Annotated in this window: 46 protein-coding genes, 4 pseudogenes and 2 CRISPR repeat arrays (1 of these 52 running past the window's edge); of the genes and pseudogenes, 13 read left to right on the top strand and 37 right to left on the bottom strand. The window is 70.8% G+C overall.

Annotation, left to right across the window (positions count from 1 at the left end; genetic code table 11):
• On the top strand, nucleotides 1–506 hold the end of the coding sequence (gene lnt / locus ABT122_RS16230; RefSeq protein ID WP_502976154.1) for an apolipoprotein N-acyltransferase. 1,192 nt of this gene lie to the left of the window's left edge; 506 of the gene's 1,698 nt are visible here — the last part of the coding sequence; the start codon falls outside the window, past its left edge; its stop codon occupies nucleotides 504–506.
• On the opposite strand, the gene ABT122_RS16225 is transcribed toward lnt, so the two are convergent.
• Nucleotides 430–1,335, bottom strand: coding sequence for a Gfo/Idh/MocA family protein (locus ABT122_RS16225; RefSeq protein WP_351551591.1), 906 nt, complete (start codon nucleotides 1,333–1,335; stop codon nucleotides 430–432). The genes lnt and ABT122_RS16225 overlap by 77 nt on opposite strands.
• A gap of 245 nt (nucleotides 1,336–1,580) precedes the next feature.
• Here ABT122_RS16225 and ABT122_RS16220 point away from each other — a divergent pair, with 245 nt between their 5' ends.
• On the top strand, nucleotides 1,581–2,144 hold the full coding sequence (locus ABT122_RS16220; RefSeq protein WP_351551502.1) for a hypothetical protein: 564 nt from the start codon (nucleotides 1,581–1,583) through the stop codon (nucleotides 2,142–2,144).
• Nucleotides 2,145–2,217: 73 nt separating this feature from the next.
• Here the strand turns inward: ABT122_RS16220 and ABT122_RS16215 are convergent, their stop codons facing one another.
• The 8 genes from ABT122_RS16215 to ABT122_RS16180 all read right to left on the bottom strand — a co-directional run bounded on the left by ABT122_RS16215 (nucleotide 2,218) and on the right by ABT122_RS16180 (nucleotide 8,681).
• Nucleotides 2,218–2,676: a hypothetical protein gene (locus ABT122_RS16215; protein ID WP_351551500.1), complete on the bottom strand. Its 459-nt coding sequence runs from the start codon at nucleotides 2,674–2,676 to the stop codon at nucleotides 2,218–2,220.
• Nucleotides 2,677–2,804: 128 nt separating this feature from the next.
• Nucleotides 2,805–3,488, bottom strand: coding sequence for a uracil-DNA glycosylase (locus ABT122_RS16210; protein ID WP_351551498.1), 684 nt, complete (start codon nucleotides 3,486–3,488; stop codon nucleotides 2,805–2,807).
• A gap of 102 nt (nucleotides 3,489–3,590) precedes the next feature.
• Nucleotides 3,591–5,171 carry an ABC transporter substrate-binding protein gene (locus tag ABT122_RS16205; protein ID WP_351551495.1) on the bottom strand — a complete coding sequence of 527 codons (1,581 nt, stop codon included), beginning with the start codon at nucleotides 5,169–5,171 and terminating at the stop codon, nucleotides 3,591–3,593.
• Nucleotides 5,172–5,284: 113 nt separating this feature from the next.
• Nucleotides 5,285–6,046 (bottom strand): SDR family oxidoreductase, encoded by a 762-nt coding sequence (locus ABT122_RS16200; RefSeq protein ID WP_351551492.1) that lies wholly within the window; start codon nucleotides 6,044–6,046, stop codon nucleotides 5,285–5,287.
• 17 nt (nucleotides 6,047–6,063) lie between these two features.
• Nucleotides 6,064–6,825: a 3-oxoacyl-ACP reductase FabG gene (fabG, locus tag ABT122_RS16195; RefSeq protein WP_351551489.1), complete on the bottom strand. Its 762-nt coding sequence runs from the start codon at nucleotides 6,823–6,825 to the stop codon at nucleotides 6,064–6,066.
• 188 nt (nucleotides 6,826–7,013) lie between these two features.
• The gene (locus ABT122_RS16190) at nucleotides 7,014–7,397 is read right to left on the bottom strand and encodes a DUF3037 domain-containing protein (RefSeq protein ID WP_351551486.1); all 384 of its coding nucleotides are present in this window, start codon (nucleotides 7,395–7,397) and stop codon (nucleotides 7,014–7,016) included.
• Nucleotides 7,394–8,236 carry a HipA family kinase gene (locus tag ABT122_RS16185; protein WP_351551483.1) on the bottom strand — a complete coding sequence of 281 codons (843 nt, stop codon included), beginning with the start codon at nucleotides 8,234–8,236 and terminating at the stop codon, nucleotides 7,394–7,396. Before ABT122_RS16185 ends, ABT122_RS16190 begins: the two co-directional genes overlap by 4 nt.
• A gap of 118 nt (nucleotides 8,237–8,354) precedes the next feature.
• Nucleotides 8,355–8,681 (bottom strand): tyrosine-type recombinase/integrase, encoded by a 327-nt coding sequence (locus ABT122_RS16180; RefSeq protein WP_502976153.1) that lies wholly within the window; start codon nucleotides 8,679–8,681, stop codon nucleotides 8,355–8,357.
• A 158-nt stretch (nucleotides 8,682–8,839) separates the two neighbouring features.
• On the opposite strand from ABT122_RS16180, the pseudogene ABT122_RS16175 reads away from it, so the two are divergent.
• Nucleotides 8,840–9,138 (top strand): annotated as a pseudogene (locus tag ABT122_RS16175) (tyrosine-type recombinase/integrase); the annotation flags it as partial.
• Nucleotides 9,139–9,244: 106 nt separating this feature from the next.
• Here the strand turns inward: ABT122_RS16175 and ABT122_RS16170 are convergent.
• The 4 genes from ABT122_RS16170 to ABT122_RS16155 form a co-directional block, all read right to left on the bottom strand.
• Complete coding sequence (locus tag ABT122_RS16170) at nucleotides 9,245–9,682, bottom strand: DUF4259 domain-containing protein (RefSeq protein WP_351551480.1); 438 nt, start codon at nucleotides 9,680–9,682, stop codon at nucleotides 9,245–9,247.
• 20 nt (nucleotides 9,683–9,702) lie between these two features.
• Complete coding sequence (locus ABT122_RS16165) at nucleotides 9,703–10,650, bottom strand: Hint domain-containing protein (RefSeq protein ID WP_351551477.1); 948 nt, start codon at nucleotides 10,648–10,650, stop codon at nucleotides 9,703–9,705.
• A gap of 305 nt (nucleotides 10,651–10,955) precedes the next feature.
• Nucleotides 10,956–11,273: a hypothetical protein gene (locus tag ABT122_RS16160; RefSeq protein WP_502976152.1), complete on the bottom strand. Its 318-nt coding sequence runs from the start codon at nucleotides 11,271–11,273 to the stop codon at nucleotides 10,956–10,958.
• Between the two features lie 208 nt (nucleotides 11,274–11,481).
• The gene (locus ABT122_RS16155; RefSeq protein WP_351551474.1) at nucleotides 11,482–12,255 is read right to left on the bottom strand and encodes a hypothetical protein; all 774 of its coding nucleotides are present in this window, start codon (nucleotides 12,253–12,255) and stop codon (nucleotides 11,482–11,484) included.
• On the opposite strand from ABT122_RS16155, the gene ABT122_RS16150 reads away from it, so the two are divergent.
• From ABT122_RS16150 to ABT122_RS16135, 4 genes are all read left to right on the top strand, one after another.
• The gene (locus ABT122_RS16150) at nucleotides 12,224–13,435 is read left to right on the top strand and encodes a hypothetical protein (protein WP_351551471.1); all 1,212 of its coding nucleotides are present in this window, start codon (nucleotides 12,224–12,226) and stop codon (nucleotides 13,433–13,435) included. The two genes, ABT122_RS16155 and ABT122_RS16150, sit on opposite strands and share 32 nt — an antisense overlap.
• Nucleotides 13,375–13,668, top strand: a complete 294-nt coding sequence (locus ABT122_RS16145) for a hypothetical protein (RefSeq protein ID WP_351551468.1) — start codon at nucleotides 13,375–13,377, stop codon at nucleotides 13,666–13,668. Before ABT122_RS16150 ends, ABT122_RS16145 begins: the two co-directional genes overlap by 61 nt.
• A gap of 114 nt (nucleotides 13,669–13,782) precedes the next feature.
• On the top strand, nucleotides 13,783–14,151 hold the full coding sequence (locus ABT122_RS16140; protein WP_351551465.1) for a hypothetical protein: 369 nt from the start codon (nucleotides 13,783–13,785) through the stop codon (nucleotides 14,149–14,151).
• The gene (locus tag ABT122_RS16135) at nucleotides 14,148–14,816 is read left to right on the top strand and encodes a nucleotidyl transferase AbiEii/AbiGii toxin family protein (protein ID WP_351551463.1); all 669 of its coding nucleotides are present in this window, start codon (nucleotides 14,148–14,150) and stop codon (nucleotides 14,814–14,816) included. The genes ABT122_RS16140 and ABT122_RS16135 overlap by 4 nt, the downstream gene beginning before the upstream one ends.
• A 95-nt stretch (nucleotides 14,817–14,911) precedes the next feature.
• On the opposite strand, the gene ABT122_RS16130 is transcribed toward ABT122_RS16135, so the two are convergent.
• The 5 genes from ABT122_RS16130 to ABT122_RS16110 form a co-directional block, all read right to left on the bottom strand.
• Entirely contained in the window at nucleotides 14,912–15,442 is a 531-nt protein-coding gene (locus tag ABT122_RS16130; protein WP_351551460.1) for a hypothetical protein, read from the bottom strand.
• A gap of 124 nt (nucleotides 15,443–15,566) precedes the next feature.
• Complete coding sequence (locus ABT122_RS16125) at nucleotides 15,567–17,072, bottom strand: hypothetical protein (protein WP_351551457.1); 1,506 nt, start codon at nucleotides 17,070–17,072, stop codon at nucleotides 15,567–15,569.
• On the bottom strand, nucleotides 17,069–17,725 hold the full coding sequence (locus tag ABT122_RS16120) for an ABC transporter ATP-binding protein (RefSeq protein WP_351551454.1): 657 nt from the start codon (nucleotides 17,723–17,725) through the stop codon (nucleotides 17,069–17,071). Before ABT122_RS16120 ends, ABT122_RS16125 begins: the two co-directional genes overlap by 4 nt.
• Nucleotides 17,726–17,838: 113 nt before the next feature.
• Nucleotides 17,839–18,186, bottom strand: a complete 348-nt coding sequence (locus ABT122_RS16115; protein ID WP_351551451.1) for a hypothetical protein — start codon at nucleotides 18,184–18,186, stop codon at nucleotides 17,839–17,841.
• Nucleotides 18,187–18,432: 246 nt separating this feature from the next.
• A complete protein-coding gene (locus ABT122_RS16110) occupies nucleotides 18,433–18,642 on the bottom strand; it encodes a hypothetical protein (protein WP_351551448.1) in 210 nt (69 codons plus the stop codon).
• A gap of 258 nt (nucleotides 18,643–18,900) precedes the next feature.
• Nucleotides 18,901–19,355: a CRISPR direct-repeat array (repeat unit 28 nt; unit sequence GGACTACCCCCGCGCGGGCGGGGCGGAC).
• 401 nt (nucleotides 19,356–19,756) lie between these two features.
• Here ABT122_RS16110 and ABT122_RS16105 point away from each other — a divergent pair.
• A complete protein-coding gene (locus ABT122_RS16105) occupies nucleotides 19,757–20,584 on the top strand; it encodes an APH(3'') family aminoglycoside O-phosphotransferase (protein ID WP_351551445.1) in 828 nt (275 codons plus the stop codon).
• Nucleotides 20,585–21,295: 711 nt separating this feature from the next.
• On the opposite strand, the gene ABT122_RS16100 is transcribed toward ABT122_RS16105, so the two are convergent.
• From ABT122_RS16100 to ABT122_RS16055, 10 genes are all read right to left on the bottom strand, one after another.
• Nucleotides 21,296–21,724 (bottom strand): hypothetical protein, encoded by a 429-nt coding sequence (locus ABT122_RS16100; RefSeq protein ID WP_351551442.1) that lies wholly within the window; start codon nucleotides 21,722–21,724, stop codon nucleotides 21,296–21,298.
• 1,537 nt (nucleotides 21,725–23,261) lie between these two features.
• Entirely contained in the window at nucleotides 23,262–23,573 is a 312-nt protein-coding gene (gene cas2e, locus ABT122_RS16095; RefSeq protein ID WP_351551440.1) for a type I-E CRISPR-associated endoribonuclease Cas2e, read from the bottom strand.
• Entirely contained in the window at nucleotides 23,570–24,622 is a 1,053-nt protein-coding gene (cas1e, locus tag ABT122_RS16090) for a type I-E CRISPR-associated endonuclease Cas1e (protein WP_351551437.1), read from the bottom strand. The genes cas2e and cas1e overlap by 4 nt, the downstream gene beginning before the upstream one ends.
• Nucleotides 24,615–25,412, bottom strand: coding sequence for a type I-E CRISPR-associated protein Cas6/Cse3/CasE (gene cas6e / locus ABT122_RS16085; protein WP_351551434.1), 798 nt, complete (start codon nucleotides 25,410–25,412; stop codon nucleotides 24,615–24,617). The genes cas1e and cas6e overlap by 8 nt, the downstream gene beginning before the upstream one ends.
• Before the next feature lie 5 nt (nucleotides 25,413–25,417).
• Nucleotides 25,418–26,209: a type I-E CRISPR-associated protein Cas5/CasD gene (gene cas5e / locus ABT122_RS16080; protein ID WP_351551431.1), complete on the bottom strand. Its 792-nt coding sequence runs from the start codon at nucleotides 26,207–26,209 to the stop codon at nucleotides 25,418–25,420.
• Nucleotides 26,209–27,435, bottom strand: a complete 1,227-nt coding sequence (gene cas7e, locus ABT122_RS16075) for a type I-E CRISPR-associated protein Cas7/Cse4/CasC (RefSeq protein ID WP_351551428.1) — start codon at nucleotides 27,433–27,435, stop codon at nucleotides 26,209–26,211. The genes cas5e and cas7e overlap by 1 nt, the downstream gene beginning before the upstream one ends.
• Before the next feature lie 202 nt (nucleotides 27,436–27,637).
• Complete coding sequence (casB, locus tag ABT122_RS16070; protein ID WP_351551425.1) at nucleotides 27,638–28,810, bottom strand: type I-E CRISPR-associated protein Cse2/CasB; 1,173 nt, start codon at nucleotides 28,808–28,810, stop codon at nucleotides 27,638–27,640.
• Nucleotides 28,807–30,465, bottom strand: a complete 1,659-nt coding sequence (casA, locus tag ABT122_RS16065) for a type I-E CRISPR-associated protein Cse1/CasA (protein WP_351551585.1) — start codon at nucleotides 30,463–30,465, stop codon at nucleotides 28,807–28,809. The genes casB and casA overlap by 4 nt, the downstream gene beginning before the upstream one ends.
• 295 nt (nucleotides 30,466–30,760) lie before the next feature.
• Nucleotides 30,761–33,643, bottom strand: coding sequence for a CRISPR-associated helicase Cas3' (cas3, locus tag ABT122_RS16060; protein WP_351551422.1), 2,883 nt, complete (start codon nucleotides 33,641–33,643; stop codon nucleotides 30,761–30,763).
• A gap of 225 nt (nucleotides 33,644–33,868) precedes the next feature.
• Nucleotides 33,869–34,384: direct repeats of the CRISPR family, unit length 28 nt; unit sequence GGACGACCCCCGCGCGGGCGGGGCGGAC.
• A 214-nt stretch (nucleotides 34,385–34,598) separates the two neighbouring features.
• Entirely contained in the window at nucleotides 34,599–35,825 is a 1,227-nt protein-coding gene (locus ABT122_RS16055; RefSeq protein WP_351551419.1) for a hypothetical protein, read from the bottom strand.
• Between the two features lie 841 nt (nucleotides 35,826–36,666).
• Here ABT122_RS16055 and ABT122_RS16050 point away from each other — a divergent pair.
• Nucleotides 36,667–38,454 (top strand): hypothetical protein, encoded by a 1,788-nt coding sequence (locus ABT122_RS16050; RefSeq protein WP_351551416.1) that lies wholly within the window; start codon nucleotides 36,667–36,669, stop codon nucleotides 38,452–38,454.
• A 420-nt stretch (nucleotides 38,455–38,874) separates the two neighbouring features.
• Nucleotides 38,875–39,687: a class I SAM-dependent methyltransferase gene (locus ABT122_RS16045; RefSeq protein ID WP_351551414.1), complete on the top strand. Its 813-nt coding sequence runs from the start codon at nucleotides 38,875–38,877 to the stop codon at nucleotides 39,685–39,687.
• A 181-nt stretch (nucleotides 39,688–39,868) separates the two neighbouring features.
• On the opposite strand, the gene ABT122_RS16035 is transcribed toward ABT122_RS16045, so the two are convergent.
• The 3 genes and pseudogenes from ABT122_RS16035 to ABT122_RS16025 all read right to left on the bottom strand — a co-directional run bounded on the left by ABT122_RS16035 (nucleotide 39,869) and on the right by ABT122_RS16025 (nucleotide 41,687).
• Nucleotides 39,869–40,174 carry a hypothetical protein gene (locus ABT122_RS16035; RefSeq protein WP_351551412.1) on the bottom strand — a complete coding sequence of 102 codons (306 nt, stop codon included), beginning with the start codon at nucleotides 40,172–40,174 and terminating at the stop codon, nucleotides 39,869–39,871.
• A 271-nt stretch (nucleotides 40,175–40,445) separates the two neighbouring features.
• Nucleotides 40,446–41,278: pseudogene (locus tag ABT122_RS16030) on the bottom strand (IS5 family transposase).
• Between the two features lie 40 nt (nucleotides 41,279–41,318).
• On the bottom strand, nucleotides 41,319–41,687 hold the full coding sequence (locus tag ABT122_RS16025; protein WP_351551409.1) for a DUF8825 domain-containing protein: 369 nt from the start codon (nucleotides 41,685–41,687) through the stop codon (nucleotides 41,319–41,321).
• A 150-nt stretch (nucleotides 41,688–41,837) separates the two neighbouring features.
• Between ABT122_RS16025 and ABT122_RS16020 the strand changes: the two genes are divergently transcribed.
• Nucleotides 41,838–43,460, top strand: a complete 1,623-nt coding sequence (locus tag ABT122_RS16020) for an SPDY domain-containing protein (protein ID WP_351551406.1) — start codon at nucleotides 41,838–41,840, stop codon at nucleotides 43,458–43,460.
• A complete protein-coding gene (locus ABT122_RS16015) occupies nucleotides 43,403–43,729 on the top strand; it encodes a restriction endonuclease (protein WP_351551403.1) in 327 nt (108 codons plus the stop codon). The genes ABT122_RS16020 and ABT122_RS16015 overlap by 58 nt, the downstream gene beginning before the upstream one ends.
• Before the next feature lie 191 nt (nucleotides 43,730–43,920).
• On the opposite strand, the gene ABT122_RS16010 is transcribed toward ABT122_RS16015, so the two are convergent.
• The 3 genes and pseudogenes from ABT122_RS16010 to ABT122_RS33615 all read right to left on the bottom strand — a co-directional run.
• On the bottom strand, nucleotides 43,921–45,030 hold the full coding sequence (locus ABT122_RS16010) for a hypothetical protein (RefSeq protein ID WP_351551401.1): 1,110 nt from the start codon (nucleotides 45,028–45,030) through the stop codon (nucleotides 43,921–43,923).
• A 448-nt stretch (nucleotides 45,031–45,478) separates the two neighbouring features.
• Nucleotides 45,479–46,241, bottom strand: a pseudogene (locus ABT122_RS33620) (transporter).
• A 587-nt stretch (nucleotides 46,242–46,828) separates the two neighbouring features.
• Nucleotides 46,829–46,939: pseudogene (locus ABT122_RS33615) on the bottom strand (HipA family kinase); the annotation flags it as partial.
• A 666-nt stretch (nucleotides 46,940–47,605) separates the two neighbouring features.
• Here ABT122_RS33615 and ABT122_RS16000 point away from each other — a divergent pair.
• Nucleotides 47,606–48,106, top strand: a complete 501-nt coding sequence (locus ABT122_RS16000; RefSeq protein WP_351551395.1) for a response regulator transcription factor — start codon at nucleotides 47,606–47,608, stop codon at nucleotides 48,104–48,106.
• 162 nt (nucleotides 48,107–48,268) lie between these two features.
• Here ABT122_RS16000 and ABT122_RS15995 read toward each other — a convergent pair whose 3' ends face one another.
• The 3 genes from ABT122_RS15995 to ABT122_RS15985 all read right to left on the bottom strand — a co-directional run.
• Nucleotides 48,269–55,342, bottom strand: coding sequence for an SDR family NAD(P)-dependent oxidoreductase (locus ABT122_RS15995; protein WP_351551392.1), 7,074 nt, complete (start codon nucleotides 55,340–55,342; stop codon nucleotides 48,269–48,271).
• 35 nt (nucleotides 55,343–55,377) lie between these two features.
• Entirely contained in the window at nucleotides 55,378–56,409 is a 1,032-nt protein-coding gene (locus ABT122_RS15990; protein ID WP_351551389.1) for a ketoacyl-ACP synthase III family protein, read from the bottom strand.
• Nucleotides 56,410–56,426: 17 nt separating this feature from the next.
• A partial coding sequence (locus ABT122_RS15985) for an alpha/beta fold hydrolase (protein ID WP_351551386.1) occupies nucleotides 56,427–57,671 on the bottom strand: 1,245 nt, incomplete at its 5' end.

The raw sequence follows: 57,671 nt of genomic DNA, 5'->3' as shown, positions 1-57,671 counted from the left end.
GCACCCGTCCGGTGGTGATGGATCTGCCGGACGGGCCGCGCGTCGGGCCGCTGGTCTGCTTCGAGTCCGCGTTCCCCGACATGAGCCGGCATCTGGTGCGGGAGGGGGCCGGGCTGCTCGTCGCCCAGTCGGCGACCTCCTCGTTCCAGGAGAGCTGGGCCCCCGCGCAGCACGCGTCGCTCGCGGCGCTGCGGGCGGCCGAGACCGGCCGCCCGGTGGTCCATGCCACGCTCACCGGGGTGAGCGCCGCGCACGGGCCGGACGGTGCCCGGATCGGCCGTCCGCTGGGTACGGAGAGCAGTGCCGCCGCCCTGTACGAGCTTCCGGCGGCGGGCGGGACGACCGCCTATGTCCGTTTCGGTGACTGGCCGGTCGGGGCCGCCGTCGCCGTGCTGGTGGCGTCGGCCGGTGTCCGGGCGGCGGGGCGGCTCAGGCGGTCCGCTCCAGAATCCGCCGCACGATCCGCTCGCACAGCTCATGGGTCCGCAGGGCGTCCCGGGCGCTGAGGACCTTCCCCGCGCGCACGGAGTCGAGGAAGGCCAGCGCCGCCTGCTCGATGCCGCGCTGCCGGGCGACCGGCACCCAGTCGCCGCGCCTGCGGACGCTGGGCTGCCCCTTGTGGTCGACGATCTCGGCGAGATCGCGCACCTCGCGCTTGGTGTCCTGTCCGGAGACCTCCAGGATCTCCTGGGTGGAGCCGCTCCGGCGGTTCATGGTGCCGATGGCGGTGAACCCGTCGCCGGAGAGCTGGAGGACGACGTGGTCCATCAGCCCGTCGGTGACCCGGGCGCGCACATCGGTGTGCTCGACCTCGCCGGGCACCAGGAAGCGGAGGGTGTCCACGACATGGATGAAGTCGTCGAGGACATAGGTGCGGGGGGCCTCGGGGAGCCCGACGCGGTTCTTCTGCATCAGGATCAGCTCGCGCGGGTGCTCCAGGCACTGGGCGTAGGAGGGCGCGAGCCGGCGGTTGAAACCGACGGTGAGGCTGGTGCCGCGTTCCTCGGCCAGCTCCACCAGCGCCTCGGACCGGGCGAGTTCATAGGCGAGGGGCTTGTCGACATAGGTCGCGACCCCGGCCGTGAGCAGCGCGGTGACGATCTCGGCGTGCGCGGCGGTGGGCGCGTGGACGAAGGCCGCGTCCAGCCCCTGGGCGAGCAGCGACTCCAGGTCCGGGTGGCGCCGCGCGGCCGGGACGCGGTAGGCGTCGGCGACCCGGCTCAGGGTCGCCGGGGTACGGGTCTGGAGATGCAGTTCGATGCCGGGGAGGGCGCCGAGCACAGGCAGATAGGCCTTCTGCGCGATGTCGCCGAGACCGATGCAGCCGACCTTCACCAGGTTCCTCCTAGAGTTGCGTGACGCGTCCCTGTCGAGCCCGGTCAGCATACGTGTGCCGGGGAGGGCGCCCGCCGGGGTTCCCGCCTCAGGCACCGGGAGGCGGTGCCGGGTCCGCCACCCGCCTCCCGGCTCGGGCGAACCGGTCCGCGCGCTGGGCCGGGAGGCCGACCCGGTTCACCCGTGCGGGCGTTTGTCGGTCCATACGACCACGAGGGGGCACGGCAGCCGTCAGAGTGGCGCGCGTGAAACGTGCGACGACCACCGCGAAAGCCGCGCCGCCCCGGGCACCCGGGTCCGTCACGGCACGGGCCGCGAGGAGCGTGACGGGCCTGGCCGGCTGGGGTGTCTGGGCGGTCGCCGGGCTGGCGGTCTGCGGCTGTGTGTCCGTGGAGCCGCTGCCCGCGCCGGCTCCCGCGCCCCGGGTCACCGGTGCCCCGCCGGCCGCCCGGCCGCAGATCGTGCAGGGCCCCGCCCGTGAGGTGCTCCGGGCGCCGGTCCGTCAGCCGGTCCGCGGCCCGGGACCCGCGGCACCGGTCGCGCCCGCGGCACCAGAACCCCGCGAGGAGCCGGCCCCGGCCCCGCCGCGGGCCGCTGCGCCCCGAGCCGCCGACCGGCCCGCCCGGCGCCCGGCCGCCCCCGCCGCGCCCGCCCGGACCCGTGAGCCCCCGGCCCCCCGGCGGAAGGCGGTCGGGGTCTGCGCGCTGAGCGAGGAGTACGGCGCCTGGCGGCCGGGGAGCGCGCAGGCACGGATGTGCCGGGAGGCGTACGGAGAGCTGAGCGGCGGCCGGACCGGTCAGCGGCCCTGAGCGCGGCGGTGCGGAACACGGCCGGCCGGGGCCCGGCCCGGGCGGTGTGGGGCCCGGCGCCGGGTGGAGCCGGTCACGCGTCGCCGAGGGCCCGCTCCAGCCGGGCGACGGCACAGCGCACCCCGTCGCCGTAGCCGTCGTCGCCCAGGGCGGCCATCGACTCATGGGCCCGGTCGAGGTGGGCCCGCGCCGCGCCGGGCCGCTGGAGCTTGAGGTAGTCGGCGGCGAGGCCCGCGTGGAGCGCGGGGTAGAAGGCCCGCACCGCGAGCCCCGGCGCCCCTTCCGCCGTGAGGCTGTCCGCCGCCGCCAGCGCCCTGAGGTCCCAGGCCAGCTCGTCGCCCGGCTCGTCCTGGGTGTCCGCCATGTAGTGGGCGAGCGTGCAGCGGTGGAGGGCGTCCCCCGTCTCCCCGATTTCCGACCACAGCGCGCCGAACCGGTTGCGCGCCTCCTCGCGGTCGCCGCCGTGCAGCAGCATGACCGCCTGCCCGATCCGGGTCATGACGGCGTCCCCCGACGCCTCCTGCTGCTCCATCACTGCGGCCTCCCACGTCCATGCGGCGAACGGCGACGACGATCCACGCATCACGACGCTAACCGCCACGGCGGACAAACCCGCACAGGCTCGGGCACTCGGTCCGAGCCCGTGTCATGGAGCCGGACTCAGCCCAGGTCGGGGATGCGCCAGTCGATGGGCTCGTGGCCCTGTGCCGCGACCGCCTCGTTGATCTGGGTGAAGGGGCGGGAGCCGAAGAACTTCTTCGCCGACAGGGGTGAGGGGTGGGCGCCCTTGACCACCACATGCCGGGTCTCGTCGATCAGGGGCAGCTTCTTCTGCGCGTAATTGCCCCAGAGCACGAAGACGGCCGGGTCGGGGCGGGAGGCCACCGCCCTGATCACCGCGTCCGTGACCTTCTCCCAGCCCTTGCCCTTGTGGGAGTTGGCCTCGCCCGCCCGCACGGTCAGCACGGCGTTGAGCAGGAGCACTCCCTGTTCGGCCCAGGGCATCAGATAGCCGTTGTCCGGGACGGGCAGGCCCAGCTCGGCCTGCATCTCCTTGTAGATGTTGCGCAGGGACGGGGGTGTCCTGACGCCGGGGCGCACCGAGAAGCAGAGACCGTGCCCCTGGCCCTCCCCGTGGTAGGGGTCCTGGCCGAGGACGAGGACCTTGACCTTGTCGTACGGGGTCGCGTCGAGGGCGGCGAAGACCTCCTCGCGCGGCGGGTAGACCGGCCCCTTCGCCCGCTCCTCCTCGACGAACTCGGTCAGCTCCTTGAAATAGGGCTGTGCCAGCTCTTCGCCGAGGACGCCGCGCCAGGACTCGGGCAGCATGTCGGTGTCGGTCACGTCAAGAACCTCCGGAAAGCGATCAGTTACCGACCACAGAACTTACCGGGAGCCACTGACAATGGCCCGCCGGCCGGTCCCGCGGCCGGTCCCGCACCGCTCCTACCAGCTCGTCTTCCGGTACAGCTCCCACATCTGCATGATCGACTGCGGATCGAAGGCACGCTCGCCGCCGCCGATCTCCTCGCTCACCGCGATGTAGAGCTTGCCCTGCCACAGCGGCAGCAGCCGGACCTCCTTGGCGATGATCTCCTGGGCCCGTTCGAAGTCCTTGGCGACCGCGCCGCGGTCGCTCTGGCGCCGGGACGCGGGCAGCAGTTCCTTGGTGATCTCGCGGTTCTCGTAGGGGGTGGCGAGCACGTTGTTCTCCCCGACGAAGGGCGCGACGAAGTTGTCCGGGTCCGGGAAGTCGGGGAACCAGCCCCGGCCGAAGACCGGGTAGGCACCGCTCTTGTACCCCTTCTGGAACTCCTGCTCCGGCCTGCCCTGCACCTTGACGCTGAAGAGCCCGGAGGCTTCGAGCTGGCGCTTGAGCTCGGCGAACTCGGGCGCGGTGGCGGAGCCGTAGCGGTCGGTGGTGAACCAGAAGTCCAGCTTCACCGGTGTCTCGATGCCCGCGTCCGTCAGGATCTTCCGCGCCTTGGCCGGGCTCGGGTCGCCGTAGGTGTCGAAGAACTGCGTGGTGTGTCCCACGATGCCCTTGGGGACCATCGAGTACAGCGGCTCGGCCGTGCCCTGGTAGACCTTGGCCACCAGCGCCCCGCGGTCGACGACCTGGGCGATGGCCTGGCGCACGGGCAGCTTGCCCGCGTTGGGGTCCTTGGCGTTGAAGACCAGGTAGCGGATGTCGGTGCCGACCGTCTCCACGAGCCGCACATGGTCGCTGTCGGGCCGCTTCCGCTGGAACGCCACGACCTGCTGCGCGTCCAGTCCGCGGTAGGTGGCGTCGATCTCCTTCTTCTTCAGCGCCTTCACCATCTGCCCCGACTCCGTGAAGTAACGGATCGTGACCGCATCGTTTCTGCGCTTCGCGTAGCCGTCGTAGGTGTCGTTCTTCGCCAGGTCGGCCTTCTTGCCCTTGCTGTACGACTGGAGCACATACGGCCCGGAACCGGTCACCCCGGCGTCCTTGCGGAGCGCGGTGCGGGAGTACTTGCCGGGGGCCACGAGCGAGGTGGCGGGGGTGGCCAGGATGAACGGGAAGGTGGCGTCGGGGGCCTTGAGGTGGAACCGGACCTTGCGGTCACCCACCAGCTCGACGCTGCCGAGCGAGTTCAGCAGCCCGTTGGGACCGCCCGGGACGTCGATGAGCCGGATGCGGTCGATGGAGTGCTTGACGGCGGCGGCGTCGAGCTTCTCCCCGTTGGAGAAGACCAGCCCCGGCTTGAGCGTGCACTCGTAGATCTTGTTGCCGGCGTTGGTGAAGTCGCAGCGCTCCGCCGCGTCGGGCTGGGGCGTGGTGCTTCCCGTCGGGAAGCTCAGCAGCGTCTGGAAGACATTCCGATACAGCTCCCACGAACCGTCCCACGCCCCGGCCGGGTCCAGCGTCGTGGGCTCGCTCATGGTGCCCACCGATATCTTCCGGTCGCCGCCATCGGACGAGTCGGAGAACAGACCGCACCCAGCGAGCAGGGATATGGACGCCAGGGCGGCAACGGCCCGCAGAGAGGTCCGGTAGAACACGTGCACGCTCCTCGTTCAGCCATGAGTTGGCAGACCATACCGCAGTGCCCCGCCGGGCAACCTGGCGGCCCGGCAGGGCACTTGCTCAATGAGCATCAGATTTCACAGCCGGCTCAGTGGACTCCGGCATTGAGGAACATACCTCCGTCGACAACCAATGTCTGCCCCGTGATCCAATCGGATTGTCCGGAGGTGAGAAACGCCGCCGCGCCGCCGATGTCCTCGGGCATTCCGAGGCGCCCCAGCGGGTAGGCCGCGGCCGCCTCGGCCTCGCGGCCCTCGTACAGCCCCAGGGCGAATTTGGTCTTGACCACTGCCGGCGCAATCGCGTTGACGCGGACGCCCGGCGCGAATTCATGGGCGAGCTGCACGGTGAGATTGACCAGGGCCGCCTTGCTCATTCCGTAGGCGCCGATGAAGGGCGAGGGGGCGAGGCCGGCGACGGACGCGATGTTCACGATCGCACCGCCGTTCTCCTTCTGCCACACCCGGTGGGTGTGCTGGGCGAAGCCGAGCGCCGAGATCACATTGGTCTCGTACACCTTGCGCGCCACCCCGAGGTCCAGCTCGGCGAGCGGCCCGATCACCGGGTTCGTCCCGGCGTTGTTGACCAGGAAGTCGACCCTGCCGAAGGCCTCCATGGCGCGCTCGACCGCCACCGCCTGATGGGCCTCGTCATGGGCCCTGCCCGCGACGCCGACGGCCCGTCCGGCGCCGAGCGAGGCCACCGCCGCCGCCAGGGAGTCCTCGTCCCGGCCGGTGATCACGACCCGGTCGCCGCGTGCGACGAGCGCCTCGGCGACGGCGTATCCGATACCCCGGCTCGCGCCGGTGATGAGCGCGACCCTTCCGCTGTCGGGTGTCTGTGCGGTCATGTCGTTCTCCCCCGGCCTCAGTTGAGCGGTCCGCCGGCCACGTACAGCACCTGCCCGGAGACAAATCCCGCGGCGTCGCCGGTGAAGAAGGCGATGGCGTTGGCGATGTCCTCGGGCTGTCCGACGCGCTGTACGGGGATCTGGCCGGCCGCCGCCGCCTGGAACTCCTCGAAGCCCATGCCGACGCGGGCCGCGGTCTGCGCGGTCATCTCGGTGACGATGAATCCAGGGGCGACGGCGTTGGCGGTGACGCCGAACTTGCCCAGCTCCTTGGCGAGGGTCTTGGTGAAGCCCTGGAGCCCGGCCTTGACCGCGGCGTAGTTCGCCTGGCCCCGGTTCCCCAGCGCGGAGGACGAGGAGAGCGAGACGATCCGGCCGAACCCGGCGTCGACCATGTGCTTCTGGCAAGCCTTTGCCATCAGAAACGCGCCCTTGAGGTGCACGTTCATCACGGTGTCCCAGTCGGACTCGCTCATCTTGAAGAGCAGGTTGTCCCGGAGCACCCCCGCGTTGTTGACAAGGATCACCGGAGCGCCGAGTTCGGCGGTGATCCGGGCCACCGCGGCCTCGACCCGGGTGCCGTCGGAGACGTCGCAGCCGACCGCGAGCGCGGTGCCCCCTGCCGCGGTGATCTTCTCGACGGTCTCCTCGCAGGCCGCCTCGTCGAGGTCGAGTACGGCGACGGCACGGCCCTCGGCCGCCAGCCGTACGGCGGTCGCGGCGCCGATGCCCCGGGCTGCCCCGGTGACGACGGCGACGCGCTGCTCGGTGGTGGACATGCTGGTTCTCCTCGCCCTTGAGTGCGGCTCACCCGGTTCCCGTACACCCGAAGGATGAGCGACCGCTTAGTACCTTCAGCAGACGAGACGCTAGAAGCCCCTGGCACCCGGTGTCAACGGCCCGCCGGGTGCGCCGGGTCACCCGGCGCACCCGGCATCGCCCGGACGGCGTCACCGCCGGCGGCGGTTCAGCGGACCAGCAGCCCGAGCAGCCGCTCGACCTCGGCCTCGGGGTCGGCGGTGAGACCGGTGTGCACGGGTCCCGGCTGGACGACGGTGGAGCGGGGGGCGATCAGCCAGCGGAACCGGCGGCCCGCGTCGTCGCGTGCGGCCTGCCCGGCCTCCTCGCCACCGCAGCAGACGTACTCGACGGCGCGCAGCGCGGCTCGTACACCCGTCACATCGGCCGCCGGGTCCAGCGCCCTGAGCTTCGCCTCGTCCAGATGGGTGCGGGCGGCGACATAGGACCTGGCCCGGGAGTAGACCACCACACCGGCGTTGAAGCACTCCCCGCGCTCGACGCGGGGGACCACCCGCAGCAGCGCGTACTCGAAGACCTCGCGTCCGCTCATGCTCCGGCGCCCTTCTCGTTCACGGCCGGACGGCCGGTGCGGCCGGTCAGCCAGCCGGGTGCCCGCGAGGGGCGCGTGCGGGTGGGCTCGCCGAGGGTGATCCGGGTGTGGATCGAGGCGGCCCTCGGGAGGAGCGCCTCCACATAGGCCCGGCGCACCGCGTCGGTGGTGTCGAAGCCCGGCTCGTCGACGAGCCACTCGTCCGGCACGTCGGCGGCGACCTCGGTGAGCAGTTCCTCGGTGACGAGCGGGGCCAGTTCGGCCGCCGCCGCCGCGATGTCCGGCTCGAAGCGGGCCAGCACATGGTCGGAGGCGTCGTACGGCTTGGCGGCGGAGGCCGCGGCGCCGGGCCAGTTGTGGTGCCAGATCATGGTGGCCCCGTGGTCGATGAGCCAGACGTCGCCGTGCCAGACCAGCATGTTCGGGTTGCGCCAGGAGCGGTCGACGTTGTTGATCAGCGCGTCGAACCAGACGACCCGGCCGGCCTCCGCCGACCCCACCTCGTACGCCAGCGGGTCGAAGCCGATCGACCCGGGCAGGAAGTCCATCCCGAGGTTCAGCCCGCCGCTGGCCTTGAGCAGTTCCTGGACCTCCTGGTCCGGCTCGCCGAGCCCGATCACGGGGTCGAGCTGGATGCCCACGAGTTCGGGCACACGCAGTCCGAGCCGGCGGCCGAGCTGTCCGCAGACGACCTCCGCGACCAGGGTCTTGCGGCCCTGTCCCGCACCGGTGAACTTCATGACGTAGGTGCCGAGGTCGTCCGCCTCGACAATGCCTGGGAGCGATCCGCCTTCACGCAAGGGCGTGACATAGCGGGTCGCCGTGACTTCTGTGAGCATTTTTCCAGGCTATAGGGCACGACCCTCTGAGAATCCACAGACCGCATCGCACCGTACAACCGGGCGGGCCCCGCGCCGGTCAGCCCTGGGGAGAATCTGGGGAGTTTCCACCGGCACGTCACTCCGTCCAGCTCCCCAGAATTCCGTCGATGACGATCCGTCCCTTCGCTCCGGCCTCTGGCATGAAGTGAGCGTAGTAGCTCAGCGTGACAGTCGGCGAGGAATGTCCGAGCCACCGCGCCAGCGCCACCACGGACTCCCCAGCCTCCAGCACGATCGAGGCGTAGGTATGCCGGAGCACATGGAAGCCATCCAGGGGCGCCGCCTCCCACTGCCGCGCCTTCGCCCCTTCGGGACGCGGCGGGATGACACCGGCCTTGGCCAGCGCCGGCTTCCATGTATGGGTGTTCCAGGTGTTCGCGGCAATGGGGTTGCCGAACCGCATGGTGAGCAGGGGTGCGAACTTCGGGCGCTGCCTGTCGGCCCCGGGCCTCCCTCGCCCCAGTCGGGTCGAGGCCCCCTGCGTGCAGCCTCTCCGGATCGTCGGGGGAACCGGCCCCAACCGTCCCCGTGCCAGCCGCATCTCCGCTGCTGGACTACAAGGGCTGGCCGCTCGATCCCACCAACCTCACCCGCCGCTTCCGCCGTCTCCTCCACCGCGCACAGCTCCGGACCATCCGCTTCACGACCTTCCACACTCGACCGCGACCCTGCTCCTGGAACAAGGCATCGACCTCGTCGTCATCAAGGAACTCCTCGGCCACTCCCACATCGGCGTCGCCGCCGGCGTCTACGCACACGTACGACTCCGCCTCCAGCGCCAGGCCATCGACACCCTCGGCAGCATCCTCAGCCAGACCGATGCCCCGGACGACCCGCCCACCGCAGCCGTCGTCCGCTGACGTTGCCGTCACCGTTGCCGTCAAAAGACTGAAGAGCCCCACCGAAATAGGATTTCGGTGGGGCTCTTCAGTCGCATGTGGGCCTGACCTCGATATTAAAGATCAGTTATCGAGATTCACCTTCACTGACGGGGCGCAACACAGACCGCAAGCGGTCAATCGCAACCTGGGCCTCAGATTTTTCCTCAGCGCCGACCCAGCTTCGCCAGAACCAGCCATCTGCGGGCAATGCCACTTCCAGCGCTTGGACAGCAGACGATGCCAGGGCCTGCGCGATTGGTTTCGCTAGCCATTCTGTGATGCCCGGATATTCCTCGTTCCAAGTCAGCGAGTGCCCAGCAGGGATATTTGCCGCAACTACGGCCGCAGCAGCCATCACCTCCTCTGGCAGTACCGAGGAAGAGGGGCTCCCACCCCCCTCCACAGCGGAACGGAACGTGCTCTGCACGACCGCGAGCCGCTGCGGAGCCGACTGTTCTTCCAGCTCATCGAGGAAGTCCTCAGCCGTGTCGCTGTCGAACGGACCTGAACCCCAGGTTCCCATCACTAACTCCAGTTAGAGGTTTACGGTAGGTATCCGCCGATTGGAACTTCGATCTCTGGGTCTCTTCGGTTAAGGAGAGTTCCACCTCTCGCCTTAACGCCCTCCATCATGGTCTGTTCCATGCGGCGGATCGCCGTCTTGCTTGCCCCAGCAGGCAGAGTGAAGTAGGTGACATTCACCACGTCATCCGATGTGTATCCGGCCTTGCGGACCGCATGTTTGGATCTCATCGACTTATTCACGCGTTCTCTAATGCTTGACGTTGAGCTTCCTACATACTTCGTTTCATCATTGAGGTGAATGGTGTAGATGCCCGGCTCGGTCGGCACATCAAACTTCGTACCCGGCCCGCAATTTGAGTTATGAACGAGGACCGGAGTCTCGCCCGCCAGCACATAGTACGTGTGGATGTCGTTGACGGTGAGGTTGTAGACGGGCTGCTGGGCGGCCCATGATTCGACCGTCTCGATCCTGGCCCACGTACCGTAAGCGGTCTTGAGCGACTGGCCCGGGACGAGTTCGCCCGCGTCGACCCACCTACCCAAGGATTCAACCCAGTAGGGGTGTCCCTCTGTAGCGGTCATCGTCGAGCCGGACACCTGCTTGTCACTGCTGTCGGCCTCGGTGCTGGCCACCGCTTGCAGGCGTGCCCCGTTGCCCTGGCCGGAGACGGCGAGAGCTGCGGTGGCCGGGCCGTCTGCCCGGGCCCGGATGGTGATTTTGACGAGGTGCTTGTATCCGTCCCCCGTGATGGTGGCGGAGACCGTTTTGGGCTTGGTCTGGCCGGTCTTGGGGTCGGTGGCGATGACCTTGTCGCCGGTCTTGATTTTGTCGATGGGCTTCTTCGAGCCGTCGGCCATCAGGACCAGGGTGCCGGGGGTGAAGCTGTTGCCGTCGCGTTCGCAGGTTGCGCCCTGGGCCTCTTCGCCGGCCGTTTCCCGGGCTTCGCCCTTGGCCTGCTTGGCCACGTTCTGGGCTGCGGGTCGTTTGACCTGGGATGGTTTCGGTTTGGGTCTGGGCTGTGCCCGTGGCTGCGGTTTGGGTATGGGTCGTGCTGCGGCCTTACGTGCGGCTGCGCGTTTGGTGGCTGCCTTGCGTGCACTTCCTGACCCTGCGGCGCTGTCACGCGATCACGCTTTTCCCTTTGCCTGCTTCAGGATGATTCTTTGGTGGGTTTTAGGGTTTATGGCGCTGTTTCCATTAGCGTGGTTGGAGAGATTGTGGATTGGGTTATTTTCAGTTTATATGCGATTGATGCCTGAATTATCTTCTGTCATCGTCGGCAGAGCTGCGGGGTGACCGGCTCGAAGAGTTCGGGAGTGGACACCTCGAAGAGGAACTGTGTCAGCAGGTCTTCGTGCCCGTCTTCGATGTGCACTTCGTCCTCGAAGTGGACCGCATTCGCCCATTCGGTGAACTCGCCGGGATACGCCAGCCCGGCCACTGCCTTCTCTGCGGCGGCTGCGGCATGCACACGGCTGAAGGTGACGGTCCCCGTCACCGCCCTCTGCCGGATCGCCCGGACGAGCCGGGCAGGCTCACCGCGCCAGTGCACAAGGTCCTCAAGCGGCTCGTTCGACATCATGCTCACGCTGGCCACCTGCCCGACAACTCGGATTCCGGCCCCCGCATATCCCCTCAGGCTGCGGAGGTCGATCGAACTACCCCCGCGCATGCGGCCTGATCTGCTGCTGCGCAAGGTCGAGGCCGCCCTCACCGCGGCCGAGGAGCGTCCCGCACGCGCACCGTCCTGGACGGACCGGCTGCTGCCCGTCCGGATCGACCTGGCCCGCTCCGCATCAACCGGCTCCGACTTCGAACGCGTCATCCTCACCATCCGGCTCGCTCTCGCCGGCACCCCGGGCCGTCCGCTGCCCGCCTTCGACGTGGCCTTGCGCCAGTACTGGGGGCACACCCACCCCGGCGAACCGCTCGACGAGTACATGCGGCGCACCGGGCTGATGGGACGCTTCGGCACCGCGCTGCCCCAGCAGATGCAGACCGCGGTGAGCGAGGCCGCCGCCCTGCTGCAACTGCCCGGCGGGGCCGCGGCCGGGCAGGTCGCCGGGGCTCCGGTGCAGGGGTTGCGGGAGCGCCGCGAACGCGCCCGCGCCCTGGCCGGCTGCTCTCACGCGGCCGCGCTGCTGGAGGCCGTCCCCGGCCTGGAGGCTCTCTCCTACTACCCGCACCTGCTCGCGTGGGAACTCGGCCGGCTGCCCGCGAAGCACAAGGTCACCACGGTGGTCCTGCTGGACACCTTCGAAGATACCGCCGACCGGCACCGCGACCTGGAACGCCTGCTGCAGCGCCTGGTGTGTCTGATGCCGAACGTGCTGTTCGTGATCAGCGGGCGCAGCCGTCTCCCGTGGGCGGACCCGGCGCTGCACGGCCAGCTCGACTGGACCGGCCCGACCGCATGGCCCGGCCTCGCACCCGGGGCGGGCGGGCGTCAGCACCTGATCGGCGACCTCTCCCCCGAGGACCTCGACGACCACCTCGCCCGCCGCCTGATCCAGGACGGCCGGCCCCTCATCGAGCCCGGTGTACGGGCGGCGATCACCGCCCGCTCCCACGGCCTCCCCCTCCACCTCGACCTCGCCGTCGCCCGCTCCCTGGAGATCCGCCGCACCCGCACCCCCGCACCCCCGCGCCGCCGGATTCGACCTCCAGGCCCCCGCCCGGCAGCTCACACAGAGGCCGCTGGTCTCCGAGAACCCCTACGCACTGTGGCCGTACCACCTGCACGGCGCGATCCGCTCCGCCCTGCGCGACGACCGGACCGAGGACCACTGGACCGCCGCCGACTGGCACCGGGCCGCCGGCCGCGCCCTGGCCGCCCTCGGCGAACAATGGACCGCCACCCCCGCGCCGGGCCGCATGCTCCTCGTGGCGTGCCTGCGCCAGGGCCTGCGCCTGGCCCGCGACCACCGCCTCACCGACCTCGGCTGGCTCACCGACGCCGCCCACACCTACACCGACGACTCCGTCTGGGAACCCCTCGCCCCGGCCGGCGGCCCGGCTGCCGGTGACGGAGCCCAGGACACCACCACCACCGGCGGCGCGGACGGCACCAGCACCGGCCTGGAGACGGCCGCCGACGCCCTGGCCGAACTGCTGACCGCGATCGCCCGCCGCCAGCACGAACACCGCGCACGCACCGCCGAACGCCTCACCACGGTCCTGGACACCGGACTCCTCGACGGCGAGCTGACCGCGCCGGCCCTGTACTACCGGGCCAAGGCCCACAAGGACCTCGGCCGCACCGCCGACTCCCGCGCCGGGATGCGGCAGGTCGCCGACACCGGCGGCCGCCTCGCCCCCAAGCCCCGCCGCGGACTCGCGAACCTCGACCGCATCTGCGGCGACTTCCCCGCCGCCCTCGCCGCCGTCCCCACCCTCGGCTGGAAAGGCCGCCACCACCGCGTCGCCGGCGACATCCACTGGCCCCACGCCGACCTCGACCAAGCCACCACCGCGTTCGAGGCCGCGCGCGCCGAGGCCGAACAGCACGACGCCCCGGGCGAACAAGCGATCGCCCAGGTCCGCCTCGCCCTCACGGTCGCGTTCGCCGACCCCGTCCGCGCCCGCGACGAGCTCGACCTCGCCCACCAGTACCTCGCCCCCTCGACCAGCACGCCACCACCCTCCTCGCCCACATCACCGCCCTCATCAAGGACGCCGGACACCCCGACGTGCCCGGCCGCGCCTACGCGCTGCGCCGGGAGATCATCGAGGCAGGGCTGCCCTGGCTGACCCGATTCCTGGAGATCTCCCTCGCCTTCCACCACGCCGTCCGGGGCGAGCACTCGGAGCTCACCGATCTCATCGACCGGCTCCACACCCTCACCGACATCGCCGCCGCCATGGGCAACCTCCCCCACCCGCCCCGCCCCACCGTCCGCCGGCTCGACGGACACGAACCCGTACGAGAGCGCTGGCGCGCCCTCGTCACCACCCGCCGCGCATATCTGAACGCCTCTTCCTGACCACAGGAACACCTCGCCCACAGCCTGCTGGCGCGCGAGGAGGAGGTCGCCCGCGCCGGGCCCGGCCGGATCATCGCGTAGTACCCAAAGGGCTCCCCGGGCCATACTGGGGGCATGACCGTGCAGCCCTTCCCGTTCCCTGTGCCGGACGCGTTCGACCTGTTGTGCCAGCAGTACGCACAGCGGCTGCCGGCGCGTCTGGAAGACCTGGCCGGCCCCGCCCGCGGAACGGTCGACCTGCCGTTGCACGTGGTCTGGTCGGGCCGCCGCTCCTACGGCCTCGAACAGCCGCGCTCCCGGATGGGCCTCTACCGCACCGTCCTGGCCGAAGGACAGCGCCAGGACCTGACCGAGTTCCTGAACCGGGACCTGCTCATCGCGCAATGGCCGGTGCTGCGCACACTGATCAGCCGCCCGATCAGGGACGTCTGGGAAGCCGCTTTCCCTGAACTCACCACCGCGACGGCCACGACCGCCGCGTGAACCTGACAGAACTGCACCGTCGGCTCCTGGCCGACGTCCTCGCCATCGGAGCGCCCTACCCGCTTGTGATCACCGGCGGGTACGCCGTACAGGCCCACGGCCTGGTCGACCGGTTCTCGCAGGACCTGGACGTCGCCACCGAGAACCCGGCCCCGATCGACGAGATCATCCGCACCATCAGCGACGGTCTCGCCGCGCGCGGCTGGGGCGTCCGGCACATCGAGTCCAGCCCACTGTCGGGGCGCCTCATCGCCACCGACCGCGCCACGGGCGAGGAGTGCGAAGTCGACGTCCTCAAGGAAGCCTTCTGGGCACCACCGGCGATCTGCGACTACGGCCCCGTACTCGCACTGGACGACGTGATCGGCACCAAGGTCCGCGCGCTCGCGGACCGCGGCGCGGTCCGCGACCTCATCGACGTCCACGCCGCGATGCGGCACCGCTCCACTCCGGAGCTGGAAAACCTCGGCCGCCGCCATGCCCGCTTCGAGTTCAGCTTCCACGACCTGCGCGACCGCCTGGCAGGAGCCGAGTGGTGGGACGACCAGGACTTCGCCGAATACGGGCTGGACCCTGTACAGGTAGCCGACCTGCGCGCATGGGCACTGGCCTGGGCCAACGACCTCGACACCCGCCTCCACCAGGACGATCCGCACGACGAATGACGGGCCCGGACGCCGGGGTCTGCGACTCGCGTGAGTCGCAGGCCCCGGCGTACCCTGCGCCTCGCATGAGCCACGGCTCCGCTACGGGGAGTTATTCAGTCGGCCGCGGGCCGCCACCGGTCGGCCGCCCGGGCCGCCGCGCGTGCCCCGAGGAGCCCGACGGCCAGGGAGGTTCCGGCACACGCCGCAACGCCCGTTGCCAGGATCGCCCAGGACACGGACCCCTCCTTCACAAGGGCGATGAAGAACACCGAGTGCCAGGCAGTCACAACGCCGGTGATCACGGTGGCGACGAGCAAGGGGACGGTGAGATACCAGGAGGCCACGGAGTGGAAGACCCGGCGGCGGCCGGTCAGCACGGACAGCGGGGCGAGGGCGTGGCGGACCCGGACGAACTCGGCGCCCGCGCTCACCGCGCCCGCCAGCAGGATGAACAGGATGCCGGTGACGCCGAAGAGGTGTATCCAGTTCGCCAGCCGGGATCGTGAGGACTCCAGCCAGCTCCCGCCCAACGCCAGGACCTGCCCCGGAGGATTGGACAGCGTATAGGCAGCCTGCTTCACCTGGGTGGCTTGTCCCGGGGTGGGGGTCACGACGAGCAGCGATTCGATCCCACCTGGTTTCACCGAGATCTGGGTGCTTTGAGTGAGTGTGACGTCTCCGTACCAGCGACGCATCTCCGCCACCTGGAGGCTGCTGCCCGCTGCTGCTTCCTTGTCACCGCGGCAGACTGCCCCCAGTGCGCGCAGGTCACGACAGGAGCCCGCGAGAGATGTCCAGGGGGGCCTTGGGCGGTCCCGGATCGTGGAAAGTACGGGTCAGCAGGGCCGAGCCCGGTGGAAGCGCCGCCCGGAAGCGGTCCGCCTGAGGTGCGGTCATGCCACCGGTGTTCACCTCGATCACCGTGTCCTTGATCCGCTCGTGGGTGGCGAGGGCAGCCTGCGACTGGGTACCGAGCCTGCTGGTCCACACCTGCATCTGGGCGACGATCCCGATGCCGATCACCATGGCCAGGGCGAGGCGCACGATGACGCCGGGGTGCGCGTGGGTCCACCGCCCGCCGATCAGACGGCCCGCGTGCCCCCTGCGCCTGCCGTTCGCGGCGAGCCAGGAACCGAGCCGGCGGGTCAGCACAGCCACAAGAGAGGAGAGGAAGGCCCACATGACGACGGTCCCGGTATTGAAGACCACAAGCTGGGCTTGCCGCTCCAGGTACTGGCTGCCCAGGATGAGAGCGACGCCGGCGCCGCAGACGTACAGCCGCCACGCGGGGACGCGGGAGGCGGACGAGGCGGGGCGGGTGGATCTGCCGTCGCGGTGGACGCGGTGAGTGCCGACCACGATGCCCAGCACCGCCAGCAGGGATAACACCGCCGCGCCGCCGGCGGTGGGCCAGGCAGCCCAGAGGTCCCGGTGGTCGAGGAGATATCCGGTGGGCACGAGCCGGAGGTCCCGCACGGAGGCGAGCGCGTACGGGACGAAGCCGGCGAGGGTCCCCAGAGCCGAGGGGATCACGGCCTCGCCGATGTTGACGACCATCCGGTGCCGCCAGGTCCCGCCCAGGGCCTGGAGCAGACCACTGCGCCGGTCCCGGGTGCGGGAGCCGACCCGGGCCGCGACCACGGCCAGGGCGAGCGCGGGCAGCCCGGTGAGAGCCCACAGCTCCTGCAACGGGAATCCCACCGAACGTTGGTCGGCCATCTCTCCGGTCGCTCCGCCGCTGCTCCCGAAGTCCGCCGCCCGCATCCACCGGGGATCGTCCTCCGGCGGGGCCTGGGCCACCCGGATGTAGGCGATCCGCTCGGACGGGGTGACGAGACCGTCGGTGGTGACGGTGCCGGTGAACCGTCCGTACCGGGTCAGGACTCCCTCCCCCACTCCCTTGTCGACGAGTTCGGGGGAGAGCAGTACCCCGCCCGGTGCCGGCCAGCGGGCCACCCCGGCCGGAACGGGAGCCTCCGCGGTCAGGGGGTGGACGAAGACGAGGGACACCGGTCTCCCGCCGACCGTGTCCGCGCCCTCCCGGTACAGCAGCGTGGCGTTTTTACCGAAGGTGACCATCGCCCCCCGGGCGTCCGCCCTGCTCTCCCGGCCCTCGTAGGTGGCGAGCGTGGCCACGGTCGCCAGGGCGACCAGGGCGACGGTGAGCGCGGCACCGAACAGACCCCACCAGCGCAGCCGGTCACCCGGTGTGGACCGGCCCGCGGCCAGACCGATCCGGAACAGGGTGCCCGCCGTGCGGATGCGTTCTCTCATCGAACGGCTCCCGCTTCGACCAGGATTCCGCCATGGGGCTCATGGCGCCGGTCGGCCCGCTCGGCCACCGCGGGATCGTGGGTGACCAGCAGCAGTGCGCAGCCGCGGTCGCGGGCGGTGGTGAAGAGCAGGTGCGCGACCCCTTCCCTGGCCTCGGGGTCGAGAGCACCGGTGGGCTCGTCGGCGAGGAGCACCTCCGGCTCGGTGATCAGTGCCCGGGCGACGGCTGTGCGCTGCCGCTCGCCCCCGGAGAGCATCCCGGTGGGCGTCGACCCGACGGGAACCCCCAGCTCTTCGAGGAGCCCCTCCGCACGCCGGTAGGCGTCCTGGTGGCGGCCCCCGCCGAGCAGCACCGGCAGCGCGACATTCTCCACCGGGCTCAGTTCGGGGAGCAATTCACCGAACTGGAACACCATCCCCAGCGTCTCCCGCCGAGCCTGCGCCAGCTGCGCGGACCCCAGCCCGGTGATCTCCCGGCCACCGGCGGTGATCGACCCCGCCTGGGGTTCGATCAGACCGAGGACGCACATGAGCAGGGTCGACTTCCCGGACCCGCTCGGACCGGTCACCGCAACCGACTCACCCGGGGACACCGACAGATCCACACCATCGAGCAGCGTCCGCCCCCCGACCTCGTACCGCAGACCGCTCACACGGAGCCCTGATGTATCGTTCTTTTTTACGAAATCTGGCCTCTTGTCAAACTAAATGGGAAAACCGCACCAGCCCGGAATGGGCTGGTGCGGTACCGGCATGGCGAGCGGGTTTACGGGATGACCCATCCCGAGCAGTCGCCCGGAGTGCCCCGGTTCTCGTCGCACGCCTTGAACTTGTAGATCCTGGAGCCGTCGCCGGAGTAGGCCGTGGTTCCCCGGCCACTGTGGTTCCACAGGGTCCGCTTGTCATCCGGACTGGCTGTCCGGAAGTACTCGGCCTTCACCGACTCCGTATCGCCGCTGTTGTCCTTGACGGCTATTTTCCCGCTGTTGCCGCCGTCGGCCGGGGACCAAGCAGGGGCACCCCCACCGTGGGCGTCGGCAGCAACGGCGGTGGCCATGGGTACGGCCAGAGCCACAGTGATCAGTGCGGCAGCGACGAACTTCATTCTCGTCATACGCATGCACTTCTTCAGGTGGTGAAGATAAAAAGGCTGGTGACGCATCAGAGCGGCGGCGAAATCCGATGCCGGTGTGCACGGCCCGCTCTGGTGTGGTCCTGGCCGGGGCCCCGGCGTTAGACGAGAATCAACGTATGCAAGTGGTTCTCCCACAACAAGAGTTGATGGGACGAAGGCTCAAATTCGGCGGCGGTTACATCCCGGGTTGCGAAACATGGGCAAAACCCGAATGTCCTGGTGTCTTCAGCCACGCCACAGGAAAAGGAGAGACGTCAACGGCCTGGACTGCGGTCCACTACTGGCCGAAATCCAGTCTCCGGATTCATAGACTCGCCTTGCCCGGAACATCGGGGCGACCGCGCCGACCAGCGCATACACCAGCGTTCCCAAAAACTCCGAACCACCTTCGGACGGGAGGCAGACGGTGAAATTCAGTTCGATATCCAGTTCCATAGTGTCGGTCGGTATCACGTTGTGATTCCGCTGCATCGCTACCGCTCGAAGGATCACGTCGCACCGTCGCCGCTCCCGGGAATTACTGCAGGAAAATCGTCTGGTTGTTATCGGCGCGGCGGCTTGGCTTGTCTCCAGCGCCTGCATGCCCACACCGCCGGTGGCGGACCGGGTGCCGGTGCGCCGCGGGCGGCTCGTCGGACTACCCGCGCGGGCGGGGCGGACCGCGTCCGACTGTCGTCCATCGACAACCACGTCGGACTACCCCCGCGCGGGCGGGGCGGACGCGACGCCTGGGTGCTGGTGAGCTTGTACCGGAGGACTACCCCCGCGCGGGCGGGGCGGACGGCCTCGGCGGAGCCGTCGGGGTTCTCCGTGACGGACTACCCCCGCGCGGGCGGGGCGGACCCGCTCATGGCCGCCAGGGCGTTCTGCGGCATGGGACTACCCCCGCGCGGGCGGGGCGGACGGCCGCGTCGCCTGTGGGTGCAGCGACCTAGGGGGACTACCCCCGCGCGGGCGGGGCGGACCCGCTGCGGTCGAAGTCCGGGGGCCCGCTGGGAGGACTACCCCCGCGCGGGCGGGGCGGACGGCGGTCTCGACCGCGGCCCGCAGGCGGGCGGTGGACTACCCCCGCGCGGGCGGGGCGGACCGACGTACCCGACAGGACCGGCGCCGGGACGACGGACTACCCCCGCGCGGGCGGGGCGGACACTTCGTGACCTGCGGTTCCTTCACGTGATCATGCTGTTTTGCTTTACCTGCTTCACGGCGGTTCCCCGAGTGCTGCTGTTGTGCCGGCTTCGGTGTCATCGGGCTCGGGATCACCGTATCCGCAAGAGCTGTCGTCGCGTTGCCGGTTCTCTATGCCGTTTACCGCACTGCGCCCAGGGGTTGGCGCGGGAGGTCTGCGCCGCTCAGCTCCAACTCGGCGCCCATGCGATCACCGTCCCGGTGGTGCCGGCGAGCAGCCGGTCCGTCCGCGGCACGGACCCGGCCGGATCGGTGCTGGGCCGGTCTGCCCGCGCAGCTGCTCCAGCCGAGGGGAGATTCGAGGATGGTCAACGCCCGTACGCCCCCGCTGTCGCGGGATCTCGCGATTTAGGGTGGCTCCATGAGTGATCGTCGCGGACCGCAGAAAGTCTCGCCGGTGCTGTTGGGCGCAGGTGGGTGTGAGGGCGACTGGCTGCCTGTCACCGCGGGTGAGTCGGGAGCCGCCGTCTTCCGCAGCGCGGACGGTACCCGGTACGCCAAGTGCGTAGTGGCAGCGGAGGCTGCCGGCCTGGAGGCCGAGCGGGACCGGGTCGCGTGGCTGAGCGATCAGGGCGTCCCGGGGCAGCGGGTGCTTGGCTGGCGCTCCGGCGATGTGGGTGCCTGCCTGGTGACCAGTGCCGTCGATGGCGTACCCGCCGACCAGGTGTCCGCCGCGGACCTGCGAGCCTCCTGGGGACGCATCACGGACGCGGTCCGCGGGCTGCACGACCTGCCCGCACAGGGCTGCCCGTTCCGCCGGGACCTGGACGCGATGGTCGCCACAGCGCGCGATGTCGTGAGCCGTGGCGCGGTAAACCCGGAATTCCTCCCTGTCGAGCAGCAGCGCACGCCAGCTGCGGAGTTGCTGGCCCGCCTGGTCCCCCAGGTCACGCGGCGACGGGAACAGGAGGCCGCCGACACGGTCGTCTGCCACGGAGACCTGTGCCTGCCCAACATCATCCTCGACCCGCAGACCCTGCACGTGGCGGGTTTCATCGATCTGGGCCGCCTCGGCCGGGCCGACCGCTACGCCGACCTGGCGCTGCTGCTCGCCAACGCGCGGGGGACATGGCCGGATGAAGAGCGGGCACAGGACGCGGACACGGCGTTCGCCGAGGAGTACGGCATCTCCCTCGACCACGACCGCCTGCGCTTCTACCTCCACCTCGACCCGCTCACCTGGGGCTGAGCCGCGGTCAGCCCGCCCAGCCGGACGACCCCCGCGCGGGCGGGCCGGACACTTCGTGACTGGGGTGTTGTCACGTGATCACGCTGTTCTCCATTGCCTGTTTCACCGCGGTTCCCTTAGGTGCTGCTGTGCCGGCACTGGTGGTGTCATCGAGCTCGGGGTCTCCGAATCCGCAGGAGCGGTTGTCGGGTTGCCGGTTCCTCTTCACCGGCTCTTGGGCCGTGCCCATGGGTTGGCCTCCGAGGTCCGCACCGCTCAGCTCCACCTCAGCGTCCATGCGATCATCGACCTGGTGGTATCGACGTCCAGCGGGCGGGCGACGAGTGCGGGCAGCCGGTCCGTCCGCGGCACGGAACCGGCCGACTCGATGCGGGGCCGGTCTGCCCGCGCAGCTGCTCCAGTCGCGCCGCGAGCCGGTACTGCGCAGCGCGCTCCCCCGCCGCGCCGGCATCCGCATCGTGCGGGTTGCGCCGGAACCAGCGCCGGCCCTGCTCGGTTCGATACACCCGGCGAGCTTCCATCTCGGCTTCCTCGGTTTGCCCAGCCGCCCCAGCGCACTGCAGTACTCCGGCAGCGCCTCCCTCACCGGGACGGGGACGGACGCCGGCCAGGCACGGCGCACGTCACGGCAGTGGCCGGGACACAGGTCTCGACGGTCATGTCTGTGCTGGGAGAAGAAAGTCCCAGGGGCGGCCCTGGCCGGTGACCGCGTCAGGGTGCCGCAGGGATGCGGGGGCGCGCGGTGTCGGCTCTGCGTTCGGGCAGCGGGTTGGGACGGCGTCCGGGGGGCGGGGTGCGACGGGCGGGGGTGGTGAGGGCGTGGATGCGGTCGGTGAAGTCGGTGTCGGGCAGGGGCAGGTCGAGGTCGTCGTCGACGAAGGCCACGGCGGCGGGTACGTAGCGCAGGACGGCGGTGACCGGGTCCGGTACCTCGGGTGTGCCGGTCTTGAGGGCGCGCAGGATGCGCAGGGCGGTGGTGGGGTCGATCTCGGCGAAGTCGGTGTCGTCGCCGGTGGGGGTGAGGGCGGCGTCGGTCTGGGCCTGCCACCAGTCGGCCTCATCCGTTTCGCCGAGGGTGCGGTGGTGGAGGGTCAGGTAGTAGGAGGCGGCAGTGTCGCCCGCGCCGGCGGCGTACTGCAAACAGGAAGCGGGCGGAGTCCGGGCGGCCGGTGAGCTCGAGCATGCAGCCCAGGACCCGGGCGCCGACCGGGCCGGGGACCCGGGCGAAGAACGTGCGCAGGTCGGTGAGGGCGGCGGGGTGGGTGATGACCGCCTCGCACAGCACGGTCAGATCCCACGCGGCGGCCGTGTGACCCGGCTCGGTGCGGGGGCTGGGTGAGCAGGGCCCGCCACCGGCTGGCGTCCGCTCCCCCGCCGGGCGCGGTGGCGGCGGCGCGGGCGGCGATCCGGGCGACGGCGGCGTCGATGTCGGCCGAGTTCGACGCCGTGCTCGCCGAGCCGGAGCCCGCCCGCGGCCTCGGAGGAGCTGCCCACGCTGCGGCTGGCGTGGTGGGTGCTGGAGACCGTTCCCGGCGCGGTCGGGGCAGCGACGGACGCAGAGGACGCCCGGCTCCGCGCCGGGGACCACAGCACCGTCGTCACACCCTGGACGAGAACATCGACGCCCTGGTCCCGGGGCACGCACTCCGGGGCCTGCCTCAGGCCTTCGCCGCCATCGGCGCCCAGCCCTGCGGCGGCGTCCCTCCACCGCTTGGAGCGCGGTGAAGGCGAGCGCTGCCGCCGAGGCCGGCCGTGTTGAGGTCGCCCGGTACTGCCGGGTTCAAGAGCTCGCGGCGGGTGCGGGCGATGCCGGTCTTCAGGGACGCCCCGACATCGGCGACTTCGGCGGCGCGGACGGCCTCGCGGGACTAGCCCCGCGAGGGCGGGGCGGACCCCTTCAGGTCAGCGACACGGAACTCGGCTGTCGGACTACCCCCGCGCGGGCGGGGCGGACTGGCCTTGGAGCCGCGGGTCGTTGGGGCTGATCGGACTACCCCCGCGCGGGCGGGGCGGACACTTTGTGACCTGCGGTTCTTTCACGTGATCATGCTGTTTTTCTTTACCTGCAGGATGTCCCGCCTGTTGCTGTGCTGCTCCTACGGGCTCCATAGCACCGTATTCGCCGGAGCGGTGGTCGTGGCGCCGGTTTCTCGTACCGCTCGTCAGCCAACCCAGGAAGGCGGCCATACGATCCCGCCGCCCCAGACCGACCTGCCGACGGAAAACCAGCCCACCCCCGCTGCTCCAGCAGTCCTTGGCCCGCCAGGGCATTCGTCGAGGGCGTCGGTTCGATGCGCACGCCGGATCGCCGGAGGCGTCTCCCTGCTGCCTTCCGCCCGGGCCTGTGAGCCCGAGACCCACGTGCCGCTCGACCACGACCTCGCCGAATGTGAGCCAGCGCGGGTGAGCCGTCGACGCTCTGGTTCCGGGGCACACGCACCGAGGTCCGCTTCCAGCATTCGCCGTCGCCGCCGGTCCAGGGCACGGCTATGGTTAGGGACGGGACCCAGACCGTGCTTGGGCGACGATGGGCACTGCACCAGCCACCACATCCTTAGCGCACCAGGCCGCCTCTGACTCGGCAAAACCGCACGACGAGCATCCGCTGAGCGCCCTGATTCCCGCTCCCCCTCGTGGGCGGGGTGGATGAGGTCACGCAGCGGGCGGGGCACAGCGTTTACACGCTTCCCCGTGGTCTCTGGGGCTCATCGCGCTGGCGGGGTCGGGCCATGAGGGTGATGCCGTCGAAGTCGGTGGGGGTCCAGCGGTCGCGGCCCGCGGTGCGGGTGGACCAGCGCTGTTCGGTGTCGGTGGATTCGATCATGACGGCCTGGCCGTCGTGGATGCGGTCCGCGAGGAGTTGCCAGAGCCGTTCCCGGATGCGGGTGCTGGGGGTGCCGACAAAGATGCCCGGTGCGGTTTCGATGAACCAGCGGGTGAGGTGGCCGCGCAGTCCGGGTGGTGCGGCGATCAGGACGATGACGGTCACGGGGCCGCCTCTTTGGGGTCGTTCGGTTCATCCGGTGTGCCCTCTTCGTTTGTGCCCGCTCCGTTCTGCTCGTGAGGGGGCGGGGGCGGGATGACGTCGAGGTGGGCGGCCGGTGCGAAGGGGTCGGTTGCTCCCCAGTTGGTGCCGCCGGCGACGACGGTGCCGTCCTCGTCCCACAGACCACTGAGTTCCTGCTCGAGAAGGGGCTCGCTGTCCGTGGAGAGCAAGTGCTTGAGATCGGCGACGATCCGGGGGAGCAGTTTCTCGCTCACGATGGTGTCGCGCAGGGCGATGCGGGCGTCGCGTTCGCTGGTGAGGCCTCCGGCTGCGAGGTCGAAGGCGAGGGGGATGGTGAATTCGGCCTTGTAGAGGTCGGCGATGTCGAGGACGAAGGAGAGCGCCGAGCCGGTGTGGACGAAGCCGAGTGCGGGGCTGGCGCCGACGCCGGTGATGACCGCGTGGCAGATGCCGTAGAGGGCTGAGTTGGCCGCGGACAGCAGACGGTTGATGTCGTCGCCCGCGGCGAAGGCGTCGCCGGGTTTGTACTCGCGTTTGGTCCAGGGGACTCCGGTTCGCTGGGAGTGGTGCGCGTAGAGCCTGCGGATACGGGTGCCTTCCCGGCCTCGGAGCTGCTGGAGGGTCAGGCCCTGGGTGTTCTCGCCGGGGAAGCGCAGATCGTACATGCGGCGGGCGACGGCGACGCGTTCCTTGGGGCGGGTGACGAGCCATGCCTGGCGTAACTGGAGGTGGGAGGTGCGGGCCGCGCCGAGGCCGGAGGCGTAGAGGCGGACGCCCTGTTCGCCGACCCAGCACAGGGTGGTGGCGGAGTCGGCGAGCAGGGTGACCGCGGCGTGGGTGACGCGGGTCCCGGGGCCGATGAGGAGTACGGCGAGGCAGGCGGCGGGGATGTGGACGACGCGTGCCTTGTTGACCAGGACGATGGCGTTGTCGTCGCGGTCGATGTGGCAGCGTTCGACGTAGATGCTGGAGATGCGGTCCTCCAGCCGGTACACGTCCTGCGGGCGGGCTTTCCACCATGGCTCAGGCATGATGGCCGTCCTCGCGGCTGAGGGGGGCGAGGGTGAGGAGGCCCTGGCCGTAGGCCTTGGCGGGGCCGATGCCCTGGAGCAGGGTGTGGCGCAGGAGGTCCGGGTCGGTGACGCGCAGGCGGCCCTGGTAGGTGGCGGTGGAGAGGGTGAGCCGGGGGCCGTTCTGGCGTTTGCTGAAACGGAGGATGTCGCGCGCGGTGAGGGCCACGGCGGGGGCGGGGAGGCCGGGCTCTCCGAGGCCGAGTGCCGGTGGCGGTGCGGGTTCCCCGGTGGCGGGGATGGTGAAGCCGTGGCGGTCGGTGCGGTCGAGGAGCCAGTGGAGTTGCTGGCCGGCGGTGCGGTGAGGCACACGGAACCCGCGGATCCTGCGTTCGGCGGCGGTGCCGGTCCGGGCGTCCTGTTCGGCGCGTTGTTCTGCCTGGGCGGGGCTGAGTTTGGTGGGGTGCCGCAGGGACTGGACGGGGTTGGCGGTGAGACGGAAGGCGAACTCGCGGCCGGGGGTGATTCTGTCCAGGAGGGGGGTGTAATCGGCGATCAGGGGTGCGCTGTGGTCGGCGCCGGGCCATCCGGCCTGTTCGACGAGGTGGCTCCAGGAAGGGCGGCTGTCGGTGAGGACGAGCAGTTCGGCACGGTGCGGGTTGTTGTTCTCCAGGCGCCACAGGACGCGTTCGGTGACGGGCTGGACGGCGAGGCCGGCCAGGAGGGTGGCGTGCATCCGGTGGGGGTTGGCCAGCAGGGAGGGGGCGCTGCGGCGGTGAGGGTTGAGGGCGATTTTCGACAGGTACGGCATAGGGGTCACCAGCCCAGGAGGGCGAAGGGGTCGTGGCCGGAGGCCGGGTCGGTGTCGGGCAGCGGGTGGGCTTCGGGCGGGGTGTGTCCGGTGGGGATGGTGATGGAGGTGTGGCTCACGGTGCGGTTGCTGTAGAGCGTTCCGGTGCGCAGGTCGTAGGTGTCGGGTGTGTCGGCGACGCGGTGCTCGCCGTTCGGGTCCTCGACGGTGGCGGCGAGGGTCACATGGGTGCCCTGGGTCCGTTGGCGGTGGTGGTCCGAGGCCTGCCAGGGCACGGTGCGGAGTGCGTCCGCCAGTGCGGTGCCGGGGTGCAGTCCCAGGCTGACGGGTCCGGTCGGCGGGCAGGAGCGGCGGCCGAGGGAGAGCGGGAACACTGGTCGGTGGAGGGCGTGTTCGAGGGCTTCAAGGAGGGGTTCGGGGCCGCGCAGGGCGGCGATGAAGACGGCGTCCTGGAGGTAGTAGCGCTTGGTGACGCCGGTGTACTTGGCGGGGCTGGTCTTCTTCTGGATGCCTTTGGCGTTGACCTGGCTGGAGGGCATGGGCAGCCCCCGGTGGTCGCTGACGGTGTGGTAGTCGCGCAGCAGGCTGCCGGGCTGGTCGGTGCGGACGCCGAGCCGCAGGCCGAGCAGGTCGGTGATGGGGGTCTCGCGGGGGCGCCCCTGGGCTGCGGCGAGGAGTCCGAGGACGCCGGACTTGGTGGGCTGGTGATGTGTCTCGCGCTGGTTGTAGCGGGACGGGCGGCCCCAGGACTGGAGGGGTCCGGCCAGCCGGAGGACCAGGACGGCGGATGCGGTCATCAGGCGCCCCTGGCCGCGGTCGTGGCCGGGGCCGCGGCGTCGCGGGCCGGGGACACGTCGGCGTGATCCGGTGCGCCGGCCGGGACCCGGCCGTGGGTGAGCCAGCTGTCGAGTGACTCCCGCAGCGACGCGAGGAGCGCGGGGAAGGGGACGGAGGGGCCGAAGGCCTCGGCGAGCCTGTCGTCCTGGAAGATCCGGGTGGACAGGGTCTGGGCGGGCCTGGACCCCCAGCCGGTGCCGACCGCGTCCAGCTCGGACGCGAGGCGGAGCGCGGACTCCGTGGCCAGGCCGCTGGTTCCGGTGACGGGCTGCTCGAAGGCGGACACCAGGTTGACCGGCTGGTCCGTGCGCAGGGTCACGAGCACCAGCTGGGGCAGGGTGCGGTGCGCAAAGGTGTTCTGGTGTCCCGTGGGCATGGAGCGGGTGAAGGAGTCGACGAACCGGACAGCGGCGTCCAGGGTGGCGTCGGCGGAGGTGAGGTTGTCGCGCAGCTGGTGCAGGCCGAGGACGGCGTACCGGTAGAGCGTGGACGAGTTGAACTCCACGGTGCCGATCATGCCCGCTCCGGAGTCCTCGGTGTTCTCGTCGTCGACCGCGGTGTAGTAGTCGAATTCGGTGCGCACCGTGTGGGTGGAGAGCGCGTGGGCGACCTGCACGGCGGCGTCGACGTTGAGGGAGGGAAGGTCGGCGACCATCCGGCCGAACAGGGCCACCTCCGCGGGGTGCCCGCCGGAGAGCGTCTCGACGACGGCCAGGCGCTTCATCTCCTCCTTGAGTTCCTGGTCCGGCAGGCCGGCGAGGCTGGCGGCCCGTCCGTCCAGCAGGGCGATGAGGTCGTCGAGCTGCCGCTTGCCGAAGAACAGCAGATAGGCGGACTGGTTGGCCTTGGTGGCGGACTGGGTGATGCCCAGCGGGGTGAGCAGAGCAGCGGCCAGGCGCTCGGCCTGGTCCTCACCGAGGCCGGCGCCGCCCTTGGTGACGGGCTGGGCGAGCCGGGCGCTCAGCAGACTGCCGATCCGCTTGGTGCGGGTGGCGCGGTCCGTCTCGGGGATGCCGGCCGCGAAGTGCATGCGCGTGGCCCGCTTCCATGCCTGGGAGGAGACCCTGGCGCGGCGTGCTCCCCCGTACAGGGCCTGCTTCGGGGTGCCCGAGTCGTCCCGGTTGAGGTTGGACGGCGGGAGGCTCTGCAGGATGTGGACCTCGGCGAACAGGGTGGGTGCGGTCATGGTGAACTCCTTCAACGGGAGGGAACGGAGTGGACATTCGGTGGTCGTGAGGGGGCGCGGCCGAGCCGGGCCGCCACGAGGAGCGGTCGGGAGGGGTCGGGCAGGCCCGCGCCCCGCATCGGTGGCGGCCCGGACCTCCGGCAGTGGCGGGGACGGCTCCGGACGGCGCACTCCCGCTGCCGCGCACGCCGTGGACGTGGGCTCAGCCCGGGGACGGTGTACGGGTGGAGTGGAACGCCCGGTCCCACCGGCTGCGGATCGCCGTCCGCCCGGCGGGGGCGTTCTGGCCGCCGCGAATCGCCGTCCGTTCGTCGGGGATGTCCCATCCGCGCAGATCGGATTGGAGGCGGCCGTAGTCCAGGGGCTGGTCGGCTGTCCGCAGAAGGGGTACGAGACCGCGCAGATGGCGGCCGAGTTCATGGCCGTCCACGGAGGTGAGGATGTTCCCGAAGCGGCGTTCCAGCGCTTCCGCGCTTCCCCGGCCCGAGGCGCGCAGCCGTGCGCAGGCCTCGCCGAGCCCCACACCCGGGGCGTGCATCGCCTTCCGCCGGCCGTGCTGGTGGAGGCCGAACAGGACCAGCACCGTGTGCTCGGTGGCCAGCCGGCTCCCGAGCGCGCCGGTGGTCTGCTCGTAGGGGCTGACCTCGGCCCGGTACAGATTCCAGGTCCCGGGCACCGTCCCCGCCGCCCGGTCCGCCCCGGCCCGCAGCGCCGCCAGCTCTGCCGCCGCCCGCGGCGCCACGGGGGTGTACCTCTCCCAGTAGGGGGGCTTCTCGTCGGGCGTCCTCAGAAAGGGGCCCGGCGCGGCGGGGTCGGTGCGGGCCAGGTCCGTGTACTGGAGGCCCCAGGCCCGCACCCTCCGTTCGTGCTCCGGCTCGGCCTGCTGCCAGGCCAGCAGGTCGAAGAAGAGACGGGTGTAGTCCAGGCGGACAGCGGCGCCCCGCAACTGCTGCACCAGCGGGCGCAGGTGATGGGCGAGCTCCCCCTGGTCGAGGGCGCCCGCCAGGGCGTCCATGCGCCGGTCCACGGCGATCGGACTGACCTGGCCACAGCCGCGCAGAGCCCGGCAGGCGGTCCCCAGCCCGACACCGGACTGGTGGACGGTCCGCGTCTGGCCCTGCTGGTGCACACCGAACAGGGTCAGAGCCACATGTTCGGCGGCGAAGGCGGCCGACACCGTGCCCGCCGCCTCCTCGGCCTCGGTGCCCCGCACCCGGTGCAGTGCCATGGGCAGCGCTCCCGGTTCCCGGTCCACGCCCGTTCGGAGCGCGGCGACATTCCTGGCCGCGTACGAATCCCCGGGAGTGAAGGTCTCCCAGAAGTAGGGCCGCCTGCGGGCGCCCCGCTCATGAGAGGTGCTGCTGGTCCCGGTCATGCCGCCTCACCCCTGCCGTCCTGCGCGTCCGCCGCCCGGGGCAGGATCTCCCGCAGCGCCTTCCACAGCCATGCCTCGGCCCGGCCGCTGCGGTGACGGGTCTCCTTGTTGTTCTCCCGGATCACGCGCCCCACGACAGCGCGCGGCGGCATCGCGTCCAGCAGTTGCCCGGCCTCCCGGCCGGCCTCCTGCCACAGGGTCAGCTCCCATGCCGCGCGCCCGCGTTCCAGCCGATCCCAGTCGTCGCCGACGGTGCGCAGACCGGCCAGCAGACGCCGCATCCGCCCGTCCACCGCGTGCAGAAGCCGCAGCGACGGCCGCTCGCCCTTGTCCCGGGGCAGCGGATCACCGCCCGCCGCCCGCCGCAGATCCGTGTGGAAACGGTCCAGGGCACGACCGGTCTGATCGGCCTGGGCAGCGCATTGCAGGATGGCTTCCCGCACATCGGGGTTGCCGGCGACGAGCGCGGTGACGGGCAGCGGAAGACTGTCCGCGATGGCGTTCTCGACGACCGCGCTCTGGTTCCCGTACTCCAGGCCGCAGATCTCCACACCGAGGGGGTAGTCCGCCGCGAGGTAGCCCTCGGCGTTCAGGTCACCGGCCTGCCGCAGCAGTGGGGAGGTGACCGGCCCACTGCCGTCCGCGGACAGATCGAGGGCGAGCAGAGCCGCCAGGCCCTGCCAGGCCGCGCGGCCGGACAGATGGCGGCGCGGCCGCTGCGGCCGCTGCCCGGCCTTCGGCTTGGCCGTGTGGTTCCACGCGGTGTGCGGTTCCTCCTGCGGGGTCTGCTCCAGGCGGTCTCCCGCGCAGAGGACGACCCGCCGCACCCGCGGCCCCCCGGGGGATTCTTCGGGGATCAGCCGGACCCTGCGTGACTGGAACGTCAGCAGGTCGAGCAGACCCGCCACCGGACGCGGGGACCACTCCGGCGTGGCGGGATCTCGCCCGCCGGCCGGGGACGGACGCTCGTCCCACGCCCACTGCGGCCGGTCGGCCGGCACGAGGCCGTCGGGCACGACTGGGAGGTTGAGCAGCAGCGTCTCGTACAGGGTCCGGCCGACGGGAACGATCACACCGAGCTGACCGAGCGGCCCGGTCGGGTTTCCCGTGGTCTTGCCCTTGACCACCAGCGGGTCGCCCGCGGCACCGGTCTTGATCGCTGCGGTGTCCCAGCACTGGGTGTGCAGCAGCCACAGCGCCGCCTGGTCCGGTGACAGGTCCAGCTCGTCGGCCTCGCTGAGGGAACTGAACAGCGGGACGTTGTTTCCCGAGGCGATCGACGGCATCAGCAGCGCGGACGACTTCGTGTCCCCGCTGACCGCGGTCAGCCCCGCTGCCTGGGCGAACGGCCGGGCCTGGTCGAAGAGGTGGAAACGGTCACCGAACCGCGGGCCCAGGTAGTGCGCCAGCCGGCCGGTCTCCTCCGGTGTGAAACGGCCCCGCTCGAACCGGTCCGCCCACTCACCGGGAGTCCGTGGCGCGCCCAGCGCGTCCAGCACCACCGGCAGCAGGAGCTGCCGCAGCACCGCGGGCAGCATCGTCGGCTCCGGCAGTTCGAGCCGCCGGATCAGATGGGACCGCGTCAACGCGCCCAGGACTCCTTCGCCGGACCGGCCGCCGTCTTCACCGACAGCGGGTAACCAGCCATCCCGCACAAGATCACCGTGCACCGCAGCTCTTCTCTTCCTGTGGTCGTTCGAGGCGACGCCGGCAGACGCCAGGCGGACCCGGAGGCGCCTGCCGGCCCTGAGATTTTTCAATGTCTGCTTGTGGAGCCGCACCCTGATCGGGTGGAGAGCACCCGATCGGGTGGTCCCGCCCTCCACGGCCCCGCATCACCGGCCCCACCCGGTACAGTCGCCAACCGCCTCCGGGCTCCCCGCCCGAGCGGGGGTTTTCCTGTCTGCTTGTGGCCGTCGTCCCCGCCGCCGCGGGGCTTCCTCCAACCCTCTACGCCTCCACCACCAGGCCCATCACAGCGTCGTAGCCGACCCGGGACGACCCCAGCACGGCCCACCCGTCCTCCTCCAGCACCAGTGCCCTCGCGTACCGCAGCCATGGATCGCCCGCCCATCCCGGCAGCGGCCGCAGCTCCCTCTCCGCCACCTCGGTCAGCCCGAGAGGCAACCGCACCAGCCCGTCCAGCACCCGCTCCACCACCTCGGCCTCCCCCGCTTCGCCCTGCACCCCGAGACGGCCCCCGCCGATCGCCGCGTACCCGCCCCGCACCCGCCGGACGACGACCACCTCCACCGAGCGCTTGCCGTCACGCACCACGGCATCGAGATCCGCCTCCTTCCGCACCCGGTGCACCCCGCCGTAGTGGAGACCCGCCAGCGTCGGCGCCGCCCATCCACGCGGCGACGTCAGCACGAACCCCTGCGCGTCCGCCGCCCGCTTGCGCTGCTTCTCCCCCCACACCGCCTCAGCCGCCTGCTCCCGTACGGCCCACGGCTCCGGACACACCAGGGCCTCCCCGTAGGCGCGCGCCACCAGACCGGGCACCTGCTCCGGGACACTCCACCCGGGACCGTCCACCCCGGCCGGCCGCCCGCCCCCCGGCACCGGCGGCTGCCCGCCCGCCGCCTCGGCCACCGCAGCAGCCGCCCGCAGCAGAGGCCACTCCTCGTAGATCGTCCGCGACGCCGGCAGGAACACCGGCAGCCCCGACGAACCGCCCGCGACACCCGTCACCAGCACCCTCGGCACCGACACCCCCGCGGGCCGCCGCGTCCCCTCGTGCCGGTGCAGCCGCCCCACCCGCTGCAACAGCAGATCAACCGGAGCCAAGTCCGTGACCAGCACATCGGCATCCACATCGAACGACTGCTCAGCAAGCTGCGTCGCCACCACCACCATCCGCCCGGGCCGCGCCGCCCCCGCACCCGGACCCATCAACCGCAGACACCGCTCCGTCCGGTCCGCACGGTCCGCCGCGCACAGCCGCCCGTGCAGCAGAACAAGCTCACCCTCGAAGCCCCCCGCAACCAGCGCGCTGTGGATGCTCTGCGCCCGGTCCACCTGGTTCACCACCACCAGCGCCACACCACCGCCCGCCACCGCTTCCCGTACGGCCTCCGCCACCGCAGTGCCCTCCACGGACACGTCCGGCAGCCACTCCACCGCCACCGGGACCGACGGACGCCACGACGGCACCGCCTCCACCGAACTGGCCACCACCGCCCGCCCGTCCACCGCGTACGCCGACGTCACCGACGGATACCCCGCCGGAGCCGACACCGCCTCCGACACATCCGCACGGCCCGTCACCCCCGACAGATAGGCATCCACCAGCATCTGCCGCAGAACCGGCGGCAACGTCGCCGACAGCAGCACCACCGGCACACCCGCCTGCCCCAGCCACTTCAGCGCCTCGACAAGGAACTGCCGCATGTACACATCCGCGGCATGCACCTCGTCCACGATCACGACCTTGCCCGCGAGCCCGGCAAACCGCAGCATCACATGGCGCGTCCGCGTCGCCGCGTACAGCAGATGATCAACAGTCCCGACCGCGAAACCCGTCAGCAGCCCGCGCCGGCTGCCCAGAAACCACCGCGGCGGCCCTTCCCGCTCCGCCACACCGCACGAGTCCTCCTCGTACCCGAACTCGTCGTCCTCGTCGACAGCCCCGTACTCAACCCCCGCAGGCCCTTCCCGCCCCTCACCGGCCGACGCCTCCCACAGAGCCCGCCACTGCCTGTTGAAACGCCGTTTGCCATGCAACAGCGCCACCTGATCCACCAGACCCGGATCAAACGACTCAACCCACGACACCACCTGCGCGAACATCGGATCGCTCGTCGCCTGCGTCGGCATCGCAACAAACACACCATCCAGACCAAAACGCGCCGCCAGAACCTCCGCAGCCGCCAGAGCCCCCTTCGTCTTCCCCTCCCCCATCGGAGCCTCCACCACCACCAGCCCCGGAACAGGCATCCCCCACACCCGCTCCACCAACTCGACCTGAGACAACCGCGGCACCACCCCCAGCCGCGTCAAAGGCGCCAGAGCACTCCCGGGGACCTCCAGCGCACCCCAGCCACCACGAAGCCCCAACCGCGACCACCCGGCCTCCGCCCGCCGCCGCGCACCCGCCAACGACACCTCCCCGGCGTCGCCCAACCCCACAAAACACGAACTGTCACTCGCGATCCAGTCCGCCATCACCACCAAGCCGGACAAGGCCAACTGCTCGGCCTTCCGCAATCCCCCCACCGGGCACACCGCCCCCAAACCATCAAACCCCACCGCCCGCGTGAAAACCTCCACCAGCCCCCGCTGAACCACCCTCCACTCACCACCACGCCCCTGAAGCTCACCAGGCGCCCTCAGACTCCCCGCCGACGGAAACGCCCCATGGTGCCCCGACACCAACGGCCACACCCACCCAGCCGCTTCCCGGCCCCACGCCTCACGCAACAAAGGCGCCAACAACGCCCCACCGGCGACATCATGCCGCCACCGCTCCGACTTCGGCCACCGGTGCCACGTCAGCCCGGCGGCAACAACCGGAACCGCCTCGACAGCGTCCAAAGCCTGAAAAGCCGGAGTCGCCTTCCCGCAATCATGAATCCCGCACACCCACATGAACCACTCACGACCACGCCCCCCGCTCACCTCATCCAGCCGCCGCCGCAGCGAAGGAGCGAGATACTCCCCCCACATCACCTCGGCAACCGCCGCAGTATCCAGCAGATGCCCTAATAACAGATGCGTCCGCCCCTCATTACGCGCCGCCGATTTCCCCCACAGCACCGACAACCGCGACACCACCTCCGGAGCCAGCCCCATCGACCGCATCAGATCAACAACCGACACATCGGCACCCACCAGACCCCACCCCTCCACGGCCCCAGTACCGGCTCCCACAGATGCAGCGCACCCTATCCCGCACCACTGACAACGGCTGCCGCGCCAGCAACACCGCTGCTCAGAGCGTATGCCCGTGACCGGAGCAGACCGGGGAGCACCTGGCAGGTGCCCCCGGACAGGGTGAGCGACAACCACGCCGACGGGCCGGACGCGGTCCGGCCCAAGGGACGCCACGCCCTCCACGGAAGACCCCCGCGCGGGCGGGGCGGACGGCCACCGCGGTCGCGTCGTCGCGATAGCCTTCGGACGACCCCCGCGCGGGCGGGGCGGACAGCAGCGCACCCTCACCCATGAGGAGGCGCAGCGGACGACCCCCGCGCGGGCGGGGCGGACCGTGCGACGGCCGGTCATCAGGCCGGGGTGCCGGGACGACCCCCGCGCGGGCGGGGCGGACTTGATGGCGTCGGCGATCCGTGTCGGCAAAGGCGGACGACCCCCGCGCGGGCGGGGCGGACACGCGGGCACCGTCGGGCAGGCGTGGGTGGACAGGACGACCCCCGCGCGGGCGGGGCGGACGGCGGGTGGTCCACTCGCCGCGGTCGCGATGGAGGACGACCCCCGCGCGGGCGGGGCGGACAACCGGCGCGCGTCGGGGTGCGGGACCAGCCTCGGACGACCCCCGCGCGGGCGGGGCGGACAAATCCTCGGAAGTTCCCGGAAGATCTCACGGGGGACGACCCCCGCGCGGGCGGGGCGGACACTTCGTGACCTGCGGCGTTGTCACGTGATCATGCTGTTTTGCTTTACTTGCTTCACGGCGGTTCCCCGGGTGCTGCTGTTGTGCCGACTCTGGTGACATCGGGCTCGGTTCACCGTATCCGCCAGAGCGGGTACGTGTTGCCGGTTCGCTTCGCCGCCTCCCGGGCCGCGACCAGGGCCTGGCGCGCGAGGTCGACGCGGCTCAGCTCGCCGGTCATGCGATCACCGTTCCTGCAACGTCGCTGTCCATGTCGCGGGCAGCGAGCTCGGGCAGCACGTCGGGCGCGGCCGCGGCACGGGCGGTGGCCTGCTCGCGCAGCTGCCGCAGTCGCGTTGCGAGCAGGTACTCGGCTGCGCGCTCCCGGGCGGTGTCGGCGGCCTTCGTCGCCGCCGCGACGGCGTCCGCACTGTTCGGGTTGGGCCGGAAACAACGCCGCCCCTGCTCGGTCTTGTAGGCCCGCCGGGCTTCCGCGTCGGCTTCCTCGGTCCGGGCCAGCCGCCCCAGCGCGCTGCGGTGGAACTCCGGCAGCGCCTCCTCCACTGCCCGTAGCGCGCCGAAGGCGAGCGCGGACGCCGTGCCGATCGGGTCGGCGTGCAGCTCACCGGGCGGCGCCGAGTCCAGGAACACCCGCCGGGCGCGCTCGATGTCGGCCGCGAGCAAGGTCCGGACACCGGCGGCGACCGCGGCCTGGTCGGCCAGGTCGGCCGCCCAGGCCGCGGCGACCAGTCCGGCCTCCACCGTCAGCGCCTCCGTCCGGCGTTCGTACCCGCACGCCTCGCACAATCCACCGGCCTGCTGCTGCCCGCAGCCCTCGCACGCCGGCGCATCGCGCCGAGCCTTCTCCGCACGGGCCTGCTCATGGCGCCTCACGAAGTCCTCCGCTTCGATGACCACCTGCTCCCGCAGCCGCTCCTCGAGGACGCGCCGACGCTCGTCGTCATCCAAGCCGGGCAGCTCCCGCTGGATCTGCGCCGAGATCTTCGCCTGCCGGGCCCGCCGAATGTGCACTACGTTGCCGCAGTTCTCGCACTCGCCGCCGGTAACCAGGCGGGTGCCGTCGTCGCAGCGCCGGTCCGAGCACGACGGCCGCCGCACCAAACCCCGGCCGATCAGCCACCCGAACGGCTTGTCGACCAGAGCCTCGCCGCCGGTCTCCGCCAGGCGGTCAGCAAGCCGGTCGGCCAGCAGCCGCAGCGCACCACCCGGCAGCGCCAGCACGCCCTCCAGACTGGCCAGCTCCGCCTTCGCGGCATTCTCCACCCGGTCCTGCTGCCAGCCGGACAGCCGCTCCCACAGCCACGACACCGGCCCCAGCGCCACCCGCAGACCAAGATCAGCCGGAAGAGTCAGCCTCCGCTGCTGCTGCGCTTTGTCCCACCCCACGGCCTTAGGCCGGCCACCGACCCCAGCCACGGCAGCACGCTGTCCCACCCTGCTCATCCACCGGGGACTCCTTCCGCTTTTCCCCGCGCAGCGGGCCGACCCCGGCCACCGGCGACGCCGACCCGGCGGCGCCGGTCTTGCCGTCGACCGCCTGGTCGTCGCGCACGCACACGCGGTCCGGCAGATCACCGAACCCACCACGGCCTTCGCCGGAAAAACCACAATCAAGCCGCTGAGGAACAACAGGAGTAACCAGGTGAGGGTGGTCAGTGTGAAGGGCTGCCGCAACGCCGGGCTCTGCAACATCCGCAACATCCATCACTGCCATACCGCTGACCTGCGCTTCCTCGTCCATATCCGACAGCTCACCACCCCTGCTGTAACGCCGCGCTCTGAAAAATCGGGCTCAGGGGGCTCTCCGCACCGTCCCTTTGGATGTCGTCGGCAACGGCCGTGCGACCGGGCGCGGCGGCAACCGCCGGCGCCATCAGCCGCGACCGGCTCGCGAGCCCGGACGCTGTCCGCAGACGTACCCGGACCACGAGCTCCCGCTCCTCCAGGCGCCCGAGGATTCCCTCCGCCGCGCCCCGACCAGTACGCATACCGAGCCGTTCCGGTGCGTCCAGCCCGCACCTATCACTGCCTCCAGCAGCCGCCACAAGGCGGCGTACTCCTTCTTCGCCAGGTTCAGCGGGTGTCCCACCACATCCTGCGCCGCCCACAGTTCCGTAGCGACCCGGGGGCGGAATTGGTCGCCTTAGCCCCTGGTCACTTGCGCACTGCAGGGGGCAACTTCATGGAACCCGCCCCGCTCGGGCCCGGGTGCGCCGTACGGTCGCTTCTACGTATGTCGACCGGGTGGTGACGCCGGGGTCGGGCAGGGAGGGGAGATCCGAGGATGGTCAACGCCCGTACGTACCCGCTGTGGCGGGATCTCGCGATGAGCGAGGCCCTCCCCCGGGAAGCCCTCAAGACAGTGATCGGAGCCCTGTGTGCCCCGGCGACGACGCCGCAGGGCTTCGACACCCAGGCAGACCGGTGGCGAGAGGGAGCCCTCAAGGAAGCGCTGCCCGCGCTACTGGCCCGAACCTCTGCCAAGCGGCTGCGTGGCCAGCTCCTGGTCCACGCCGACGAGAAAACGCTGACCGCCCTGGTGGCCGACGGCACCGTGACCGCCGCCGACGCGCCCGCCATCCTGCGGCACCGCCGGGTCTGGGCGGGGCTGATCTCCGCTCTGGCACGGCATCCCGACCAGGTCGAAGCAGCGATCGGTCTCCTGCCCCGCCTCCCCCACCACAAGGTGGAGCAGGTCGTCCAGGACTGGGATCTCGACCGCGACACCCGCACCCAAGAGACCCCGCCAGCCCCGCCCCTACCGCCAGAACTGTTCGACGCTGTCCTGGAAGCCTGCCTCACCCCTCTCGCCGCATACCTGCTCCACCCAGAACCCGAAGAGGGCTGGGCAGCCGTGTCCGATTTCCCGAAGGACTGGTCGCTGGAGCTGGGCGGCCACACCGAGTGGGCGATGCTTGCCCGCTGCCCCCAGCGGTGGGCACAGCTCACCGCGCACCCCACGTTGGGAGCAGCCGTCCAGCACCTGTTGCTGGACCAGGCCGAGACGCAGGCCCTCGAGGACGCCCGGCTCCGCGCCGGCGACCCAGATGGCGGGGAATTGCCCGCCGACTCGGCACCCGCTCTCAGCGAGGACCTGCTGCGCGCCTGCCTTCCGGCCTTGTGCCTGCCCGAGCTGACAGACCTGCCCAACCCGCAGGTGACCGCCCGTCGGACCCTGCACCACCTCGTGAACCGAGTCCGCAGCAACCCGCGCCTGAACGACCTCGCCGCCGAGCAGCTGCACGCGGCCTCCGACGCACTCGTCACCCGCGGCCAACTGGTCACCTGGCCCGACAAGCAGGAGGGCGATCACCAGTTCGACGGCCGTGTCCTGCGCCTCGCCGAGGACCTGGCCCTTCTCAGCGCCAACCCCACCCACCTCGCCGGCGCCTGCGCTCAGCTCGCCCGACTGGACCAGCCGGCCGTCGTCTCCCCCGCACCGAGCCGCACCCTGATCCGCGTCCTCAACAACGTCGATCCGGACCATGACCGCCCGGCCCAGCTGCTGGAACGCCATGCCGAGCACCGCCGGGTCCAGGCCCTGACCGCCCTCGCCGCCAACCCGCACATCCCGCGCGCCGGCGTTGTGAACGTCCTGAACGGGCTGCACCCCGCCGAACTGGCCTGGATTGCCGAGAAAGCCGGCGGCCCTGCCTGGTTCCGGGCCGAGGCGGCCGCCATCCCGGTGCCCGAGGACCAGGACGACGGTGTGGTGCGCCTGGTGGACGACGACGAACTCGGCCAGCACCCCGACCCCGCGTCCGTCCTGCAGTCCTGGCTCGACTCCCCCGCCACCGGTGAGATCCTCACCCGCTCCGAGGTCTACCGCGCCGTCGTGAAGTCCCGCCACCACACCCTGGAGCACCTGCGCCAGATCCCTGCCGAAGAGGTCCTCGCCGGTCACGAACCCGACGTCGCCCTGACGATTCTGCTCGGCCATTGCGGGCGCAGCACCGGACGGTGGGAAGCCCTCGCCGCAGCCATGTCCTTCGACCACGACGACGAGAAGATCACCTTCGGGCAGCTCCTCGACTCCCTGGACCCCACGCCCGTGAAAGCGCAAACGCCCTGACAGCCGCGGTGTCTGCGGCAGCACCTGGCCCGCTTGCAGCCTCGGCGCCTCGACGACGGAAGCGCTGCCGCCGGGGACCGGGCCGTCCGGCGGCCAGTCGGACACCGTGCCCTTGCCGCCCCGCCACCACATCCCCGGCACGGCAGTTCATCTCGGACTCGGCACACCCCGAGACAACGAGAATCCGTTGATCCCGCACTCCACCACGCACCCTGGACCACGAGGGCGGCGGGCGCGGGCGTGATGCGGACCGGACGCCACCCCGGAGGGCTGGGACGACGGGCAGGTGCTCTCTCTGACCGGTTCGGACCTGGACGGCCTCCGCGCGGGCGGGGTAGACGGCAGCCGGGAAGCCCACATGGCAACGAGTAGCCTTCTCCACGATCGGCACGCCGGCGGAAGTCCCGGGAGGAGAGCGCGATGACGGACTCGAACCGGCCTGACCTCGGCCGGGTGTTCAACGACGTGCCGGAGCTCTACGACCGGGTCCGTCCGGGGTACCCCCACGAGCTGTTCGCGGACGTCGTCACCGTCACCGGCATGAACGAAAGGTCGTCGGTGCTGGAGGTGGGCTGCGGTACCGGTCAGGCCACGCGCTCGCTGGCAGCCCTCGGGTGTCCGGTGACCGCTATCGAGCCCGGAACGGCGATGGCCGCACTCGCCCGCCGGCGCCTCGCGGTCTTCCGCAACGTCGAAGTCGAGAGCTCGACGTTTGAGGAGTGGGACGACCGCGGTCGACGCTTCGACGTTCTGGTGGCCGCGTCGTCGTGGCACTGGGTCGACCCGTCGACCGGCTGGCAGCGAGCACACGACCTGCTCCTGCCGGGCAGCTGGATCGCGCTGCTCGGCCACGTCGTGGTGCGCCGGCCGGGAGAGCCGGAGGTGTACTGCGAGACCGCCGACATCCACGAGCGATTCTGCCCCGGGACCCCCGACTGGGGTCATCCTCCCCTGGAGAAAGACGTGCGCACCACCGACAGGGGCTGGGGACCGGTCGACGATCCCGGCGGACTGTTCAGCCCGCCGACCCTGCGCTGGTATCCGACCGTGCAGTGGTTCACCGGGGACGGCTTTGCCGATCACCTTCGTTCGCTGTCGCTGTACCGGAGGCTCGACCCCGACATCCGTGAGCCCCTGCTCGACGCCGTCGCCGAGCGCATCCGCACGCGCATGGACGATCGAGCATCACGCCGCTACCTCAGCGTCCTCCGTACTGGACAGCGCACCGAGTGAGCCCAAAGGCAAAACAAAGGCGTAGCCGCAAGAAGCGCAGCACGGTCGAGAGAGCCATCAACAGGCTGGAGAACTCCCGCGCTGTCGCAACCCGATACGACAAGCGCGGCTACGTCTTCCTCGGCAGCGTCACCGCAGCCTCCCTCATCATCGGGCCCGCACCTGACCGCGTGCCATGACCTCAACTCACCGAGGCGCCCGGCGCCAGCGCCAAGCCTGCTGCCGCGAGGAAGTCGTCAAGGCTGATGGCGCCGCTGCCGGTGCCGTCGTCCCATTCAATCAGGAGCCCCGAGAGGCCCTCGTTCCAGGACTCCGGCGCGTTGGCATCATTGTCAGGGCCGGGATGCCACTCGACGCAACCCTCGCCATGCCGGTATCGGAGATACAGGTACTGTCCGTCCGCCGTCCAGGCATCCCACTGTGATGGGTGGGCAGAACACGTCTGCACAACCTGCATCAACTTCTTCCGACCCTCATTCGTGCTCATCCAACGATGATCACGCCAGAATCAGTCGCCCGGCAATCGACTTCAGACCGTCGGTACAGAGGCCGCTCAACCAACAGCCAGACCCGCGCCTGCGCGGGCCCGCCTGCCGCTTGGCCGACGGGGTGCCCTGCCCCGTGCAACCGGCACCAGCCGCGCCCCGAGCCGGTACCGCGCGGTGCGGGTCCCTCGCCGTATCGGCGGTCTTCGCCGCGCAGCGGCGACGGCGTCCGCGCTGGTCGGGATGTGCCGGCTCTAGGACGTGTCCGCAAAGTCATGGGGAGAGCCAGAGTCGTAGACAGGCGAGGGTGACCAGGGCTTGGTAGTGGCGGGCTCGTTTGTCGTAGCGGGTGGCGAGGGCTTTGTTCTGTTTGAGCTTGTTGAAACAGCGTTCGACGACGTTGCGGCGTCGGTAGGCGGTGCGGTCAAGGCGGCAGAGTGTCCCGCCGCGTCGTCGGCGTCCGCTGATCTGGTCGGTGCGTTCGGGGATGGTGCAGGCGATGCCGCGTCTGCGCAGGTAGGCGCGGATCTTGCGGGACGAGCAGCCCTTGTCGCCGACCACCCGGTCGGGGCGGGTGCGTGGCCGGCCGGGCCCGGACCGCCTGATGCGGATACGGGCCATGACCTGCTCGAACTGCGTGCAGTCGTTGACGTTTCCGCCCGTGAGCGTGAATGCGAGGGGCCGGCCCCGCCCGTCGCAGGCGAGATGGATCTTCGTGCTCAGCCCGCCGCGGGACCGGCCGAGCGCCTCACCTTCCCAGAGCCCCCTTTTCGGGCTCCAGCGGCGTGCTGGTGGGCCCGCACGATCGTGGGGTCGACGCATACGATCGACCAGTCGACCTCGCCGACCGCATCCGAGTGCTGCTGAATGTGGGCCAGGAGCCGGTCCCAGGTTCCATCCGCCGACCAGCGGCGGAACCGTTCGTAGACGGTCTTCCACGGCCCGTACCGTTCGGGCAGATCCCGCCAGGCCGCACCCGTGGACAACTTCCACAGGATCCCGTTGAGAACCTGCCGCCGATCCCGCACCGGCCGCCCCATCCGAGGCGGAGCCAGCAACGGCCCGATCACCGCCCAGGCCTGATCAGTCAGTTCATGACGACGCACCACGAACAGAATAACGATTGATCGACATTGCGGACACGACCTAGGCGGAAGCCGGAGCGGACTCGTCCGCCCTGCCCTCAGCGCCTGCGGCCGTGTCCCGCTTCAGCTCCATCCGGCGGCCCACCACCTCACCCGCGGGCAGGCTCGCCCAGTACGGATGCGTCGACACGGTGACGAACAGGTCCAGCACGGGACCCCGGAGCCGCGCGTCCCCAGCGCGCTGCTCCTCGCTCCAGCCGGGGCTGGCTGCGCGGGCGCTGGTGTAGGTGGGGTACAGCTGCCGGGTGTCCTCCCAGCCGTCCAGCGGCTCCGCTGACCAGGGAAGTCCCTGGCACAGGGCCTGGTGCTCCGCCCGCGCGCGGTGAAGACGGGTCTGCGCCTCAAGAAGATCGGGAGGGAAATCAGACATGGCCGAAATAATAGCCACACTCGAATGATCGTTCTAATAATGCACCCAGGGAACCCTCCGCCCGACCTTCTGGGAGCCCGCAGACACGCTGGCACCGGGCTCACCTGCGGCCCCGCATGGAGCACCCACACTCCCCTCCGAAAGGAATCGATGTCGAACCCCGACACCACCGTCCACGTCCGCCGGGCGCTTCTTCCCGATCACCTGCCCGCTGTCACGGCAGCGCTGACGGGCACCTCCGCCTCAGCGGCCCGCACGGTCCTCCTCTCTCACGGCTTCCGGGACGCCGGGGGCGGAATGGTGCTGGCACGCATCGACCGGGAGGAGCCCCACTACGCCGCCCGGGCCGCCGAGGACCTGGCCCACCACGGCTTCCGAACGAGCATCGACCCCTACCTCCAGGAGGAGATCGACGCCGAGTGGACCTGGGGCAACCACCCCATGCCCCGGTTGACCCGCGACGAGGTCCGGGAGGTCAGTGACGCAGCACAGGCGATCCATGACGACATGGCCGCCGGGCGCCTCACCATCCACCTGCACGCCCACGACGGGTGGACCACCGTCGCCGTCGGCACCCACCAGGACGGTCGGCACATCCACCTCCATGGTGAGGACGATCTCCGACAGGTCACCGGCGTCTACGACACCGAGACCGCAGCGGTGGCCGACTTCCACCGCCTTTACAGCGTTGCGGTACGCCCTGGAACGGCACCAGCCACCCACACCGAACGTGCCGCAGCAGCGGCCCACCGGTTCGCCTCGGCGCCGGTGAGCACCACGGACCCGGCCGGTTCCGAGCGGGCCGCTCCGAAGACCATGCCCGTCCGTGCCGCCGAGCGCGGGAACCACGAGGCCCTCCTGAAGTCCTTCCTGGACACCCAGGGTGAGTGGGAGAAGTGGCGGACCTGGGACGACAACTGCACCTACGCGATCCACGAATCGCGGACGATTCGCGTGGAGTTCGACCACGAGGCCCGCCACCGAGCCGACGTCGCCTGGACCGTCGCGGTCCACGAGTCTCCCGTCGGGGAGCGCCTGTGGCACGCCACCGTCACCGCCGGCACCCCTGCCCCGATCATGAGCACGTTCCTCGACAGCCTCGCCTCCGAGAACGCCTGGGACAACGGCACCACGCCGGTGACCGAGAAGACCATCGCCGAGGCCACCCGCCCCCTCGGAAATGTCGGCTGGACCCACACGGTCAACGGGCACGGGATCACCCTGACCGCACCCGGCCCCCACCCGGCCGGCGTCCGGTTCGACCCAATCGTCACCCACCCCGGCTGGACCCTGTGGAGCGGCAACCCCGAACGGCCCGACTGGGCCATCCACCTCTCCCCGTACACCCCAGCAGCCCTCCTGCAGGACCTCACCTTCGAACTCGCCCACAACCAGGCCATCCGCACACCATCGGCCCCGGCCAGGTCGGCACCACTCAGCGTCCGGGTGGCCCCCCGGCATCGCCCCGTGGCACGGCAGGTAGGGCACAGCGGCGGTGATCCGCAGAAGGTGACCAACACCGTTCCCACCTGTGCAGTATCGGACGATATGCGAGCAAGACGAGGGCGAGTCTGCCTCCATCCACGCGATGGGGGCAGACTCGCCCTCGCCTCAACTGTCAGTGTCCGCCCGGACGCTGGCTGCGTGGCTACGCGACGTACTCAAGGATGCCGTTCGCGGCCAACGACGCTGACAATTGGCAGGCGTTCGAGCGGATGGTTGCGGACCAGGTCAGCAAGCTCGACTCCAACGCGACCGTCGAGCACGACGTGAAGCTGAAGGGTGTTCACAGCGGGATTGAGCGCCAGATCGACGTGCTCGCATCGGTTCAGGCTCTCGGCGCCACCATGCAGGTCGTCTACGAGTGCAAGCTCTACAAACGCGCCGTGGGCATCGGCACCGTCGAGGAGTTCATCGGCAAGATCCTGGATCTGCGGGTTGACCGAGGAGTCCTCTGCGTCTTCGGCGACGTGACTCCGTCCGCCTTCCGCCGCCTGGCTGGTGTCATCCATCCTCGCCTGGACCTTTGTCTCTGGCATTGAGACAACCCCACGCTCTTCGATCGGGCGCCGTCGCTGGACGAAGAGAACTGGGATGCCATTTCTGATGGGGATCGGCGCATGAAGCAGGTACGTCGTCAGCGGTTCCATTTTTGCTGATCCGGGTCGAACAACGGGCGATGCGCCCTCGCGGTCTTCAGCCACAGGCGCTCCGACACGGGCAAACAGCTTGGCTACCGTCCTGATCCCCTGCGTCCAGCACCGGTTCGTGCCAGACCGGGTAGCAACCGCTCGCGATCCTTGCTCCGCGCTTCCCTCATCCTCTGCAGGTGGGCGACAGTGCCATGACGGCTGTGGCAGTGCTGGGCACAATCCGCGGCCACGCCAGGGAAGTTTCCGGTCGTTCGGCGGATCTCCTGGCGAGGACTCCCGGTGAAGGTGAGCGCTTGGTTGTACTCAGCGATCTCACAGGGCGTGTCGGCTTCCAGTAGTTGCAGGTCGAGTCGCCCGGTGCCGTGTCCCTGCCCGTCGAACCAAATCCGGCACCCACGCGCTCCGTAGTTGCAGGAGCAGGTGCGCATGTCCTCGCTGAGGGCGATTCCGAACTCGGGGTGGGTGAGGTGCTGAATGAGCTCGTCGTGTGGTGTCCAGTGCGGTTTCGCGAAGGTGAGGGTGAAGCCGTAGGTGTCGTTGTGCTTGGTGAAGCCGGCCATGTCCAGCCAGTCGGCACCGGCACGGAAAATCATCAGTCGCCGGAGCAGGGCGCTGCCGAGTGCCGCCGCTTCACGCCACGCCTCGTCAGACCATGCGTGTGCCCGGGTGAACACGGCTTCACCGGGTGTCAGCTCTCGACTCCGGAACGGCACCGACGCACGGGCTTGCTGACGGTGGCGGAGCTCCACCGCGGCCTTCCAGGCTTTCTCGGGAATACCCGCGAGGCGGATGGTGGCGGTGGTTCCCAGGAGTCCCACGTCGATCCTGTTGTGCTTGGCGTGGAGGACGCGCAATCCGCAGATCCCCCTGAGATCGTGCTCGCCACCAGTCGGGAACAGACCCCAGGCGATCAGCTCGGTGAGCCCATCAGCGTCTGAATCAGCCGCGAACCGCACGACCGTCCCGGTCTCCCGCGGAATGACCTGCTCGATACGCAACGGCCGCGTGGTGTAGGTGGTGGGGTACTCCAGCAGCGCGCGCAACACCTGGGCCTCCAGGAACTCCTGGTCACCCAGTGCCCGGGGAATGAGCGGGCTGCCGGGCGGGAGTGTCCTGATGCGCTCCTTCACTCCGGAGGAAGCCTCTCCGGTGTACCGGCGGCACAGGTCGACAGCATGGTCGTGGAACACGACGGACTCGCTTTCCGTGAAAGATGCTGCTGCCGGATCCCAGCGCGGAAGTGAGTTGGCGTTCCTGCGACTGTCAGGTGCGGTGCGAGGTACTGCGGGGGACTTCCGGCACGCTGCGCTTCCGATCCGGGCGGCGCACGCCGAGGACTCCCTCAACCAAGTCCGAACCGTACGGTGCAGCAGGCCAGTGCCGCAAGCGGCCTGCCCCAAATGGGCGAAACAGCGGGCGCCCTCCGGCAACGCGTCCGACGCCGGTCGCCTCGGGAATGCGAGGGCTGGCGGTGCCCCCGGTGCCGTTCGCTGGCGCACGATAGCCGGAAATCCCCGATTCAACGAAACCGGGGACCCGCCGGACCATTGATTACTCCACCGCCACGCCCTGCCCCCCTCCCGAAGAAGGAACGCCGACTACGACCCGACCCCGCCGCAGAGCCACGAGCTCGAACTTCTACGCTCCCGCGCAGGCGAGGCGGAACAGTTCCCCGGCCCGCGCCAGGTCCCGCTCGGACCGGAGTTGGACCTCCAGGTCCCCCGTTCCGTGATGGCCGAGCCCCGTCACATCCCGGGTGAACCCGGGCACGAGGTCGACCTCCTTCGGGTCGACCTTCACATAGGCGAGGATCTTGGCCTGCCGCGCCGGCGGGACGCAGACGAAGTTCCGCAGCCGCCGGTAGGCGGTGTACTGCTTGCGCCGAACCGACGCCACATCGTCGCCCAGCCCGAGCAGGACCTCGTCCAGGCCGTCGAGAGATCCTCCATCGCTCGGTCAGCCATCTGGCGACCGGGTGCCTCGGCGGTCCGCGCATCCGCCCCGCTCCGGCGGCAGGGCGCTCCGGCGTGTCCGTGGACGGAGGCGACGGTCTCCAGCCCAATGTGGTCGTCGCTGTACAACCGGTAGCGGACGAGGTCGATGCTGTGCCGGTGCTCGCGTACGGCGTGGACGTCGTAGCGGGTGAAGTCGCCGGCCACACAGAACACAGGTGAAACAGGCCCTGATTGATCACCCCGGCGTCGGTCGCCCGCTTGTACTCGACGATCACCGGCGACCCGTTCTCGTCCAGGCCCAGCGAGTCGATCCGGCCGCCGTGGACCGGCCCGGTGCTGTACTCGCTCGCCAGGAACCGCACCCCGAGCATGATCTCCATATGGGCCTCGACCAGGCCCTGCACATCCGCCTCGACCTCCGCGAGACGCGGCATGACCTCCGTCATGCCGCGCTTCGTGCTGAACAGCCTCAGCCCCATCGCCCCCATTCCAAGATCGCTCCAGGGGCCCAGCACGTGTGGCATCAGGATTATTTCGCCGAGGCTGGCGGCCTCCCACGCCACCCAGCAAAGCACAGACACACAGAGTGACAGACTTACTGGCCGGGCTACAGCATCGGGCTCTGGAACCCCATCCGCCCCTCCCGCCTCTTGACGCTCATGGCTCAAACATCTCCGCACAAGACGGCACCAGATGGCCCCTGACCTGTGACTTCTCCCGGCGCCTCCGGTTTCGATCTCTTCCCGATGACGCACCATGTGGAGTGCGCGGCGATTCTGGAGCCAGCCGCAAGGCCCATCTGGCCTGCAGGTCCCAGGGTACGGACGACAGAGCTCGGCCAGCGACACTCACCAAGCGTAACCACGGGAGCGGGTGTCTTTGCCCTGCGACGGTGCAGGGCAAAGACACCCGCTGGGGGGAATCTGGGGAGAACCGGTCGCGTAACACGGCACCCCCCGAAAGATGCGGAAAGAGTCATCCATGCAGGTCAGCCATGTACAACGCCGCTTGTCGCAGGTCAGGACTCTCAGCACGTCAACTTCATGACGTAGGTGCCGAGGTCGTCCGCCTCGACAATGCCTGGGAGCGATCCGCCTTCACGCAAGGGCGTGACATAGCGGGTCGCCGTGACTTCTGTGAGCATTTTTCCAGGCTATCGGCAGCCGGGGGCCGTCCGGCCGCCAGGGGGCGCCCGCGGGCGGCGGCCCGGCCGGGCCGCCGCCGTTTCCGATTCCCCACGGCAACGGGTGAAATGGGTGGCCTCTTTACCGGCCGCCCCGGCGTGCCGGGCCTGGATCATTCGACTCGTACACACTTGCGACACCGTGGCGGCGGGCGTTCCTTTGGACTCCCGTTATTCATCCGCTCGAACCCATGAAACCGTCAAGTTTCGGGCCGGTGCGCCCCGACGGCCATGAGCACTTCCAGGACAGCGGCCCGAGCCGTCGCCCGAGTACGTCCCGAATACAGACCCGCCCCTGGCCCAAACCAGCGATTTTTAGACATCAACAGACCTCCTCAATTCACCTGTTGAACCCGCTCACCAGGTCAAGATAAGGTCAAGTCCACGGTAAAAAGCCTTGTGCGGTACCGATTCGAAGGAGGGGAAGTGAAGGGGCACGGGAAAGTGAAGGTCCTTCTCGTCTGCGAAAACGAGTTAGAACGTGCCGGACTGAGCGCCATCCTCAACAATGACCGGGAAATCTCGGTGACTGGTGAAGTGAGCGCCTTCTCGGAAGCCCCAAGATCCGCCGCTCAATTCAGACCCAACATCATCCTGTGCAGCTATCAGGACTTCTCCCACCGCACCTTGAAGATTGCCGAGCAGGTGGCCCTCCAATCGAGGGACGGCGTACCGATCTATCTGATTTTCCTGGCGACTTTCCCGGGCGATCAGTTGGTCAATCTTCTCCGCATCGGGCGATGTACGGTTCTCGACCGCCGCATCAGTCCCACGGAACTCATCGCCGCCATACGAGTCACCATCGCCGGCTACACACCGGTGAAGGACGAGGTGGTGGGAAATCTGGCGAGGGCCTCCGTCTCCCTCAAGGGAAGCAGTCACAGCGGCAAGGATCATCTCCTCTCCCTGACCAGACGCGAGCGGAATGTCTTCGAACTGATGGTGCAGGGCCTCTCCAATCCGGAGATAGCGGCCTGGCTCAAGATCGCGGAGTCCACGGTGAAATCCCATGTGCAGGGAATCCTGGGGAAGCTGGAGGTCAGGGACCGGGTGCAGGCCGTCATCTACGCGTACGAGGCGGGCATCGTCAGACGGCCCTCGCACCAGGAGACGACCGGCAGGGCGTAGCGCGGCGATCGGCACCCGGGCGTACGGCGGGACGGGCCCGGGGTGGTGTTCCCGGGCCCGCCGTTCCGTGCCGAACACGTGACCGCCGCTGAGCAGGGGAGCCGATCAGGCGCTGCTCAGGTGCCGGTCACAGGCACTGCTCAGACGCCGGTCAGACGCCGGTCAGGTGCCGTCGGTCAGCTCCTCGGCGATGAAGTCCGCCAGGTCGTTGAGGCTCTGTCCGCCGAGCATTCTCGCCATCGGCACCATCACCCCGTACTCCCGCTGCACCTGACTGCGCACCTCCGTCGCCATCAGGGAGTCCAGCCCCTGGCGGTTCAGTGGCTTGCGGGCGTTCAGGCGCTGGGCCGGCAGCGCGAGGACCCTGGCGACACGGTCCGTCAGAAACTCCCGTACCGGGGCGGGCGGGGCGGCCACCGGGATCTGCTTCTCCGGGGCGGCGGGCACGACCGGCTCGACGGGCACCACCGCGGTGACCGGGACGGGGGCGGGGAGAGGGACGACGGGCGAGGGCGGCGGGGGCACGGCGGGGACCACCTCGCGCAGCATCGGGTCCCGCGCCGCGTCCGGGTACGCGGCGCTCCAGCGGTCCCAGTCGGCGGCGAGCACCGTGAGCTGCCGCGCCGGGCCGGCCAGCAGCTTCTGGAGCAGCCCGATCCCCTGCTCCGGGGTGAAGCTCTCCATCCCCTTCGGCGCGAGACTCCGCCCGTGCCGCTCGTCGTACCGGGCCACCATGCCGACCGACGACCAGAACCCCCAGTTGACCGAGAGCGCCGGCAGTCCCTGGTTCCGCCGGTGGTGCGCCAGGGCGTCGAGCGCCGCGTTGGCGGCGGCGTACGCGCCCAGCCGGGGCGATCCGAGGACGGCGGAGGCGGAGGAGAAGAGCACGAAGAAGTCGAGCGGCCGGTGCTCCAGCAGCCGGTGGAGGTTCCATGCCCCGGTGACCTTGGGCCGGACCATGGCGTCGAACCGGCCGGGGTCCAGCTCGGCCGCCGAGGCCAGTTCGATGACACCGGCCGCGTGCAGGACTCCCCGCACCGGTGGCCCGCCGGCGCGCTCGTGCTCCCGGAGCACGGTCCGCAGGGCGTCCTCGTCCGCCACATCGACCGCGTGGTAGGCGACCCGCGCACCGGTGCGGGCGAGTTCGCGGAGGGCGTCGGCCCGTTCGCCGAGCGGGCTGCGGCCCAGGAGGAGGAGATCCCGGGCACCCCGCTCGACCAGCCAGGCGGCGAGCTTCCGGCCGATTCCGCCGAGACCGCCGGTGATCACATAGCTGCCGTCGGGCCTGATGGGCGGCCCGGTGGGGGTCTCGGCGGGGGGCCCGGCGAGGGTCTCGTCGACAGGCTGGGCGACCGGCTGGGCGACCGGTGCGAGGTGATCGCCCTGGTGGTCGGGGTCGAAACGGAGCTGGACCTTGCCGATGTGCTGGGCCCGCGCCATGCGCCGGAACGCCTCCTCGGCGTCGGCGACGGCGTACTCCTCGTACGGCAGCGGCTCGATCGCCCTTCCGTCGACGAGTTCGAGCACCCGCTCCAGGAGCGCCCCGGCCTGCGCGGGCCGGGTGCGGAACATGTCGACCAGGTCCATGGAGAAGAAGGTCAGGTTCCTGGCGAACGGCAGCAGCCCGATCGGGCTGTTCTCGATCAGATCCTTCTTGCTCAGCTCCACATAGCGGCCGTAGGGCGCGATGAGGGAGAGGTTCCGCTGGATCGCCTCCCCCGTGAGGGAGTTGAGGACGACATCCACTCCCCCGCCCCGGGTGGCCGCCATGACCTCCCCGGCGAACTCCCCCGACCGCGAGTCGAAGACATGTCTGACACCGAGCGTCTTGAGCAGGGCGCGCCTGCGGGGGCTGCCCGCGGTCGCGTAGATCTCCGCGCCCCTCCAGCGGGCGATCTGGATCGCGGCCATCCCCACTCCCCCGGTGGCCGAGTGGATGAGGACTTTCTCGCCGGGTGCCAGCCGGGCGAGTTCACAGAGTCCGTAGTACGCGGTGAGGTACGCCGCCGGGAGGGTGAGGGCCTCCTCGGCGGTCAGCCGCGCGGGGATCGCCCCGACCAGATGGGCGCTGGTGACCGCGTGGCTGGCGAGGGCGCCCTCGGCCAGGGCGATGACCTCGTCGCCGGGCTCCAGGCCCTCGACCCCTTCGCCGAGTTCGGTGATGACGCCCGCGCACTCCCAGCCGAGACGGGCGCCCTCGCCCAGGCCGGGGTAGGCGCCCATGGCGGTGAGCACATCGCGGTAGTTCAGCGCCGCGCGGCTGACCCTGATGGCGACCTCGCCCGGTCCGGGGTGGCGCGGCACGGCCGGGACGAGCCCGATCTCGTCGAGCAGGCCGACCGTCCGGCCGCGGACCTCGTACCCCTGCGGGGAGCCGCCGTCGGCGGGGGTGGAGGTCGGGGGCGCGGTCTCGGTCGCGGTCGCGGCGAGGGGCAGGGGCGGGGGCGGGGGCGGGGCGAGGGTGTGGCGGGTGAGCCGGGCCACGAACCGCTGTCCGTCGCGATACGCGATCTGGGTCTCGGGGCCGGTGTCGGTGCCGGGGCCGGTGTCAGGGCCGGTGCCGGTGCCGGGGCCGGTGTCAGGGCCGGTGCCGGTGTCAGGGCCGGGGCCGCCGGAGAGCAGCTCGGCACCGAGCAGTCCGGCGGACCGGCTCCCCGATCCGGCGGGCAGGTCGACGAGGGTGCAGCGCAGCTCGCGGTACTCCTGGATCAGCGAGCGGCCCAGGCCCCACAGCATCGACTGGCCCACCGCCACCTCGCCCGGGTGGTCCGGCAGATGCTGGGCGCCCTCGGTCACCAGCCACAGCCGGGCACCGTGCCAGGGCGGTGCCCCGTCCAGGGCCCGGACCAGCGCGAGCACGCTGTGGCACCCGAGGCGTGCGGCCGACGCCGTCGCCGGCCCGGGGCTCCCGCCGGAGGGGCCCGGGTCGTGGGCGTCGCGCGACCAGAGATGCACCATGCCCTCGCACGCGCCGGGCCCGGCCTCGCGGCCCACCTCGGCCAGCAGCGCGGCGTACCCCTCCGGCCCCACCGCGTACCGGTCGGGTCCGAGCCTTCCGGTCGTGGCACCCGGCGTCACGACGATCACCCGCCCGCCGAGCAGGGCGGGCAGGGCCTCCGCGGTGCCGCTGCCGTCGGCGAAGACCAGCCAGAAGCCGGTGCGCGGCGCGGCCGGTGCGGTGGGCGGGGCGAGGGGGGCGGGGCGCCAGACGACTTCGTGCAGCCAGCCGGCCGGAGCCGGGGGCAGCGCGGCGGTCCTGGGGATGAGGAAGCGCAGCCGTACTCCTTCGAGTTCGGCGAGCAGATGGCCGTCCTCGTCGCGCACCTCCACATCGCCGACGATGGCGTCGGGGCGGACGGCGGTACGGACGGCGTGACTCCACAGCGGGCCGCTCGGGCGCCGGTGGAGGCGGACACGGTCGATGCCGCCGAGGACGAAGGCGTCGTGCTCGCCCCGGGCGCCGGGGCCCGCGCCGGTGTCCCCGTCCGTGTCCCGGTCGGTGCCCCCGTCCGTGTCCGTGGGTGCGGTCACCGCGGCGAGGGTGTGCCCGCAGGCGTCGAGGAGCGCGGGGTGGAAGTGGTGGACGGGGTCGTCGCCCCGGATGGAGGCGGGGGCCTCGATCCGGGCGAGCGCCTCGCCGTCGCGGCACCAGAGCCGGGTGACACCCCGGAAGGCGCCCAGCCACTGATTGCCCTGGGCCTCGAAGCGCCGGTAGAACTCCTCGCTGGGGATCTCGCGCGCCCGGCGCCGCACCTCGGCCCGTGACTCGCCCGTGGACGGTGCCTCCGGCCCGGGGGCCGCGGGGTCCAGCCGGCCGGTGACATTGCGCTGGTGGTCCGGCTGGTCGTGGTAGCGGCTGCTGACCTCGAACGTCCAGCCTCCGTCCGCCGCGGGCCGCAGCACGACCCGCACCACCGGCGGCGGCTCGGTCCCGGTGAGGAAGATCCCCTCGTGGTAGGTGATGTCCACGAGGGCGGGGACGGAGCCGAGAGCGGAGGCGGCCGCGGCGGCGACCAGCTCGACGTAGGCGGTGCCGGGAACGATCACGACGCCCTGTACCTGGTGGTCGCGGATATAGGCGTTGGCCGCGAGGTCGAGCGGCCCCTCCCAGACATGGGCACCGCCGTCCGCTCCGCCGACGGGCGCGCCGAGGAGGGGATGGGAGGCGGGGGCCGGGGAGAGCGGCGTACGGACCTGCGCGCCGGTTCCGCCGGGGCCGGTGTCCGTGCCGGGGCCGGTGGCGGTGTCCGTACCGGGGCCTGTGCCGGGGTCGGGGTACCAGTACCGCTGCCGCTGCCAGACCGGTCCCGGCAGGCGTACGTACACCGCGTCGGGTCCGGAGAGCCGGCCCAGCTCCACGGGGTGCCCGCTCAGATGGATCTCGGCGAGCGCGTCCAGCAGACAGGAGAGCTCCGGGGTGTTGCGGCGGGTGGAGCCCACGGCGAGGCCGCCGCCGTCCGCGCGGTCGATGTACTCGCGTACCGCCGGGGTGAGGATCGGGTGCGGGCTGATCTCGACGAGGACGGTGGGTCCCTGGTCCAGCAGCCTCTGGACCACCGGGCCGAAGTGCACCGGCTCGCGCAGATTCCGCGCCCAGTAGGCCGCGTCGAGGCCGCTCCCGTCGACGGGCTCGGCGAGGACGGTGGAGTAGACGGGGATGTCGCCGGCGCGCGGGGCGATGGTGTCCAGCGCCCGGAGCAGGGGCTCGCGAAGGGGTTCCACCTGCGGGCCGTGCGAGGCGAAGTCCACCTGGACCAGACGGCAGAAGACGCCGCGCTCCTGGAGCGAGGTCAGCAGCTCCCGCATGGCGTCGCCGTCTCCGGAGAGGACCGTCGACAACGGACCGTTGATCGCGGCCACGGAGAGGGCACCGGCGTACCGCTCCAGTTCGCGGCGGGCCTCCTCGGCGCCGAGCTCGACGGAGGCCATGGCGCCCCGCCCGGACACCGTCCTCGCCAGGGCGCTCCGGCGGCAGATGACGGCCGCGGCGTCGGTCACGGAGAGCGCGCCGGCGACGCACGCAGCCGCCGCCTCACCCATGCTGTGGCCGACGACATAGTCGGGTTCGACGCCCCAGGAGCGCCAGACGGCGGCCAGGGCGACCTCGACGGCCCACAGAACGGGCTGGATCACCTCGACACCTTCGAGTGGCCCGGTGTCGCCGGTCAGCCGCTCGATCACGGACCAGCCGGTCTCGGCGCGCACCGCCGCGTCGCACTCCTCCAGCGCCCGGCGGAACTCGGGCTGGGTGCGCAGCAGTTCCCGGCCCATGCCGACCCACTGCGAACCCTGGCCGGGGAAGACGAAGACCACCTGGGAGCGCCGCTCGTACACATCGTCGGCCGACCGGGTGAAGGGGCTCGCCTCGCCGGCGAGGAAGGCGCCGAGTCTGCCCGCCAGCTCCTTGTGGGTGGAGCCGACGACGGTGAGGCGGCTCTCCCGGTGGTCCCGGCGGGTCGCCGCGCCGGCGCAGATGTCCCGCAGGGGCAGTTCGCCGCCCGCGCCGCCCGGTTCCAGATAGCGCCGGTACTCCCCGGCGAGTTCGCGGAGCGCGTCCGGGTGGTGGGCGGAGATACTCAGCAGCCGGGCGGGCCCGTCGGCCTCCACCTCGGCTTCGACGGCCGCGACGGCTTCGATGACACCGGCGGCTCCGGTGGTGGGCGGTTCCGCCGGAGCGGGGCGGTGCGCTCCCAGCACGACATGCACATTGGTGCCGGAGATCCCGAAGGAGCTGACGCCCGCGATCCCCGGCCGCTCGTGCTGGGGCCAGTCCTGGAGCTTCTGCGGCACGGACAGCGGCGCGCGGGACCAGTCGACCGCGCCGGTCAGCTCCGCGCTGTGCAGACTCGGTGGTATCACCCCGGTCTCCAGGCACCGTACGGCCTTGATCAGACCGGCGATCCCCGCGGCGCCCTCGGTGTGCCCGATGTTCGTCTTGACCGAGCCGACGAGCAGCGGGCGCTCCGCCGGCCGGCCCTCGCCCAGCACGGCCGTCAGCGCGCCCAGCTCGACCGGGTCGCCGACCCTGGTCCCGGTGCCGTGCGCCTCGACGTAGTCGACCTGTGCGGGGGATGTCCCGGCGTCGGCGTACGCCTCACGGAGCGTCCGCTCCTGCCCGTCGGGCGCGGGGGCCATCATCGCGCCCGTGCCCCGGCCGTCGTTGACCGCGGCGGAGCCGAGCACCACCGCGCGGATGGCGTCCCCGTCGGCGATGGCGTCCTCCAGGAGTTTGAGGACGACGACCCCGACGCCCTCGCTCCGTACGAAGCCGTTGGCCGAGGCGGAGGCGAACTTGCACCGGCCGTCGGGGGAGAGCATCCTCCCGTCCGAGAAGGTGATGCTCTCCTCCGGGAGAAGGATCAGATTCACCCCGCCGACCAGCGCGAGCGTGGACTCGCCGGTGCGCAGACTCCGGCAGGCGAGGTGTACCGCGGCGAGGGAGGAGGAGCAGGCGGTGTCGAGAGTGAGGCTGGGGCCGTGCAGATCGAAGGCGTACGAGAGTCTGCCGGAGAGCACACTGGGCGCGGTCCCGGCGTTGGCGTAGACGTCCAGGACTCCCGACCGGCTCATCCGGTCCCAGTAGTTGCGGCCCATGGACCCGATGAACACCCCGGTGCTGCCGGACGCGAGCCGGTCCCTGGTGAGGCCGGCGTCCTCGACGGCCGCCGCCGCGGTCTCCAGCAGCAGCCGCTGCTGCGGGTCCATGTGCTGGGCCTCGCGGGGCGCGACGCCGAAGAAGTCCGCGTCGAACTCGTCGATCCCGTCGAGGAATCCGCCGGACCGGCTGACGATCTTCCCGGGTGTCCCCGGGCGCGGATCGTAGAAGTCGTCGATGTCGAAGCGGCTGGGCGGTACGTCCACGATGCTGTCGTGTCCCTCGCACAGCCGCGACCAGAACTCGGTCAGATCGGCTGCCTGAGGGAATTTACAGGCCATGCCGACAATGGCGACGGCGGGTCCCGCGGCGGGCGTACCGGGGGGCTCGGCGGACTTCGGTCCGGATTTCTCCCGGGGGGTCGGGGCCTGCGCTGTTCCTGTACCGGTGCCTGTACCGGTTCCCGTGCCGTTCTCGGCCCCGGTCCCGGTCCCGGTCCTGGTCCCGGTCCTGGTCCCGTCCTTGATTCCGGTTCTGGCTCCGGCCTTGAACTCCGCCTTGAATTCGGCCTTTGCTCCGGTCTTGATTCGGGCCTTGGCTTCGGTGCCGTGCGAGCGGTTGCGGTGCTTCCTGCTGGACACTGCGGCTCCCTCGGTTGACGAATGGTCCTCGGATATCAGATGGCCCAGGGAGCGGTCGCGTCGATGGTCAGTACGGCGCTGCTGACCACAAACCCCGGTGCCGCCCCCGCGAGCAGCACATGGTCTCCGGGCTTGAGCTGGCCCGTCGAAAGGAAATGGTCGAGCGCGACCATGTGGTCGCTCGCCGCGAGATGGCCGACGGTGCGGCCGAAGTCCCAGCTCGACCGGGATTCCGGAATTCCGAGGGGATCGAGGAAGAACTGCGAGACCAGATAGTGGCCCTGGTTGACATAGATGGCCCTGGCGATGTCGCCGACGCCGATGCCCGCCTCCTCCAGGGAGCGGAGCGCCACATCCGCCTGCCACTTCGCGATGGTCTCGTTGACCTCGGCGAGCGGGGGGCCGGTGCGGGCGAAGTGACGGGCCCGCTCCACCATGTCGATGGCCTCCCGGGCCTGCGGCGCGAACAGCGGCTCACCGCCTCGGTGCAGACCCTCCAGCTCCGGGACGAGCAGATGGTTGACCGACCGTACGCGGGCGATTCCGGCCGTGGTGTCGAGCAGCAGCGCGCTGGCGGCGTCCCCGATCACGGTTCCCGGACCATAGCCGCGCCACCGGTCGGCGGTGGGTGAGGTGAAATTGTCGGCGGTGGTGAGAAGTGCGGTGCTCCGGCCGGAATCCAGGGCGAGCCGGCCGGCCGCCAGCTCCATGGCGGCGAGCATTCCGTTGCATCCCTGCCGTATCTCGAAGGCGGGAATGTTCCCGGCGCCGAGTTCACGGGCGACATAGCCACCGGGATACCACATCTCGGGGCCCTGGCGGAGGACACAGGAATGCACCAGGAGGTCGATCTCCGAGGCGTCCTTTCCGGCCCGGCCGAGAGCCTGCCGGGCGGCGGAGACCGCCATGTCCACCGGCGGGGTGTCACCGGCTATCAGGGTTCCGGTGACACCGGAATCCAGCATGAGGATCTCGTCGTACAGACCCAGTTCGACAGCGCGCCGACTGGTCATCCGTTCGGGCAGGTAGGTACCCAGCCCGCTGATATGGAGATTCTCCAGTTTCACTGATGCCTCCTGGACGGTCACGGGCGGGATGCGCGGTGCGAGAGATTCCGGGAGATGACGGAACCGATGATCCGCAGGGGTTCGGGGTCGGTCATGGCGGCGTGTTCGCAGGCGATCCGGTGGTTCTCCATCCGGCCGCCGACATAGGGCGCCCACGCGTCACAGCTCAGCCGCTCCCCGCCCCGCTCCGCCGCCTCTCCCTCGGTCGCGGTGAAGAAGAGAACATCTCCGTCGTAGACCGCCGGCTCATGGGTTCCGATGAGACGGATGTTGTTGGTGACGATGTCGACGAGGGAGAGCACCTGGTCCGCCGAGAGACCCGCGAGGCCGCCGTCCTTCTCCTGGACGCGCTCCAGGAGCTCGGGGAGGCCGGGAGTGCCGGGGTGGTCCGGGTCCGCGCCCGTCTCCCGGGCGAGGTCCTCCCGGCCGATGCTCTCCAGCAGCAGTCGGAGCACCTCCCGCTCCCCCGGGACCCTCCCGTGCGCGGGAGGGTCGGGATAGGCGTCGAGCAGCGCCAGCAGGGCGACGTCCTGGCCCTGTTCGCGCAGTTGGGCGGCGATCGCATGGGCGACGACTCCGCCGTAGGACCAGCCGAGGAGATGGTAGGGGCCGTCCGGCTGGACGGCGCGGAGGGTGGCGACGTAGTCGGCGGCCATGTCGTCGACGCTGGTCGGGCGCTCCTCCTCCCCGGAGATGCCCCGGGCCTGGAGTCCGTAGAGCGGCACCTCGGGGCCGAGGCTGCTCAGCAGTCCGGAGTAGCACCAGCTCAGGCCGCCCGCCGGATGGACGCAGAAGAGCGGGGGGCGGCTTCCGCCCGGGCGGAGGGGAAGCAGTGCGGCGAGTGCGTCACCGGCGCCGCCGCCCTGGCCGGCGCCGCTGCCGGAGTCCGGCCGCTGCGCCAGGGCGGCCACGGTCGGGGATTCGAAGAGGGACCTGATGGTGTGCCGGACACCGAGGGCCGTCTCGATGCGGCTGATGAGTCGGGTGGCGAGGAGGGAGTGGCCGCCGAGTTCGAAGAAGTTGTCGTGGATGCCGACGCGGGGGAGGCCGAGGATGTCGGCGAAGAGTCCGCAGAGGATTTCCTCGCGGGGGGTTCGGGGGGTGTGGCCGGTGACGGCGGTGGTGAAGTCGGGGGCGGGCAGGGCACGGCGGTCGAGTTTGCCGTTGGGGGTGAGCGGGAGGCGGTCGAGGGTGACGACGGCGGTGGGGACGAGGTGGTCGGGGAGCTCGGCGGCGAGGTGGCGGCGGAGGGCGGCGGGGTC

Source organism: Streptomyces sp. NPDC001985 (assembly GCF_040296845.1).
GTDB lineage: Bacteria > Actinomycetota > Actinomycetes > Streptomycetales > Streptomycetaceae > Streptomyces.
Note: the sequence above shows the minus strand (reverse complement) of the source record. Positions and strands in the feature narration are given on the sequence as shown.

Coding starts and splice junctions, on each gene's coding strand:
- ABT122_RS16215 (WP_351551500.1), bottom strand. CDS start 2,676: ATGGAGCAGCAGGAGGCGTCGGGGGACGCCGTCATGACCCGGATCGGG.
- ABT122_RS16200 (WP_351551492.1), bottom strand. CDS start 6,046: ATGACCGCACAGACACCCGACAGCGGAAGGGTCGCGCTCATCACCGGC.
- fabG (WP_351551489.1), bottom strand. CDS start 6,825: ATGTCCACCACCGAGCAGCGCGTCGCCGTCGTCACCGGGGCAGCCCGG.
- ABT122_RS16190 (WP_351551486.1), bottom strand. CDS start 7,397: ATGAGCGGACGCGAGGTCTTCGAGTACGCGCTGCTGCGGGTGGTCCCC.
- ABT122_RS16185 (WP_351551483.1), bottom strand. CDS start 8,236: ATGCTCACAGAAGTCACGGCGACCCGCTATGTCACGCCCTTGCGTGAA.
- ABT122_RS16180 (WP_502976153.1), bottom strand. CDS start 8,681: ATGCGGTTCGGCAACCCCATTGCCGCGAACACCTGGAACACCCATACA.
- ABT122_RS16170 (WP_351551480.1), bottom strand. CDS start 9,682: ATGGGAACCTGGGGTTCAGGTCCGTTCGACAGCGACACGGCTGAGGAC.
- ABT122_RS16140 (WP_351551465.1), top strand. CDS start 13,783: ATGACCGTGCAGCCCTTCCCGTTCCCTGTGCCGGACGCGTTCGACCTG.
- ABT122_RS16125 (WP_351551457.1), bottom strand. CDS start 17,072: ATGAGAGAACGCATCCGCACGGCGGGCACCCTGTTCCGGATCGGTCTG.
- ABT122_RS16115 (WP_351551451.1), bottom strand. CDS start 18,186: ATGACGAGAATGAAGTTCGTCGCTGCCGCACTGATCACTGTGGCTCTG.
- ABT122_RS16110 (WP_351551448.1), bottom strand. CDS start 18,642: ATGGAACTGGATATCGAACTGAATTTCACCGTCTGCCTCCCGTCCGAA.
- ABT122_RS16105 (WP_351551445.1), top strand. CDS start 19,757: ATGAGTGATCGTCGCGGACCGCAGAAAGTCTCGCCGGTGCTGTTGGGC.
- cas1e (WP_351551437.1), bottom strand. CDS start 24,622: ATGCCTGAGCCATGGTGGAAAGCCCGCCCGCAGGACGTGTACCGGCTG.
- cas6e (WP_351551434.1), bottom strand. CDS start 25,412: ATGCCGTACCTGTCGAAAATCGCCCTCAACCCTCACCGCCGCAGCGCC.
- cas5e (WP_351551431.1), bottom strand. CDS start 26,209: ATGACCGCATCCGCCGTCCTGGTCCTCCGGCTGGCCGGACCCCTCCAG.
- cas7e (WP_351551428.1), bottom strand. CDS start 27,435: ATGACCGCACCCACCCTGTTCGCCGAGGTCCACATCCTGCAGAGCCTC.
- casB (WP_351551425.1), bottom strand. CDS start 28,810: ATGACCGGGACCAGCAGCACCTCTCATGAGCGGGGCGCCCGCAGGCGG.
- ABT122_RS16055 (WP_351551419.1), bottom strand. CDS start 35,825: ATGAGCAGGGTGGGACAGCGTGCTGCCGTGGCTGGGGTCGGTGGCCGG.
- ABT122_RS16050 (WP_351551416.1), top strand. CDS start 36,667: ATGGTCAACGCCCGTACGTACCCGCTGTGGCGGGATCTCGCGATGAGC.
- ABT122_RS16045 (WP_351551414.1), top strand. CDS start 38,875: ATGACGGACTCGAACCGGCCTGACCTCGGCCGGGTGTTCAACGACGTG.
- ABT122_RS16035 (WP_351551412.1), bottom strand. CDS start 40,174: ATGAGCACGAATGAGGGTCGGAAGAAGTTGATGCAGGTTGTGCAGACG.
- ABT122_RS16025 (WP_351551409.1), bottom strand. CDS start 41,687: ATGTCTGATTTCCCTCCCGATCTTCTTGAGGCGCAGACCCGTCTTCAC.
- ABT122_RS16020 (WP_351551406.1), top strand. CDS start 41,838: ATGTCGAACCCCGACACCACCGTCCACGTCCGCCGGGCGCTTCTTCCC.
- ABT122_RS16015 (WP_351551403.1), top strand. CDS start 43,403: ATGGTTGCGGACCAGGTCAGCAAGCTCGACTCCAACGCGACCGTCGAG.